At 55.4% G+C, this 42279-nt stretch carries 43 protein-coding genes, 1 tRNA gene and 1 pseudogene; 21 read left to right on the top strand and 24 right to left on the bottom strand.

Going from position 1 to position 42279, the window contains the following annotated elements:
* Nucleotides 1-659: 659 nt before the first annotated feature.
* The 3 genes from HF984_RS09655 to HF984_RS09665 form a co-directional block, all read right to left on the bottom strand.
* Complete coding sequence (locus tag HF984_RS09655; RefSeq protein ID WP_168615469.1) at nucleotides 660-1214, bottom strand: DsbA family protein; 555 nt, start codon at nucleotides 1212-1214, stop codon at nucleotides 660-662.
* 206 nt (nucleotides 1215-1420) lie between these two features.
* On the bottom strand, nucleotides 1421-1864 hold the full coding sequence (locus HF984_RS09660; RefSeq protein ID WP_168615470.1) for a universal stress protein: 444 nt from the start codon (nucleotides 1862-1864) through the stop codon (nucleotides 1421-1423).
* Nucleotides 1865-1944: 80 nt separating this feature from the next.
* Nucleotides 1945-2979: a YeiH family protein gene (locus HF984_RS09665; protein ID WP_168615471.1), complete on the bottom strand. Its 1035-nt coding sequence runs from the start codon at nucleotides 2977-2979 to the stop codon at nucleotides 1945-1947.
* Between the two features lie 70 nt (nucleotides 2980-3049).
* Between HF984_RS09665 and HF984_RS09670 the strand changes: the two genes are divergently transcribed.
* Entirely contained in the window at nucleotides 3050-3946 is an 897-nt protein-coding gene (locus HF984_RS09670) for a LysR family transcriptional regulator (RefSeq protein WP_168615472.1), read from the top strand.
* Nucleotides 3947-4201: 255 nt separating this feature from the next.
* Here HF984_RS09670 and HF984_RS11375 read toward each other — a convergent pair whose 3' ends face one another.
* Both HF984_RS11375 and HF984_RS09680 read right to left on the bottom strand, forming a co-directional pair.
* On the bottom strand, nucleotides 4202-5035 hold the full coding sequence (locus HF984_RS11375; RefSeq protein WP_375546082.1) for an NADP-dependent oxidoreductase: 834 nt from the start codon (nucleotides 5033-5035) through the stop codon (nucleotides 4202-4204).
* A gap of 134 nt (nucleotides 5036-5169) precedes the next feature.
* Entirely contained in the window at nucleotides 5170-5631 is a 462-nt protein-coding gene (locus HF984_RS09680; RefSeq protein ID WP_168615473.1) for a MarR family winged helix-turn-helix transcriptional regulator, read from the bottom strand.
* 840 nt (nucleotides 5632-6471) lie between these two features.
* On the opposite strand from HF984_RS09680, the gene HF984_RS09685 reads away from it, so the two are divergent.
* The 4 genes from HF984_RS09685 to HF984_RS09700 all read left to right on the top strand — a co-directional run bounded on the left by HF984_RS09685 (nucleotide 6472) and on the right by HF984_RS09700 (nucleotide 12320).
* Nucleotides 6472-6723, top strand: coding sequence for a hypothetical protein (locus tag HF984_RS09685; protein ID WP_168615474.1), 252 nt, complete (start codon nucleotides 6472-6474; stop codon nucleotides 6721-6723).
* The gene (locus HF984_RS09690) at nucleotides 6677-7849 is read left to right on the top strand and encodes an LGFP repeat-containing protein (protein ID WP_168615475.1); all 1173 of its coding nucleotides are present in this window, start codon (nucleotides 6677-6679) and stop codon (nucleotides 7847-7849) included. Before HF984_RS09685 ends, HF984_RS09690 begins: the two co-directional genes overlap by 47 nt.
* 283 nt (nucleotides 7850-8132) lie before the next feature.
* Nucleotides 8133-10640, top strand: a complete 2508-nt coding sequence (locus tag HF984_RS09695; RefSeq protein ID WP_168615476.1) for an S-layer homology domain-containing protein — start codon at nucleotides 8133-8135, stop codon at nucleotides 10638-10640.
* A gap of 234 nt (nucleotides 10641-10874) precedes the next feature.
* Nucleotides 10875-12320 (top strand): TIGR01777 family oxidoreductase, encoded by a 1446-nt coding sequence (locus tag HF984_RS09700; RefSeq protein WP_168615477.1) that lies wholly within the window; start codon nucleotides 10875-10877, stop codon nucleotides 12318-12320.
* 112 nt (nucleotides 12321-12432) lie between these two features.
* Here HF984_RS09700 and HF984_RS09705 read toward each other — a convergent pair whose 3' ends face one another.
* The gene (locus tag HF984_RS09705; RefSeq protein WP_168615478.1) at nucleotides 12433-13362 is read right to left on the bottom strand and encodes a PDDEXK family nuclease; all 930 of its coding nucleotides are present in this window, start codon (nucleotides 13360-13362) and stop codon (nucleotides 12433-12435) included.
* Between the two features lie 277 nt (nucleotides 13363-13639).
* Here HF984_RS09705 and HF984_RS09710 point away from each other — a divergent pair, with 277 nt between their 5' ends.
* Nucleotides 13640-13894 (top strand): PLDc N-terminal domain-containing protein, encoded by a 255-nt coding sequence (locus tag HF984_RS09710; RefSeq protein WP_168615479.1) that lies wholly within the window; start codon nucleotides 13640-13642, stop codon nucleotides 13892-13894.
* A gap of 195 nt (nucleotides 13895-14089) precedes the next feature.
* Entirely contained in the window at nucleotides 14090-14689 is a 600-nt protein-coding gene (locus tag HF984_RS09715; protein ID WP_168615480.1) for a hypothetical protein, read from the top strand.
* A gap of 232 nt (nucleotides 14690-14921) precedes the next feature.
* Here HF984_RS09715 and HF984_RS09720 read toward each other — a convergent pair.
* Nucleotides 14922-15005 (bottom strand) — tRNA-Leu (locus HF984_RS09720).
* 170 nt (nucleotides 15006-15175) lie between these two features.
* On the opposite strand from HF984_RS09720, the gene HF984_RS09725 reads away from it, so the two are divergent.
* The 8 genes from HF984_RS09725 (at nucleotide 15176) to pknB (ending at nucleotide 25591) form a co-directional block, all read left to right on the top strand.
* Nucleotides 15176-15475, top strand: coding sequence for a YrhK family protein (locus HF984_RS09725; protein ID WP_168615481.1), 300 nt, complete (start codon nucleotides 15176-15178; stop codon nucleotides 15473-15475).
* Nucleotides 15476-15750: 275 nt separating this feature from the next.
* Nucleotides 15751-16668, top strand: coding sequence for an FHA domain-containing protein (locus HF984_RS09730; RefSeq protein WP_168615482.1), 918 nt, complete (start codon nucleotides 15751-15753; stop codon nucleotides 16666-16668).
* A gap of 3 nt (nucleotides 16669-16671) precedes the next feature.
* Nucleotides 16672-17172: an FHA domain-containing protein FhaB/FipA gene (locus tag HF984_RS09735; protein ID WP_168615483.1), complete on the top strand. Its 501-nt coding sequence runs from the start codon at nucleotides 16672-16674 to the stop codon at nucleotides 17170-17172.
* Nucleotides 17173-17175: 3 nt separating this feature from the next.
* Nucleotides 17176-18867 carry a PP2C family protein-serine/threonine phosphatase gene (locus HF984_RS09740; protein WP_168615484.1) on the top strand — a complete coding sequence of 564 codons (1692 nt, stop codon included), beginning with the start codon at nucleotides 17176-17178 and terminating at the stop codon, nucleotides 18865-18867.
* Entirely contained in the window at nucleotides 18867-20336 is a 1470-nt protein-coding gene (locus tag HF984_RS09745) for an FtsW/RodA/SpoVE family cell cycle protein (protein WP_168615485.1), read from the top strand. Before HF984_RS09740 ends, HF984_RS09745 begins: the two co-directional genes overlap by 1 nt.
* Entirely contained in the window at nucleotides 20329-21771 is a 1443-nt protein-coding gene (locus HF984_RS09750; RefSeq protein WP_168615486.1) for a penicillin-binding transpeptidase domain-containing protein, read from the top strand. Before HF984_RS09745 ends, HF984_RS09750 begins: the two co-directional genes overlap by 8 nt.
* A complete protein-coding gene (locus HF984_RS09755; RefSeq protein ID WP_168615487.1) occupies nucleotides 21768-23528 on the top strand; it encodes a protein kinase domain-containing protein in 1761 nt (586 codons plus the stop codon). The genes HF984_RS09750 and HF984_RS09755 overlap by 4 nt, the downstream gene beginning before the upstream one ends.
* Nucleotides 23529-23536: 8 nt before the next feature.
* Nucleotides 23537-25591, top strand: a complete 2055-nt coding sequence (gene pknB, locus HF984_RS09760) for a Stk1 family PASTA domain-containing Ser/Thr kinase (protein ID WP_168615488.1) — start codon at nucleotides 23537-23539, stop codon at nucleotides 25589-25591.
* Nucleotides 25592-25712: 121 nt separating this feature from the next.
* Here pknB and HF984_RS09765 read toward each other — a convergent pair whose 3' ends face one another.
* From HF984_RS09765 to HF984_RS09775, 3 genes are read right to left on the bottom strand one after another with little or no spacing between them, the layout of a single operon-like run.
* Nucleotides 25713-26348 carry an aminodeoxychorismate/anthranilate synthase component II gene (locus HF984_RS09765; protein ID WP_168615489.1) on the bottom strand — a complete coding sequence of 212 codons (636 nt, stop codon included), beginning with the start codon at nucleotides 26346-26348 and terminating at the stop codon, nucleotides 25713-25715.
* Between the two features lie 25 nt (nucleotides 26349-26373).
* Entirely contained in the window at nucleotides 26374-26532 is a 159-nt protein-coding gene (locus HF984_RS09770; RefSeq protein ID WP_168615490.1) for a hypothetical protein, read from the bottom strand.
* A gap of 12 nt (nucleotides 26533-26544) precedes the next feature.
* Nucleotides 26545-27387 (bottom strand): class E sortase, encoded by an 843-nt coding sequence (locus HF984_RS09775; protein ID WP_168615491.1) that lies wholly within the window; start codon nucleotides 27385-27387, stop codon nucleotides 26545-26547.
* Between the two features lie 121 nt (nucleotides 27388-27508).
* Here HF984_RS09775 and HF984_RS09780 point away from each other — a divergent pair, with 121 nt between their 5' ends.
* Together HF984_RS09780 and HF984_RS09785 are read left to right on the top strand one after the other, a co-directional pair.
* Nucleotides 27509-27787, top strand: a complete 279-nt coding sequence (locus tag HF984_RS09780) for a cell division protein CrgA (RefSeq protein WP_228008103.1) — start codon at nucleotides 27509-27511, stop codon at nucleotides 27785-27787.
* Between the two features lie 2 nt (nucleotides 27788-27789).
* On the top strand, nucleotides 27790-28032 hold the full coding sequence (locus HF984_RS09785) for a long-chain fatty acid--CoA ligase (RefSeq protein WP_168615468.1): 243 nt from the start codon (nucleotides 27790-27792) through the stop codon (nucleotides 28030-28032).
* Nucleotides 28033-28227: 195 nt separating this feature from the next.
* On the opposite strand, the gene HF984_RS09790 is transcribed toward HF984_RS09785, so the two are convergent.
* The 4 genes from HF984_RS09790 to HF984_RS09805 all read right to left on the bottom strand — a co-directional run bounded on the left by HF984_RS09790 (nucleotide 28228) and on the right by HF984_RS09805 (nucleotide 31880).
* Nucleotides 28228-28722 carry a hypothetical protein gene (locus HF984_RS09790; protein WP_168615492.1) on the bottom strand — a complete coding sequence of 165 codons (495 nt, stop codon included), beginning with the start codon at nucleotides 28720-28722 and terminating at the stop codon, nucleotides 28228-28230.
* Between the two features lie 247 nt (nucleotides 28723-28969).
* Entirely contained in the window at nucleotides 28970-29989 is a 1020-nt protein-coding gene (locus HF984_RS09795) for an arsenic resistance protein (protein ID WP_168615493.1), read from the bottom strand.
* A 227-nt stretch (nucleotides 29990-30216) separates the two neighbouring features.
* Entirely contained in the window at nucleotides 30217-30756 is a 540-nt protein-coding gene (locus HF984_RS09800) for a YceI family protein (protein ID WP_168615494.1), read from the bottom strand.
* 212 nt (nucleotides 30757-30968) lie between these two features.
* Nucleotides 30969-31880, bottom strand: a complete 912-nt coding sequence (locus HF984_RS09805) for an ArgP/LysG family DNA-binding transcriptional regulator (protein WP_168615495.1) — start codon at nucleotides 31878-31880, stop codon at nucleotides 30969-30971.
* 70 nt (nucleotides 31881-31950) lie between these two features.
* Here HF984_RS09805 and HF984_RS09810 point away from each other — a divergent pair, with 70 nt between their 5' ends.
* On the top strand, nucleotides 31951-32577 hold the full coding sequence (locus tag HF984_RS09810; protein WP_343947467.1) for a LysE/ArgO family amino acid transporter: 627 nt from the start codon (nucleotides 31951-31953) through the stop codon (nucleotides 32575-32577).
* A gap of 80 nt (nucleotides 32578-32657) precedes the next feature.
* Here HF984_RS09810 and HF984_RS11620 read toward each other — a convergent pair.
* The 6 genes and pseudogenes from HF984_RS11620 to HF984_RS09830 form a co-directional block, all read right to left on the bottom strand.
* Nucleotides 32658-33395: pseudogene (locus HF984_RS11620) on the bottom strand (beta-galactosidase small subunit).
* Nucleotides 33362-33742 (bottom strand): sugar-binding domain-containing protein, encoded by a 381-nt coding sequence (locus tag HF984_RS11625; protein ID WP_343947468.1) that lies wholly within the window; start codon nucleotides 33740-33742, stop codon nucleotides 33362-33364. The pseudogene HF984_RS11620 and the gene HF984_RS11625 overlap by 34 nt, the downstream one beginning before the upstream one ends.
* A gap of 6 nt (nucleotides 33743-33748) precedes the next feature.
* Nucleotides 33749-34033 carry a hypothetical protein gene (locus HF984_RS11630; RefSeq protein WP_247596590.1) on the bottom strand — a complete coding sequence of 95 codons (285 nt, stop codon included), beginning with the start codon at nucleotides 34031-34033 and terminating at the stop codon, nucleotides 33749-33751.
* A 39-nt stretch (nucleotides 34034-34072) separates the two neighbouring features.
* Complete coding sequence (locus tag HF984_RS09820; protein WP_168615496.1) at nucleotides 34073-35005, bottom strand: aldose epimerase family protein; 933 nt, start codon at nucleotides 35003-35005, stop codon at nucleotides 34073-34075.
* Between the two features lie 125 nt (nucleotides 35006-35130).
* Entirely contained in the window at nucleotides 35131-35472 is a 342-nt protein-coding gene (locus HF984_RS09825) for a hypothetical protein (protein ID WP_168615497.1), read from the bottom strand.
* Nucleotides 35473-35494: 22 nt separating this feature from the next.
* On the bottom strand, nucleotides 35495-37216 hold the full coding sequence (locus HF984_RS09830; RefSeq protein ID WP_247596592.1) for a sodium:solute symporter family protein: 1722 nt from the start codon (nucleotides 37214-37216) through the stop codon (nucleotides 35495-35497).
* 325 nt (nucleotides 37217-37541) lie between these two features.
* On the opposite strand from HF984_RS09830, the gene HF984_RS09835 reads away from it, so the two are divergent.
* Entirely contained in the window at nucleotides 37542-38060 is a 519-nt protein-coding gene (locus HF984_RS09835) for an inorganic diphosphatase (protein WP_168615498.1), read from the top strand.
* 65 nt (nucleotides 38061-38125) lie between these two features.
* Here the strand turns inward: HF984_RS09835 and HF984_RS09840 are convergent, their stop codons facing one another.
* Complete coding sequence (locus HF984_RS09840; protein ID WP_168615499.1) at nucleotides 38126-38320, bottom strand: hypothetical protein; 195 nt, start codon at nucleotides 38318-38320, stop codon at nucleotides 38126-38128.
* A 157-nt stretch (nucleotides 38321-38477) separates the two neighbouring features.
* Between HF984_RS09840 and HF984_RS09845 the strand changes: the two genes are divergently transcribed.
* Together HF984_RS09845 and HF984_RS09850 are read left to right on the top strand one after the other, a co-directional pair.
* Nucleotides 38478-39245 (top strand): DeoR/GlpR family DNA-binding transcription regulator, encoded by a 768-nt coding sequence (locus HF984_RS09845; protein ID WP_168615500.1) that lies wholly within the window; start codon nucleotides 38478-38480, stop codon nucleotides 39243-39245.
* Nucleotides 39242-40054: an HIT family protein gene (locus HF984_RS09850; protein WP_168615501.1), complete on the top strand. Its 813-nt coding sequence runs from the start codon at nucleotides 39242-39244 to the stop codon at nucleotides 40052-40054. The genes HF984_RS09845 and HF984_RS09850 overlap by 4 nt, the downstream gene beginning before the upstream one ends.
* A 64-nt stretch (nucleotides 40055-40118) precedes the next feature.
* Here the strand turns inward: HF984_RS09850 and HF984_RS09855 are convergent, their stop codons facing one another.
* The 3 genes from HF984_RS09855 to HF984_RS09865 are packed head-to-tail and all read right to left on the bottom strand — an operon-like array spanning nucleotide 40119 to nucleotide 41888.
* Entirely contained in the window at nucleotides 40119-40880 is a 762-nt protein-coding gene (locus HF984_RS09855; protein WP_168615502.1) for an SDR family oxidoreductase, read from the bottom strand.
* Nucleotides 40881-40882: 2 nt separating this feature from the next.
* Nucleotides 40883-41392 carry a hypothetical protein gene (locus HF984_RS09860; RefSeq protein ID WP_168615503.1) on the bottom strand — a complete coding sequence of 170 codons (510 nt, stop codon included), beginning with the start codon at nucleotides 41390-41392 and terminating at the stop codon, nucleotides 40883-40885.
* A 37-nt stretch (nucleotides 41393-41429) separates the two neighbouring features.
* A complete protein-coding gene (locus HF984_RS09865) occupies nucleotides 41430-41888 on the bottom strand; it encodes a DUF3817 domain-containing protein (RefSeq protein WP_168615504.1) in 459 nt (152 codons plus the stop codon).
* Nucleotides 41889-42279 lie beyond the last annotated feature (391 nt).

Genomic DNA, 42279 nt, shown 5'->3' on the forward strand with positions numbered 1-42279 from the left:
GTAAGCCTGGTGTGAAAGTGCCTCAGGGTGTCAAGGATAATAATCGCATTATCAATAGATGACGGGCTGTGGTGGAGCGGGTTATCGCTCAAGTGAAGACCTGGCGGGTTCTTTATTCGGGGTTTAGACGGCCGTTGAGTTTGTATCGGCGGGTGTTTTCTTCTGGTACGGGGTTTGGTGTTTTATGCGGCTGGGAGGACTTTTGAATAAGCCTCACTGCACCCAGGGCTTTAAGGAAGGCTATAGGCGCATGAAAAGCCATCAATATGAAAATATGAAAAGTCATATTTACATACACCTAACAAAACTTTCATTGTCATAAGAGGTCTTCTTTCAAAAACGGGTGCATTGGTGGTTTTGACGGTCTACAGTTTTGACTAAGACTTTTGACAGAGGAAAACAGGTGTTTTCGACCGTTTTCGAGGTCCTCCTTTAGCCCTTGTCAAAAACGTTCCTTTTACGACCACGCGAAGCCGTATCCTCGCGAATCTTCTATATGCGGCGTCTCCTGAATCGAAGCCACCAACTTGTGCGAGCAACGCCAATTCACCGAGGCAGCAGTCTGCCGATCGGGGAGCGAACGTGTCATTAGGAGGCCCGCGGACACGCCGCATATACGCGGCTGCAGTGCTAGATAACCCCTTGGAGAGATTGAATGCTCAATCGGCCAGGGACTGGTCCAGTGGTTTTTGAAGCGTGAGGTAATTTGTGGGGTCTACAGCCAGGATTCTGCCATCGAGTACCAGTGTGGGGGTACCTTCGAGTCCAAGTTCAAGGGCATCTTGCAGGTCGTTTTCGACTCGCTCTTTGATCTTTTGTGAGGCGAAGTCGGCGCGAAACTTCGTTGGATCAAGATGGAGTTTCTGAGCGTAATTGATGAAGACTTCCGCTATTCCTGCGCGGCGGCCATTCCAGTCGTCCTGGTTGTCGAAGATGTATGCCGATATTTCTTCCAGTGCATCCTGTTCTGCGGCTGCTTCCACTGCTTGGGCGGCGACTTTGGAGTTCTCATGCATTGACAGAGGGAAGTTCCTCACTACGATGCGTAACTGGTCGTGGTAGTCGTTTTTGGCCTGCTGGATCACTGCGTCCATGTGGGCGCAGTAGGGGCATTGGTAATCAGTGAATAGGACCAGGGTCGCTTCGGGTACGGCGGGATCATTGATCACCCTGGCGTTGTTGGGGACCAGTTTGGCTGCTAATTCGGCTGACATTTTCGAAGGTTCGGCTTCTGTCGAAGGCGTGGCAGGTGTTTCTGCGGATAGTGTGCTTCCTGGATGTTTCGCAGTTTCTGAAGGTGCTGCTACAGGAAACCAATGTGCTGGCGGCCAGCAGGGCGGCCACAACTAGGGCAAGGGTGGGCTTGCGCATTGCTTCTTTCGGATGATGTGTGCGGAAGGCAGATTTTCCGGTGTCGAGCTCACGGCCGTGGCCCTTGGGTTACGGTTAGGACGGGGCAGTGGGCGTGCCCGAGGCATTCGAGACTGACCGAGCCCAGCATCATATGGATAAATTCGTGTCTGCCCCTTGTGCCTAGCACCAGCATTTGGGCCTGTGCTGAGGCCTTGATGAGCTCGGCTGCCGGGCGCCCGTGGGTTATGCGTTTTTGTGCTGGCACGGGGCAGCCGTTTTCGAAGGCCTTCGAGATGGCTGCGGTTTGTCGTTCTTTGGCGTCACGCTCAAATGCTGTTTCATCGAATTCAATGGTGCCGTTGTAGAAGTTCGGTACGGTCCAGCAAGTGATCACGAGGAGCCGAGTTTGCAGTGATGCTGCAAGCTCGGCTGCCTTCCGCAGTGCCGCAATTGAAGAATCGGAGCTGTCGACGCCGACGATAATCGGAGCTGGACCGGTGAGAAATGTCAAGTCAGGTTCCTTCCTAAAAGGTCATGTGGTGGGCGGACGAGGTATCAGCTTGGGCGGGGACTGCAGGATGTGGTTCCCTATCAGAGGTGGACGAGTTCGATGCCTGCAAGTGCGATGCCTGTGACGAGAATGGTTGAGGCTGCAGCCAGGATGAAGGGGCGGGCTCCGACCCGGATGAGGTTGCGGATCTTCACCCCACATCCCAGTCCAAACATTGCGGCGGACAACAAAGCCGTTTGCGCGAGGCTTCCTGCGTGGATGAGGCCCTCGGGCAGGTCCAGTGTGGAACGGAGCACGATCATGACCAGGAAGCCAATGATGAACAGTGGGACGATCGCAGGACGCTTTTCATCGGGTTTGACGTTTCCTGACCGGCGTTGGCGAATGCTCAAAATCGCGACGATCGGGGCGAGCAGCAGGATGCGGGCGAGTTTGACGATGACGGCGACAGCCAGCGCCCCGCCGCCGATTATTCCTCCGGCGGCGACAACCTGAGCGATCTCGTGGATGGAGCCACCGGCCCACATGCCGTTGAGTTCAGGCTCCATGCCCAGCAGCTGGCCGAGCAAGGGAATCGCCGGAATCATGAGTGTGCCGAAGATGACCACCATGGTCACGGCGGTGACCACGTCCTCTTCGTCTGAGTCGGTGACCCCTTCGACTCCGGCCACAGCGGCGGCGCCGCAAATGGAGAAACCACATGCTATGAGCAGGACCTGGGCGGGACGCATCTTCATCAGCCGCCCGATCAGGATGGTTCCGAAAATGCCTCCGGCCACGATGCACACGATGACCACGAGCATGGGCGCACCGAGGGAGACAATGTCTGAGAGCACCAGTTGCAGGCCCAGGAAGACGATTCCCAATCGGAGCAGCTTCTTGGAAGCCAGCGTCAGTCCCGGTGCCGTGGACTCGGGTAGGCGAACCACGTTGGTCAGGGCGATGCCGAGCACGATCGCGACGATCAGTGGGCTGACACCGGGAAGGAAGACGTTAACGGTCATCGCGATTGCCACAGCGACCGCACACAAAAGCAACCCGGGGGAATATTTTTTCAGTGCGTAGGAGCCGCGGCGGGTTGTTATGGGATCTATCTGTTGTATTTGCGTTAACATACTTCCATACTTCACTGATCCCCGTCAGCCCGATAGACGGCAATTTCGCATCAAGGTATATGCTTTTGATATGAGCGAAGCTTGGCCGAACCTTCAAGTACTAGAACTCTTCGTTGCCGTGGTGGACGAAGGCAGCGTGGGGGCTGGCGCACGGAAAGTGGGGATGGCGCAGCCCAACGCAAGCCGAGCCATCGCGGAGCTGGAGACGGGGATGAAAACGGCTTTGCTTGAGCGCAGCCCCCGCGGTTCGGAACCGACGGCACTGGGGTTGTTGCTGGCTGTTCAAGCCCGTGAACTACTTGATGCCGGGCAACGCTTCAACGATTGGTCACGGTCCAGCCGCAGCAACGAAACGTTGGAACTTCGTGTGGGGGCCAGCATGACCATCGCAGAAACCCTGCTGCCGGTCTGGCTGACAGAGTTGAAACGTCGATTGCCGCCGGTCCGCATCGAGGTGCAGGTGCTGAATTCGGCGCAGGTTCTCCAAGAAGTGCAAAGGGGCATTCTTCAACTGGGTTTCGTTGAGACCCCGAACGTTCCCGTGCGGTTGAATGCCCTGGTCGTCCAAGAGGATGAGTTGCTGGTAGTTGTCGCTCCCAACCATGAATGGGCGAACCGTACGAGCAGGATCGGTTTGCAAGAGCTGGCGGAAACCCCCTTGGTTGTCAGGGAGCCTGGCTCAGGTACCCGCGAGGCGCTGCAAGAGGTGTTGGCTGGGTTCGTCACTGTCGAGCCGGTGCAGGTGCTTGCCAGCAACGCCGCGGTGCGCGTTGCTGTTGCTTCCGGGGCGGGTCCTGCTGCCCTGAGCGAACTCGCCCTTCGTAGCCAGCTCGAGAGCGGGGACCTGTTGCGCGTTCCCTTTGAGGGTCAAGGGATCAGCCGCCCCCTGACGGCCGTCTGGTCAGGACCTCGACGATTGACAGGAGTCGCGGCCGAACTGGTCGCTGTGGCCGCTGCCAAACCGTAGCCGGTGGCAGCAAGTCCCGTCTTCGAAGAAGTCATCAGCATCCGTACAAGATGCTCCTCCTGTAGTCCCGAGCCCCAAGCAGTGCCCGTGCCTTGGGCGGTCTGACATGCCAACCCTTCCGGCTCAACATCGTCCGCCTCTTACCCGCAAGCCATGAATTAAATACGGGGTAGAGAGTTGTAAATAACCCGGACCGGCTGAGAATTCGGCAAGGCAGCACCTTCTTGAATCCGCATGGTTCCTCGGCCATGTGCTTTACTCTCGTCTGAGCACGAGTTTGCCTCGAGCCCTCCGGGTCTGTACTTTCGCCAGGGCAGCCAGGGCATCTGCAAACGGATAAACCTGCTCAAGCTCCAAATGAATCTCCCCTGCGGCGATCTGCTCCATGAGTTGCACCAAATCATCGAGAACGTCCATTTGGTAGGGGACCCCCGTCATGTGTATGCCACATTCGGAGATGTGTGCATCTCCGGAGATCGACACCAATGTTCCACCGTCCTTCACGACGGGCAAACTTTCCGCCGAGGTGCCCGGTTGCACCGCCAAGACAGCGTCGACGCCATTGGGCATCCACTCCAGGATCTGCTCGCGCCAATGGGGGTTGCCGTAGTCAACTACCTTGTGCGCGCCGAGCGAAAGCATGTAGTCGTGATTGGGTTTCGACGCGGATGCGGCAACGTGCCATCCGCGTTGGCGTGCAAGTTGGATGGCGACCGTGCCGATCGCCCCCGAGCCACCAGCAATGAAGAGCGACCCGTCAACGGGCGCCGTAGCCAGTGTCCCCAATGCCTTCAGTGCGGTGTTCCCGGCTACGGGTATCGCGGCAGCCTCAACGAAACCCAATCCGGTGGGAATGGGCATTATGAGCGACGTCGCCTTGACGGCAACGTATTCTGCCCAGGTTCCGCCTTTGGGCTGCATGGAGCTGACAAACGCAATGCGCTCCTCCGGCCGATGGCCACGGACTTCGCTGCCGATCTCTTCGATCACCCCAGCAGCTTCAATCCCGATCGGAAAGGGATATTTCGCGTCGTTGGGCAAGAAGTAGGAATCATGGATCCCGACGCCCACTGCTCGGACCCGTACCACCGAAAAACCACTGCCGGGCCCGTCTAACCCATTTTATGGTACATAACGTACATTATGTCCTATAAATGAAAGCAATAAATTCACTTCGTCTGATAAGAATGAAGTAGCAATCGCCAAAGCTGAAAAGGTACTCGTTATTTAACGAGAAATGGAATCCGGTGGTGGACTCGTTCGAGCACCCCTTCAAGCAAAAAGAGATCCAGTTCAGTCATGCACTCGAAAAGTTGCTGGTCAATAGCAAGAATCTCCTTTTGTAGCTCCTCGTATAGTTTGACCCCATCAGGAGTCAACGCGTATGTCTTGCTCCGCACCACAGTGACAGGTGAAGCCACGATAACAAGTTCATTTTCCATGAGGCTTTTTATCAGTACCCCAATATGACTGAGATATACCCCAAGTTCATCGGCCAGTTCCTTCTGAGTTCGATCCTTCTCTGATAAAGCAACCAGCACGGAGTATTCGGCGTTTTTGATATTCCGCGCGATCAGGATAGTTCTTCGTTGGTTCTCTAGTTTTCGTCCGACCATACAGATAAAGCTGGTGGTGTGGCGATGGCGTTCTTTGATGTTCAACCGGTGACGTTCTTCGGCTTTCATGGGCGGAGTCCTCAGTGTGTATAAATCAGCTGGAGAGCTTGGTTGGTTGTCATATTACCGCTGATGAAATATTTGGACTTGTGCTGTTTCAAAAAAGTTATCTGGGTTACTTTTTAAGACAATCTGTTTTGGCGCAGGGTTTTGATACAAGTTCAGAGCCAAAAACCGGGTGTTCAACCACCTTGGGGCAAGATGCGTCAAAAACGATCGATTTGTAACCCGTGAGCTCTAAAAGCATAGGCGTCGTGCCTGACTCCAGGTAACGAGGCTTATTCATAGGGACTAGGCCTCCGGCGCAAGCGCAGCGCCCCGCTTCTCTTGTACGAGAGGCGGGGCGCTTTTGCGTGCAGAGGCGGTCATACCACCTGCTCTCCGTAAATTTACGCTGAACAAAAGTCAAAACTACAGCGCAAATCCATAAAAGTTGTTTTTAAAATAATAAATAATGCGAAATATAAGCATTTCTGCACATTAAGCAAATATATTTAATGCGTACATTCATGAGGATTCACTACCCTCCTCTTATCCCCCTCATATTCACAGAAAAATCAATATCCCCCATGAAAAACCTCTCCTGGAAGAAATTCCTGACTGGCTCACTCGCGTCCGCAAACCATCGCAGCATCCTTATTTTCAGCAGCTCCCGCAGCTAATGCCTCTACCTCTAACGGAAGTTTCCGTGGCTATACCTCTTCTGCAGGTGTTTCTTCTCAGTACCATGTTTATGCAAATAACATCGATTGGAGCCTACCTGTAGGCATTATCTTCTACTTGGATGGCGATTACTTTTACAACTACCAGTCAAAGGTTCACAATCCTGCGAATAGCGATCTCACCCGCATGGCAAATGTGGCCAATTCTCGCAATATGGTTTTTGTTCCCGTTATTTCACCGGATAAAAATGCTGGTGGCGACGGTATTACTTGGTGGGAGGAGCAGGATCGCAACGGTGATTGGTTCCGCGAGTACGCAAACTGGTTTATTAATGCTACGGGCACGGATCGCAATAATATCTGGACCATCGGTTACTCCGGTGGTGCAGAATTTGAAACCTTTCGAACTCGGTGCAGACCGCCAAACATCATGGCGTAACGCTGGTGGTTCTATCATGGTGGGTGGTGGTAATACCAACGTCATGCAGACGGCACCTAATGACACCGCGAAGCGTATGAGCTATCAATGGTATCTAGGTCAATACGATGTCGTCGGAAATACGAATCCTCCCGACTGGAGCACTCTTAGAGAAGGCACCCGCGGATACAACATGTATCTCGAGGCAGGGTACTGGAACTCTCATAGAGAAACCCCACCTGTAAACCACTACCAGTACGACTTCCCCTCCATCCTTACTCAGTCCCTCGACCGTGCTGGCGTCAAGCGTCCCGGTTTCGCGCTGAAGGGCGCAATCCGCGAGAAGTATTTCGCATCTGGCGCTGAAGGTAAGTACGGTAATCCGACCACTAACGAGTTCCCGCTGGTAGATAACGGCGCAGGCCAAGCTTTCGCGAATAACTACACCATTTACTGGCGCGAGGGCACCGGCGCTCACCCCGTATGGTTCTCGGGAGCCATTGGCAACCTGTACAAGGTCAACGGTTACGAGAATAAGTTCGGCTACCCCACCACCGATGAAACATCGGCGGCAAACGGTGGTGCTTACCAGAGCTTCAAGCGTGCCGATGGACGCGCATACACCCTCGGCTGGCATCAGTCGACCGGCGCTAACCCCATTTTTGAGAACGGTGCAATTGGCGTTAAGTTCAACGCACAGGGGCGCTTCAACGGACCGGGTTACCCGGCTAGCGGTGAGGGTTCCTTCCGCGGTGGAGCTCGCCAGTTCTTCTACCAGCCCGCGAAGGATCTGCGCACCGCTGTGTACTGGTCTGAAGGCACAGGCGCGCATTCTCTCAATGATCGCGGTGCGATTTCTGCCCTGTGGGTAGCTAACGGTTACAAGCACGGCTTTCCCATTGCCGACGAGACCGCGACTACTCGCGGCGGCGCATCCGCGTTCTTCCGTGATACCAACGGTGCTGAGACCGGTTATTTCTGGTCTGAGGGCACCGGCACGCACGCGGTTAATTCCAAGGGTGCGCTGTACTGGTACTGGAAGCAGCACGGTTTCATTGACGGTATGGGCTTCCCGACTCACGACGAGCGCGTTGAGAGCGATGGAAAGGTTCACTTGCGCTTTAGCGACGGTACTCACCTCACCTAGAGTGAGTCTGAAGGCGTAAAGGTCGCCAAGTAAGGACGCGAGCAAGCTGAGGGCGGACGCGGGGCGGAGGAACCCGCGTCCGACCCACCCTTTGGGACTACCGGGCACCCTCGCTGTCTATGGATGGGCGCTGTAAAAGCACGAAAATTACAGCGTCAATTCATAGAAAGTGAGTGAGCACTATTTTGTGGCTACGCGTTGGCAACCTTTTCGTTACCTGCAGGGGTTACAGTATGAAGTGGAATCACTCACATACTCATATTCTTGAACGATAGGAGCACTCGTGGCCTCACGTTTCTCAAAGACAGCGGCGGCATCGGCAACCGCTTTGGCGCTGTTGGTTGTGCCTCTGACCGCTCCGGCTCATGCAGCTGACGAGAACCGCACCTTGCAGATTCTGAACATCAACGACTTTCACGGTCGCATCAGCAACGACATTGGCATGGGTCTTGCGGCGACTATTCAGGATCAGCGCGCAGCAAACCCCAATTCCCTTCTGCTTTCAGCGGGCGACAATGTGGGTGCATCCCTCTTTGTCTCTAGCGTGCAGGCGGACGAGCCCACCCTGCAGTACCTGAACGCCTTGGGTTTGCAGGCGTCAGCTGCCGGTAACCACGAGTTTGACCGCGGCTTCTCAGACCTGATCAACCGCATCGAACCGCACGCTGATTTCCCGTACCTCGGCGCGAACGTCATTGACACCGTCACCGGCCAGCCTGCGCTTGACCCCTACGTTATTTTGGACGCGCCCGATGGCACCAAGGTAGCTGTCATCGGCGCTGTCACGCAGGAAACCCCGCAGCTGACCGACCCGTCAGCGCTGAGCTCCTTGGATTTTCAGAACCCCGTGGACGCGGTCAACAAGTACGCGGATCAGCTTTCTGACGGCAACCCCGATAACGGTGAAGCCGATGTTGTGCTCGCGGAATACCACGAGGGTGTACGCGCATCCGACGCGATGATGGACGGCATGGTCACCAAGACCAACGCGAATGTGGATGCTATTCTCACCGGTCACACGCACCAGCAGTACCTGTTGGACGGTAAGATTCCGGGCACTAATAAGACTCGTCCCGTGATTCAGACCGGTAACTACGGCGATAATCTGGGCAAAATCGTGTTGACCTTGGATGCCGATAACAACGTGGTTTCATACACTAATGAGCTGGTTAAGCGTGAGGCTGTTCCCGCGCCCGAGAAGGTAGCGGCTGACCCTGTTTTGGCGAAGGCTCAGAAGATTCTTGACGACGCGAATGCGCACGCAACCGAGGTTGGTCAGCAGAAACTGGCTGGTCTGACCGCGCCGATTACTACGGGCTGGGATTCTGCGCAGGCGGCTAACCGCGGTGGTTTTGATCAGCGGGACCGCGAGTCAACGATGGGTCACCTGGTAGCTGATATGTACTTGTCAGCGGCTAATTCAACCGGTCGCACCCCGGCTGATATTGGCATTGTGAACCCCGGTGGTTTGCGCGATGAGTTCCCGGGCGGCTTGCGCACTTCGCTGGATACCGCTGTTAGCGATGTGACCGTGGCTCAGGCGCTGAATGTCACCCCGTTTGCAAACAACCTGTGGACTACCACGTTGACCGGCGCGCAGCTTAAGCAGGTTCTTGAGGAGCAGTGGCAGACCACCGCGGACGGCGCGCAGACCTCACGCGCATACCTGCAGCTGGGCCTTTCGTCCAACGTCAGCTACACCTTTACCGGTGCCCGCGATGCGAGCGGCCACGCAACGCTGAACAACAACATCGATGAAATCTTCATTGACGGTAAGAAGGTCACCGATGATCAGCAGATTACCGTCGCCATTCCGTCATTCTTGCTCGGCGGCGGAGATAACTTCCGCACGCTGTCACAGGGTATGGATGCAAAAGACACCGCACTCGTTGATTCAGACGCTTTCCAGTCCTACCTGAAGGGCGAGGGCACCATTTCACCGCGCTTTAACAAGCAGGCAGTGAAGATTTCTGACGTGGCTGATTCGTACGATGCGAACGGCAACCTGACTTTCACCGCGTCCGAACTGAACGTTGATTCTTTCAAGGCACCTGCCGTTGAGAAGCTGAGCGTTTCGGTGGACGGCGTTGAGCTGGGTACCGCGTCCGTTGAGGGCGGCACCGCTAAGGTTGATGTTCCGCTGGCGGGTAAGGTTTCTGCAGGTCAGCACGTTGTTACCCTCAAGGACGCGGCAACCGGCACCGAGACGCACGTAACGGTGGCGGTGGGCGGCAAGAAGGGTGTTGCGTTCCCCGATGTTCCAGCAGGCTCACTGTTCTACAACGAAATCACCTGGATGCAGCAACGCGGCATCACCGCCGGCTGGGAAGATGGCACATTCCGTCCATGGGTTTCTACCAGTCGTGAGGTCATGGCAGCGTTCTTCTACCGCGCAGCAGGCTCACCGGAGTTCCAGGCACCAGCTGTTTCGCCCTTCAAGGACGTCGCTACCACCGACCCCTTCTACAAGGAGATTGCGTGGATGCACCACGAAGGAATCGCTAACGGATGGAGTGATGGTACTTTCCGCCCCGCAGAACCTGTTAGCCGCGAAGTTGCTGCAGCGTTCTTCTACCGCGCAGCCGGCTCACCTGAATTCCAGGCACCGGCGAACTCTCCCTTTAAGGACGTCTCAACTTCCGACGTCTTTTACAAGGAAATCGCGTGGATGTCATCCAGCAAGCTCTCCACAGGCTGGGCTGATGGTACTTTCCGCCCCGGTGCGGACGTAACACGTGAAGTATCCGCAGCGTTCTTCTACCGTGCTGACCAGAACGGCGTGAAGTTCTAGGAGGCTCTCAAGTAGAAGCCCACAATAAAAGGCTCTGACAAGCACCGAAGGGTGCGGGTCAGGGCCTTTTTGCGCATTGTTTTTGCACCGACGAACGTGATGTTATACCTGCCCCAACCGTCATATAGTATGTAAAACTAACTTTTTGCGGTGTGGTGAGCCACGTTTCACACTAGCCCTGCTAGGTTGAGAGAAACGCTGAAACCAGCACCGCTGTTTTGACAAGGAGCTCTCATGGGCACGTTCTCACATACCTCCACCTATAAGCACCCGGTAGAAACCGTCGCTGCGTGGCACATGCGCAAAGGCGCGCTCACCCGCGCCACTCCCCCGTGGTCAGGCTCCGTCGAATCAGACAAAGGCGTTGAAGAGGGAGTCCAAGCTAAGCTCAAAATGGCGATTCCCGGCTCAAAAGGCCTAGCCAATCGCTCATGGACGGCACTCATCACGGACGTCCACGACTCCGGTTTTTCCGACATCATGCTGGAAGGCCCACTCAGCACTTGGAAGCACACCCACAAATTCTTGGGCACCGCCAACCAGACCGTTATTCGCGATGACATCGAATTCACCGTTGCAGGCGGCGAAGACCTAAAATCACGCGCCATCGAGAAGAACTCAGGCGCCCTCGAATTCGCCGGCAACGTGCGCGGCGGCACCGAAATCGTCGCATCCAAGGTGGCAGCACGCCACCTCGAAAAAGTCTTCGCCGACCGCGCCCGACGCATCGAAGCCGACCTTGACTTCCAAGCACGCTACGCGGACATCGCGCCGAAAACCATCGTCATCGCAGGCGCATCAGGCATGGTGGGCCAGCAGGTTTCAGCCTTACTCACCACCGGCGGCCACACCGTGCGCACCCTAGTGCGCCGCAACCCCGAAGACGACAACGAGTACGCGTGGGACCCCGATAAGGGCGAGATCGACGAAACCGCGCTCATTGGTGCGGACGCCGTCATCCACCTGGGCGGCGCGTCCATCAACACGCGATTCAACGAGAAAAACAAGAAGAAAATTCTCGAATCACGCACTACATCCACCGGGCTGCTGGCGCGCACTATCCAGCGTTTGCAGGGCGCCGGGAAAGGCCCGAAAACTTTCGTGGTGGCATCAGCCATCGGTTACTACGGCGCCGACCGCACCGGCGAAACCCTACGCGAAGACTCAGTAGCGGGTAACGACTTCCTCGCTGAGGTCTGCCAGAAATGGGAGGCAGCCGCCGACCCCGCACGCGAGGCGGGTGTTCGCGTCGTTCATGTGCGCACCGGTATTGTGCTCACCCCGCTGGGCGGTTTCTTGAAACTGCAGATGCCGCTGTTTTTGAGTGGAACCGGCGGAACCATCGGCAAGGGCGACAACATCCAGTCGTGGATTTCGCTGGATGACATCGCCGGTATCTACGTGCATGCCGTACTGCGCGACTCGGTGGAGGGACCGGTCAACGCTGTCGCCTCATCACCGGCGAGCGCAAAGAAAGTTGCGCGCCTGGTAGGTCAGACGCTCAAGCGCCCGGCGCTGATGCGCGCGCCGAGGGTCGCGTCCGATGCGTTGCTGGGCAAAGAGGGCACCGACCAGCTGGCACTGGCAGACCAATTTGTGTCTAACGAAAAACTAGTGAAGAGCGGGTACGTCTTCTTTGACGACCAGCTCAGCGGCGCCCTGAAGCACGCGCTGGGATAGTTTCTGTATTCTATTTCCGTCGAGATCCTGATTAATCGACGAAATCCTGTTTTAAATCAGGATTTCGTCGATTAATCAGGATCTTGACGGATGTCTAGGTAAGCAGTGCGCGTTAAGCAACTCTCGGTGCGCGACTGCGCCTCTCTACCGCATCGCGCACCATCGCGAGCAGGCGGTGAGGACGCGGGTACACGTCACCCCAGCCCACGCGAATCACGTACCATCCCGCGTTTTGCAGGTCTTTTTCGCGCTGACGCTCACGCAGAATCACCTGGTCAGCCGGCCCGTAGTCGGTGTATTTCAGCGCGCCGTCGAACTCGATGATGATTCCCAGCTCAGGAAGAGCAAAGTCCACGCGATATATGCGCCCGGCAACGCTAATTTCGTACTGTTGCACCAGCTCGGGCAACGCCTCATCTAGGAGGGCAAAGCGTACGAGCGTTTCCCCCGCCGACTCCGAAAGCGGGCTCATTAACTGGCCTACCCGGCGGGCGGTTCTGCATCCGCGTCCTTTAGATTCAAGGAGCACAGTGCGCAGATCGTCATAAGGCACCCCGGCACTGTAAACAGCTGATTCTGCCGTGACCAGCGCAGACTGCACGCTTTGCGAGGTCGCGCACGAAAGCACCGTCAGCTCTGGTGGCAGAGCCAGCATCGGCGTGCCCGCAACAGGGGTGCTCTTACCCTGAAACGCGTCGTGGTAGTGGCGCCGCAGCCCCTGCTTTTCTCCATGGATGCGACGCCCAACAATGTGCGTCTCGCGCGGAACATCAAGCGTGGCAAGCCCTTGTACTACCGCCGCTGTCTCGTGGGAAAAGACAACTTTCTCCGACAATGTTTTGTGGGTAGCCACGGCATTCAGAATGGCTTTCTCTTTAGGATTGGCACCCTCCCACAGGTGCCGCTCACAGTAGCCGCCGCGGCACAGGGTAACGAGCTCACCCGCATCCGCACGATTTTTGATGCTCCGCGTTGAGTGGCCGCGCTCCAGCAGTTCTTGGGTGGAGTGCGCATAGTCGTAAAGTTCTTTGGTGGTTCTCATGCGCCCTATAGTCGCAGAAAATGCGGATATTTGCGGGAGACGAGGTTAAATGTGGACATCCGTGTCATCCACAGGGGCGTGTGTCCACAATTGACGGCAGGTTTGCCCTGTAAAACTGTTGCTCTGCTTTCTCCTTCCGCCGCCGCTTCCGCCGCCGAGATCCTGATTAATCAGGATCTCGGCGCATATTAGGACGCGCATGAGGCAGGCAGCGCGGACGCAAGCAACTCCTGGCTCATGCAGGTAACCACGGACGCATCCCCGTACACTGGTAGGCATGGATCTTTCGCTGGTTTTTCAGGTGCTATTTACGGTTGTGTTTGTGCTGGGTGTGGTGCTGGCGCTGTACTGCGTGTTCACAATTCACAAGAACCCGCACATCAATCAGACCGAGAAGCTCGTGTGGCTTCTGCTCGCCTTAGCGCTGCCTATTTTCGGCCCTATCGCCTGGATTTCTAAGATGCGCATGGAAAAGAAATACGCGCAACAGGACGCTACCCAACCGGCCGAGCACGCGCATCCGGCAAATTAAGGAAGCAGAACTAACACTTCTAGTCAGCAAAAACTTCCTAAAAGACGCAGCGTGGTCATACCTTGTAAAGAACCGCCATCCAAACCACTATGCGGATGAGAATCTTGCACAGGAGTCACACAGGTTGATGAAAGTTGTCGCATACATCTCTTAGCTAATTTTGTAATACATACAGCGCAAGAGAGGATGCCTGACATGACCACTGCTAATAGCAACAATGCATTAGACCGATACCAGTACCTTCTTTCAACTGCCAGCCCGCAGAATATCGAAAAAGCTCATGAGGAAGCTTTTGCGTCGATGAGCGCTGAGGAACGACAGCAAGTTCTAGCTGCGCTTGCCCGTGGTGGTGAAACCCCTCAAGACAGTTCGTCTTCTTCATTGGCGAAGGCAGCTACTCGGCTCGAGATGAAGTCGCCGGGGGCGTTGAGTGGCGTTTTCAGCAATGGGCTGGGTAGCGGCGGGACGGTGTTGGCTTCTCTTGCAGCAGGCTTTGTTGGTTCTGCGGTGTGGAGCACTCTCACCGGCGGTGATGGCGTGGGTGGACGCGCGGGGCTTCTGAGTCGCATCTTTAGCGGCGGACGCCGTGGCTTGTTCAGCGGCGGAGGGCTTGTGGGTAACACTATGCCAGGTAATTTTGGTGGTACCTTCGGTGGTCAGTTAGGCAACTTTGGGGGAGGTCGTCCTCGCGATGATATTCCCGGCGGTGGTTTTGGAGAGGGACGCGGTCGCGGAGGTTTCGGCGGTCCCGGCAGTGGTGGCTTCGGAGGTCCTGGTGGCCCTGGTGGCTTCTAAGACTTCCCTCTTTTGGTGGTTGACACTTCGAGCGGCTAGAAAGCAAGGACCGTCCCTCTGCACCACCCCATCAAGATCCTGATTTATCGACGAAATCCTGATTTAAAACAGGATTTCGTCGATAAATCAGGATCTCGGCGGCAGTAGTCGCAGCAGCCCCCCCCCGTAACCCGCAGATGGTTAAACAAAAAGAACCCCCGGTTACCTGAAGTAACCGGGGGTTCTTATCTTGTGCGCAAGGGGGGACTTGAACCCCCACGATCTTGCGATCACTGGCACCTGAAGCCAGCGCGTCTGCCAATTCCGCCACTTGCGCAAGCGGCGCTTTCGAGCGTGAGCTCGTTGAGCAACGAAGACTACTATACACAAAGCATGCGCAAAAAGTCCATTTAGGATGCGCGTGCACTAGCTCACAAGCCGCCGCCCCACGCGCCCGCGTCCCACCTTTTATCAGTCTGTTTACTATCGTATGGAACTATAGAGGTCATGACTGAAAAATCTCACGACCTCACGCTCACCATCGGCCACGATGAGCTGACAATTCGCGACCGCTACGAAACCCTGTCGATTCTGAATGACATTCTGATTGGCGTCATCTTTTTGGTGGGTTCTATCCTGTTCTTCTCTGAGAGTACCACCTACGAGGGCACCTGGCTTTTTGTTATTGGTTCTGTGCTGATGCTTATTCGCCCGTGCATTCGTATCACCCGCCGTTTTCACCTGCAGAAGGTGCGCGCGCAGCATCCTTCAGTGCGCGCCCCGCATGAAAGCTCCTTTGATTACTAGCCCGTCAACAACCCGCCGCGCTGAGCCAAAAACCGCCGTATCTGCCCCCTCACCTCAGGGTTTTTACAGGTTTTCTACTAAACTAGAGAAGTAGTATGCATATGTTTCTGCCTTGATGCGCGCGTTTTATTCATAAAGCAAGCACTCAGGTTTTGCTCATGAAAGCCTCATGAGTTGCCCGTAAGGTAGATTTTTCGCCCGTTACCGCGAACAAAGAATGAGCGGTTGCGGCGAGGGTATGCAAGCGAGCGATAGGTCAACTGTAAGGAGGTGTCATGGGTTTCATCACCAAAATCGAACAGGGTTTAGAGAAAGCCGTACGCTCCACTTTTAATAAGGGTGGGCAGTTTGAGCCTGTCGATATTGCTAATCGTATGCGCACTGAAATGGATGATCGTGCTTACGCTATTCCTTCTGGACGCACGATTGCCCCTAATGTTTTTACTATTGAGTTCACGGCGCAGGATTTTCCGCGTGTTCAGGGGTGGGGTGCTCCGCTGGCTGAAGAGCTGTGCGATGTTGCTATCCGCCATGCCCGCGCGCAGGCGTATTCTCTGCGCGGCTCAGTTCGCGTGACGTTTATGGTGGGCGATGATCTTGAACCCGGTGAGTTCATTGTCAATTCTTCACAAGAGAAGATTGCTGCACCTTCGCAGGACGCCACTCAGTCTGCTACTCAGCCGCCGGCACCTCACAATGTAGAACCCGCACCGGCTTACCGCGCTGAGCCTGCCCACGAGCAGTTGCCCACGCGCATCACCAAACCCACGGTAGCGAGCCCGCCGCGACGCCACGGCGCAGGAGCTTCTGCAGGCGCATCTTCTGCCGCGCATCAGCAAACGCGCATGCCCTACCCGGAGCCGGGTTATTCTGCCCCAGCATTCGAGGCACCCAAGCCGAAGGCTCAGCCTGTTCTCGATATCAACGGGCAAAAGTACTCCATTAATTCTTTCCCCGTTGTTCTTGGTCGCGGACGCGGCGCCGATATCACCGTTGAAGACACCGGTGTTTCGCGTCGTCACCTTGAAATTGTTGAGCAGGACGGCGTGTACCTCGCCGTTGATCTTGGCTCAACGAACGGTAGCTACGTTGATGGTCAGCGCCTGCAGGGGCGTCGTGAGATTACCAGTGGCACCGTTATTACGATGGGTCGCGCCCGTATTGTTTTTCGTTTGATGGTTCCAAGGAGCTAAGTCATGGCATCTGAAATTACCGTAACGCTGCTGCGTTTTGCGTTTTTAGCGCTGCTGTGGCTGTTTGTTTTTATGGTTATGGCGGCGTCTCGTCGTGATCTGGGTATTGGTCGTAACCTTCGTGCTGCTCGCAGTGCGGATGCTGGTGCTCAGCCCGGTGCGCAGGCTGGGGCTCCGACGTCCTCACCGACTCCGGTGGCACCGCCGCCGGCGCGTGCATCACAGTTGGTAATTACCGATGGTGCGCAGGCAGGTGCTGTGATGCGTTTGGGCGATGAGCCGATCACCATGGGACGCGCTAACGATATTGAAGTGTCCCTTGAAGACGATTACGCCTCCGGCCATCACGCGCGCTTGTTCCCGCAGGGTTCACGCTGGTTCTTAGAGGACCTCGGTTCAACCAACGGCACCTTTGTGAATGGCAACCGCCTAACCCGCGCCACCGTGCTTGAGGTGGGCACGGACTTCCGCGTGGGCCGAACCACCATGCAGCTAAGAGCCTAGCCTATGAGTCTCGCTTTTCGTTTTGCCGCGCGCTCCGAGGTGGGTAAAGTGCGCGCTAAAAATGATGACTCCGCCTATGCGGGCCACTATCTAGCCGTTGTTGCCGACGGCATGGGTGGTCACGTGGGTGGCGACGTCGCATCCGCTACCACCGTTCTCGACCTCACTCCCCTGGATCACGCGGGATACGAGGGGTCTGCGGGAGTTTATCTCGCTGACGAGATTCAGACCGCGAACATTATTATGAACGAGTTGGTTTCGCTCAATCCCCTGCTAAGCGGCATGGGAACCACCTGCACTGCCCTGTTGATTGACGGTGACACCATTGAACTCGCGCACATCGGCGACTCCCGCGCTTACCGCCTGCGCGACGGTGTTTTTGAGCAGATTACGACCGACCACACCTTTGTGCAGCGCCTGCTGCAAGAGGGGCGCATTACCGCCGAAGAGGCAGCCAACCACCCGCACAAAAACGTCATTATGCGTGTGCTCGGCGACGTCGACGCGTCCCCCGAACTCGAACTTCAAACCCTCGATGCGCGCATCGGCGAAAAATGGATTTTGAGCTCCGACGGCCTGGATAACCGCGTCGAAGTCGATGAAATCGAAGCCGTGATGCGTTCTACCGCCGACCTCAAACAGATGGTCGATGTTCTCACCAACATGACGCTGGAACGCGGCGCACCCGATAACGTCACCCTCGTTGCCCTACAGGTGATTGATGAAGATTCGCTGTCAGAAACCGTCACCGCTCCTCAGACAATTATTCCGGTGCGCAAGTACGACGAATCCGGCGAGCAGGTAGGTTTGCACCCCGTTCCGGACGCGCAAGCTGAGACTTCTGCCGAAGTTGATTGCGAAGCCGTGGACGCCGCACCCGAAGGCCATCACCGCATCCCGTGGCGTCGCCGCCTGCCGCAAGAAACAAAACTGCGCAACGCACTGCGTCACGGTAAATGGCGCGGTGAGTCGTTCTCTGACGGCGTGCTCAACGTGATGACCCAGACCGCAGGTGTGGACGAGCGTCCCACCGACGCCGACGAGTCATCGGCATCAGTTCTGCGCACAGAATTGCAACAGCGTCCGCATATTCTGGTGGGCTCAGCTGCCAACGCCACTGAGACCGGGCAGTTTCCCACCGTCACCGAGCACACCATGCAACGACGCGCCACACTGGCAGAAACCGGTGGTCTGCACTCCCAAGAAAAGACGGCGGAACTTCCCGAAGAATTCCGCGCACTTTTGGACGATGAATCCTACGAAGATCCGCGTCCGCGCTGGGCAGTACGCATCTTTGCTACTTTGCTGACTCTCGCAGTGCTGGGAGCTTCTATCTGGAGCGCCCTGAACTGGGTTTCACACCAGTACTACGTGGGTGTGCAGAACAATAAAGTGGCGGTTTACAACGGCGTCCCACAGTCCGTTGGCCCCATCCACCTCTACGAGCTCGTTGAAGAAACCGACGTTGAGGTCAACAACCTGCCCTCCTACTCGCAAACGCTTTTGCGCGACACCATTACCGCTAAAGACCGCGATGATGCCCAGCGCATTGTGGACGACCTCAGGAAAGAAGCCGCGCCCGAGCCGGGTAGGGTAACCACCGTTCCCGCTACCCCGCCGGCAAGTAGCTCAGCAAGTGCCTCAGCACCCGCATCCGAAACCCCGTCAGACCGTGCCAGCGAAGGAGGTCAGTAATGGCTCTATCACTGCGTCAAAAAAATGATGCGCCGCGTTCACGCTACATCGTAGGCTTTATTCTCTCTGCCGTAGCTGTCGCCCTGTGCCCGATTTCGATGTGGCTCATTGACAGCGAAGTGATTGCGGGTGGCGATACCCGCTGGCTTACCGCAACACTCACTCTGGGCATTGGTGCGCTGGTGCTGTACCTAGTGATCCAGTTCAAGGCGCGTTTTGCTGACCCCTTGATTTTGCCGCTGGTACTGGCGCTCAACAGCATCGGTTTGGCAATGATTTACCGCATTGACCTCACCACTAGCGCTCAAGCTGGCGCGTCACAGGTGATGTGGACGGGTGTGGCTATGGCTGCCGCCGCGATCGTGCTGTTGTTCCTCAAAGATCACCGAGCACTACGACGCGTCACCTATATTTCGCTGGCGGTATCACTTTTCTTGCTGCTTCTTCCCCTGATTCCCGGCCTCGGCTTGGAAATTAACGGCGCGCGCATCTGGATTAGTATTGCCGGACGCACTTTCCAGCCCGGCGAAATCGCCAAGATTACCCTGGCTATATTCTTCGCTGGCTATCTTTCAACGCACCGCGATTTAATTCTGCTGGCCGGTAAACGCGTCGGGCCTTTCCGTCTGCCGCGTTTCAAAGACCTCGCGCCCATGTTCATCGCCTGGCTACTTAGCATCGGTGTGCTGGTATTCCAGCGTGATCTCGGTTCGGCTATTCTCTTCTTCGGCCTATTCATGGCAATGATCTTCCTTGCCACCGGTCAGGTCACCTGGCTAGTTCTCGGCTTCCTCTTTGTGGCAGCCGGCGGCTTTCTCGCCTACAACTTCATCTCGCACGTCTACTACCGCATCTCGTCCTGGGTTCACGCATTTGATCCCGACGTCTACAACCAGGTTGTTGGCGGATCCGGTCAGATTGTGCAGGGTGTTTTCGGTCTTGCCTCCGGCGGTCTTTTTGGGCGCGGCTGGGGCAATGGACGCCCGGATCTCGTCTCGTATTCCAATTCGGACATGATTATCGCGTCCCTCGGCGAAGAGCTCGGCCTGATCGGTCTCGGCGCTCTGCTCATGATGTATATGCTCCTGGTATCACGCGGTTTCCGCGCATCATTGGGCGTCCGCGATGCTTTTGGCAAGTTGTTGGCAGCCGGCCTTTCAGCCGTGATGGTAGTGCAACTGTTCGTGGTCATCGGCGGCGTAACCCGTCTGATCCCACTGACAGGTCTCACCACTCCGTTTATGTCTGCCGGTGGCTCATCACTCCTTGCCAACTGGGTCATTGTTGCCCTGCTGATCGCGATTTCGCACAGCGCCCGAGCCCCGCAACTGGTCGATACCTTCGAGCCCGAAGAAAGCTCAGACACCATCGACCTCGACAGCTACGAGAATGATGGAGCAACCTCCGTCATCTCACGGATTACTGACCACAATAACGCTGACCATCAAGGAGGTGCGGTTCGTGAATAAAGCAATTCGACGCCTGTGGATTGCCTCAGCATGCGTTTTTGTTCTGCTACTGGGCGCACTCACCTACATCCAGTTCTTTGAATCAAAAACCTTGATGGCTAACCAGTGGAACAGTCGCACACTCTACGACTCCTACGGTTCACAGCGCGGCTCTATTGTCGTAGGCGGCACAGAAATCGCGTCCTCAGTACCTTCAAATGACGGTTACGATTATCAGCGCGTATATTCACAGCCCGAACTCTACGCTGGTCTGACGGGTTACTTCTCGTCAATCTACGGCTCTAGCGGCCTTGAATCAGCCATGAACGATGAGCTCTCCGGCAACGGGGATGAGCAGTTCTACGACCGCATCGCCCAAATGTTCTCCGGCGGCAAGACCACCGGCGCAACCGTTGAGCTCACCATCGACCCCGCAATTCAGCAGACCGCGGCCGAACTCCTCGACGGTCACAAGGGCTCAATCGTGGCGATGAACCCCAAGACCGGCGAAATTCTGGCGATGGCGTCCAGCCCCTCCTACGATCCTAACGAGCTGTCATCACACGATAACGGCGCGGTCATCGACGCGTACTCACGCCTCAACAGCGACCCCGATAACCCGCTCTACAACCGAGCAATCGCAGGTAACACCTACTCACCCGGTTCTACCTTCAAAATTATCGACGCTGTTGCCGCCCTAGAATCTGGAAAATACAACGCTGATTCGGTCATTGATAACCCGCAAGAGTTACAGCTACCGAACACCACCACCAAGCTCCCCAACTACGTCAACGGGCAGTGCTCAACACGCACGCAAGCAACCATTGAATGGGCGCTTGCACAATCGTGCAACACTCCCTTTGCGCAGATCGCAATGGACCTTGGTCAAGATAAGATAGCTCAGACGGCAAAGAATTTTGGGTACGGAGAAGACCTCTCTATTCCGCTGAGCGTCTCTCCATCAGTTTTCCCTGCTGATATGTCACAGGACCAGTTAGCACTTGCATCCATCGGCCAGTACGACGTCAAAACAACCCCGCTACAGGTTGCGATGATGTCATCGGCTATTGCGAACGATGGAAAGCAAATGAAACCGAACCTCGTGAAATCCGTAAAATCTCGCAGCCTGAGTTCCCTGTACGAGTTCTCCCCATCTGAACTTCGTACATCAACAAGTGCAGACATTGCCTCTCAGGTAAAAGATTGGATGGTGAACGACGTGGATAACGGTATCGCGTCGGGCGCAGCTGTGAACGGTGTGAAAGTCGCAGGTAAAACCGGCACTGCCGAGATTGGTAGTACCGGCTCTAATAACGCATGGTTTACGGGGTTTGCTCCTGCAGATGACCCCCAGGTTGCTGTTGCGGTAGTTTATGAAGATGTAGATGCAGTTACAGGTGCCTCGCTTACCTCTCCGGCGGGCAAGGCTCTTTTTGAGGCGGTGTTGAACAAGTGAGGCCTTCAGCTGAGACCACACTAGGCGGTCGTTACGACCTGACGGAGCGCATTGCCATTGGCGGCATGGGCGAGGTCTGGAAAGCACGCGATAAGGTGCTAGGACGCATCGTCGCGGTTAAAATTCTGAAAGAGGAATATACCGGTGATCCCGGCTTCCTTGAGCGTTTCCGTGCCGAGGCTCGTCACACCGCGCTCCTCAACCATCCCGGTGTCGCTAACGTTTTTGACTACGGCGAAGAAGAGGGCTCTGCCTACCTGGTGATGGAGCTTGTGCCTGGCGATCCGCTGTCGAGCATCATCGAAAAAGAAAAGCGCCTGGATTCAGACCGCATTCTGAACGTGATTGCTCAGACTGCTCGCGCGCTGGCTGCTGCCCACGCGCAGGGTCTGGTACACCGCGATGTTAAGCCGGGTAACCTCATCATTACCCCGGACGAGCGTGTGAAGGTCACCGACTTCGGCATCGCGCGTTTGACCGACCAGGTTCCGCTGACCGCTACCGGTCAGGTCATGGGTACCGCGCAGTACTTGGCGCCTGAGCAGGCGACCGGTCAGCCCGCGACCCCCTCTTCTGACATGTACTCGCTGGGCATCATCGGCTACGAGTGCCTTGCCGGTAAGCGTCCTTTCACCGGTGAATCACAGATTGCTATTGCGCTGGCGCAGGTTAATGATCCGCCGCCACCGCTACCCAAGGACGTCCCCGCGCCCGCAGCTGCACTGATTATGTGCTTGCTGTCGAAGGATCCCAAGCAGCGTCCTGAATCTGCAACCGCGTTGGCTTCAGCGGTGGATGCGATTCGCCGCCGCGATATTCCGGCAGCGATTAAGGCCGTGCCTTCTTTGTCGACCTTCCTTCCGCAGGGTGCAGACACCGAAGCCACAGAGGTCATGACAGCTGCAACCTCAACCGTTAAGGCACCTCGCTACGGTTCTGGCGCAGTGGCGTACACTCCCGAGCCCACTACCGCCAAGCAACCGGCAGTGCCCACCAAGGACGCTCAGGCTGCTGGGGCGCGCACCCCCGAGAAGAAGAAGTCAGGCCCGTGGGGCTGGGTTTCACTCTTCTTGGCCCTTCTTCTGCTGGGTCTCGTTGTTGGTTTCTTCTTGCTGGGCGGCTTGGGCAATAACTCGTCTTCCAACCAGCCAGCGAATACTCCCGCGCCTTCAGGCACTGTCTCGACCATTAGCGTCGCCCCTTCAGAGGAGTCCGCTGAACCCACTGCGACCGCCGAAGAAGAACGCATCTCTTTGCGTAACGCCGACTATGTAGGACGTCCGCTGGATGAAGTCATCAACGACCTCACCTCGAAGGGGCTGTCTACCAAGACCGAGGGCGTGACCTCCGATGAGAAGAGCGACACCGTTCTTTCCATCTCACCCACCGGCTCCGTTGTCGCGGGTTCAACCGTCACTGTCTCGTACTCCACCGGCCCTGCAAGCGTCACCCTGCCCAACAACCTAGAAGGCCGCAACGCCGACGAGGTCATCAAGCAGATCACCGATTTAGGCGTTAACGTGCAGGTTCACATGGAGACCACCGACAGTGCAGATCCTAACACCGTGTTACGAACCAGCCCGTCTTCAGGCTCTCACGTAGAAGTTGGTAGTAATGTTGATGTTTATGTAGCTCAGGCGTCCTCATCTTCGGGGACAGATTCTGAGTCTGTAGCAGCTGCAACGCCCACCACTGAAGCATCCCCCTCCGCTTCTGCATCGGCGTCCACGTCCCCTGCCGCCCAAGATAATGGATAGATAAGAGTATGGAACTGAACCTCCCCGGTACGATTGACCAGCGTTACACCGTTGAAGAGGTTATCGGTAGCGGTGCCATGGCAACCGTGTATTCAGCTACCGATAATCGTTTGGGACGCCAGGTAGCACTCAAAGTATTGCGCCCTGATATTGCCCGCGATGAGGCATCCTTCTCTCGTTTTGCGCGCGAAGGTGAATCCGTTGCTTCACTGAACCACCCCGGCATTGTGGCTGTTTACGATACCGGCAAGGTGAATGTGCCTGATGAGAAGGGAAGCATTGACGTTCCCTACCTCGTGATGGAGCTTGTTCGCGGTAAGTCTTTGCGCGAGATGATGCGCAGCGGCGGCATTTCAACTAAGGATGCGTCTATCTTCGGTGTGCAGTTGCTTGAGGCTTTGGCGTACAGCCACAGCAAGGGCATTATTCACCGCGATATTAAGCCCGCTAACCTGATGGTGTTGGATCCTACCGATGATGATCGTCAGCGCGGCATTCCCGGTCAGCTTAAGGTCATGGATTTCGGCATCGCTCGTGTGGCTGAGGGCGAGCCTTTGACCCAGGTGAACACCGTTATTGGCACGCCGCGTTATATTTCGCCGGAGCACGCTCGCGGTGCTCAGGTTGATGAGCGTAGCGACGTATATTCCGCTGCGGTTGTTCTTTATGAAATGTTGGCAGGACGCGCGCCGTTTGCTGGCGATGTTGTCAACGAGATTATTTCGCAGCATCTTTCTGAAGAGCCTAAGGCACCGAGCTTTTACGCTAAGCAGCAGATCCCTGCAGAGCTTGACCGCGTAGTTTTGAAGGCTCTGAGCAAGGATCCCGCTCAGCGTTACCAAGATGCTGAGCATTTCCGCAACGCACTGGCACATGCCACCCGCGGCATACTTCCGCAATCTGTCTTGGACGATATCGACAACGCACCTGCTACTTCAGCTATGTCAACTGCTACCGCAGTTGGCGCGGGGGCCGTAGCCGCGTCCAACGACAAGTACAGCGTGCTTGATACCCAGTCTACCCCGCAGGCTCCCGTGGAAGACGCGGGTTTGGGCGGTTTCTTTGCCGGTGCTCAGAGCGAGTACTCCGATGAAGAAGTCATGGAATACGGTCGCGATTCTGAGGTTCTTCTCAAGAACCGTCGCAAGCGCGCGTGGGGCAGGTTCCTTTCCGGCCTTGTGATTTTCTTGCTGGCAGCGTCCTGCATTGGCCTGATTCTGTACTACCAGAACAAGCTGAATGAGGTTCCCACCGTGGCGGTGCCTTCTGTTACCGGTATGTCTCGTGAAGAAGCAGAAAACTCCTTACGCAACGCAGGATTGCAGCTTGAGTTTGAAGAGACATTCTCTGACAAGGTTGAGAAGGGTCAGGCTATCGGTACCGATCCCATTGCGGGAACAGCCATTGACGAAGGCAGCGTTGTAAAACTCAACATGTCTAAGGGCAATGAGATGGTGAAGGTTCCCACCGGCCTGAACGGTCAGTCCGAGGCGTATGTACGTGAGGCTCTCACCAACGCTGATTTCAAGCCGGGACGCACGTCCATGGTGAATAACCCCACCGTACCGGCTGGCATGGTGGTGGGCGTAAAGCCCGGTGAAGGTGAATCCGTTAAGGCTGAGTCAACCATCGACATCATTCTTTCAACCGGCAAGGTTGAGGTGCCCTCGCTCGTAGGTTTAACCCGCGACGAGGCGATTGCTGCACTGACCGGCCCTGATGCACTGCTGAGCACCAACATTGAAAATGTTCAGACCGATGACGCTCCTGCAGGCACCGTAATGTCGCAGAGCGCAGCGGCTGGAACCTCCATTGAGCAGGGTTCTACAGTGACTATCCGTATTGCTAATGCACCCGCTCCTCAAGCGAGCGCATCGGCAGCACCTGCTCCTAGTGCGGCTGCGACTCAGCAAGCTAACAACAACCAGGCTAATCAGAACGCCGCCCAGGCTCAGCCCTCTGCTAGTGCTGCTCCGTCGGCTGCGACGTCCGCTCAGCCTTCTGCGCAGACGTCCGCGACGGCACGTCCGTCAGCGCGTCCGAGCGCATCGGCTAGCCGCTAAGTTCTGGTAACAGCGAGCAAAGGGCGCGTGGGCAATTTTCAAGAAATTGTCCACGCGCCCTTTTTGTTATCTGCTCATCATGCGTGCTAGCCCTTATTAGCCTGCTAGCGAATTTTCGGTCTCAACTGGCAATCAGCGGAGAAAGTTCCTTAGCGCGTGCGGCCACACCGTGCATGCCGAGGTCTTTGAGCCAGTTGCCGAGCATGAGGTAGCCCGCTTCGGTGAGCACTGATTCGGGGTGAAACTGTACTCCGTGCATGGGCGCGTTTTTGTGTGCCAGGCCCATGATGATTCCGTTGTCGGTGGTGGAGGTTACCGCTAGCTCATCGGGCAGAGTCTCGGGCTCCACTGCGAGTGAATGGTAGCGCGTTGCGGTAAAGGGCGAGGGCACGTCTTTGAACACTGACTCGTTTTCGTGCACCAGGCGCGAGGTTTTACCGTGCATCAGTTCCGGGGCGTGCGAGACAGTTGCGCCAAACGCCTCAGCGATTGCCTGGTGTCCTAGGCAGACGCCCAGAAGCGGCTTACGCGCGTCCTTTGCCCATCGAATGAGGTCAATAATGACGCCCGCGTCTGCAGGTGCGCCGGGGCCGGGAGAAATCAGGACGCCGTCGTGCTGCTCAGCGAGCGCGATGGCCGCATCCAGGCTTATTTCGTCGTTGCGCACCACGGTGGTTTGTGCGCCCAGTTGTTGAATGTAGCCCACCAGGGTGAACACAAAACTGTCATAGTTATCAATAACCAGAACTTTTGTCATGGTCTGCACCTTTCTGACGGTGAGGCTATTCGATGGTTGAGGTTTCGGTGAAGGGGCTGTATTCCACGAATGCGGGGAATACGTACTGCATGAGCAGTAGAACTACCGCTACGATGAGCACGATAGCGATGAGAATACGCGCCCACAGTGGGCCGGGCAGATGTCTAAAGATCCATCCGTACATATCAAATTCTCCTTAGTTCACTGCGCCGGCAATTTCGGCGGGCGCGCCTGCTGATTGTGGCTGGAATGATTCCATTTTTGCGTGCACGATGTATCGTTCGGTGTCGCCGTAGCGCGGGTGGCAGGAGGTGAGTGTCATGATGCGCTCGGTGGGTGCAGCGCCCGGGTTATCGGGGTTGGGGGCGATGACTTCTACCTGGGTGGGCAGAACAATTTCGTGCTTGTACACGCTGTAGGTGTAGTACCCTTCGCGGGTTCGCACGTAGATTTTGTCGCCTTCTTGAAGCTGGTCGATGTTATCGAGCACTGCGCCGTTGGTTTGGCGGTGGCCTGCGAGCGAGAAGTTGCCGATTTCGCCGGGTTCGGCGGTGTCTTCGTAGTGTCCCAGTCCGAGGGTGTCGAGCACTTCGGTGCTGGTGCCTTCGGCGATAGGACGCTGGTAGTTTTCGCCCAGACGCGGAATGTAGACGATGCCGTACGCTTCTCCTTCGCCCGGCGCGCCTGCGGCTACGGGCGGGTTACTCGCATCCGTGTTCTGCGCCGATGAGTCAGCGTTCTCACCGCTAGTGCCGTCGCTACTTTCAGCACCATTACCGACGCCGTCAGTAGCCGCGTCCGCAGAAGAGCCTGCCGCGTCCTTGAACTCTTGGCTCAGCGACTGCACAGTATCATCCTGCGCACTGTTAGCCGCAATGTTCGTCCACCACAGCTGCCACGCAACAAAGAGCAAAAGAATAAGGCCAACCGTAATGAGCAGCTCACCAAAAATTTGAATGATCCACTGCAGAGGGCTCCTGCGGGACGCCGAACGCGCCCCCTTAGTAGCGACGCTACCGTGCTGTGCGGTGTTGCTCATCGTCTACCTTTCGCCGCCGCTCTGCACTTTTCTTAAAAGGTGAGGGCGATATAATCATGCATTGAAGTACGTTTTATAACTATTTAACCGTACACGAGTTGTGCACGGTGCTGGAGGTATTGTGGCTGAGTCAGGTAGCAAACGAGCGCAGTCAGATCTTGATGAAGAAGCGCAGTTTCGCAAGGTAGCGCGCGAGATGACCACCGACGAGTTCGCCAGCCCCACCCCGCTGTGGTACCGCGTCATCATGTTCGGTCTGATGATTGCCGGCGTTGTGTGGATTATGGTCTACTACATCACGCAAAGCGCCTACCCTATCGCCGCCCTCGGCGCGTGGAACCTCGTAGTTGGTGTTGGCCTGATGATGCTCGGTCTGATTATGACCACTAGGTGGCGTTAATCGTGGCTCACCAGGGTTTTGCCGGTTCGGATATTCACCCCGAGCTGCCGAACACACCGAGTGACGCGTCTAAGCCTGACGTCACCAACCCCTCAAACCTTGCCCCCGTTGATCCGTCGCAAAAACGTGAGGATCGCGAGGACATCAAGGCAGCAATTGTTGAAACCAAACTACGACGCTGGGCTTTAATTGGCTTCATCGCGGCACCAGCGGCGTATTTTGCCTGGCAGGCTCTGGGCGGTTAGCCCTCTAAAAAATTTCATCAAGGACGCGCGTCCTACTTTTAAAAACGGCAGGTGCTCGGGGTTTTCTTCCGGGAACCTGCCGTTTTACGTCTTTTATTCTTTAGCGATAGCTGGCGGCTGATATGACTTTACGGTGGATTGGCTGGTGTACTGCTTGCTGTTCGCCGTGGCGTAGGTGGCAACAAACCCCTCATATCAGGGGCGAATGTTGCCGTACTGGCTGTCAAAGCGCAGGTTCACCGCACTGTTCGTCACGATGGGCGAGTTGCCGCCCTTAGGAATGGTGATGGTGGTTGCGCCGGGAGTTTTCATGGTCACCTTGTAATCCACGTATCCGGTAGGAATCACCATAGTAGTACCGTCAGCCATCGGTATAGCGGTAGTAACTTTTACCGGAGCGTTCCAGTAAGTGCCGGTAGCGCCGAGGAAAGTCGGTGCAGCCGCAGCAAGCACGCTACTGATTACAATGTAGTATTCCAAGCTGGTAAGTTTCGCCGTTGTTGCGGCGCTACCGTTAATCGCCTGAATCTGGTAACCCGCCGAATGAACGTCGGTGTGATAGCGAGTGTGATTAGTAGCGTCGGTATAAGACTTGACCGTACCCGTTTGCCCCGCGCTGACACCGGCGTACTCAGGGTTGCTTGACCTTGCATAGGCAGGAACAACCGAAGTAGCAATAACCACCGGCACAGACCAGCTAGCACCTTTAATAAGCTGGCGTCGCGAAGCTGCAGTAGGCGTTGGGGGACGTCCTCTTTCTGTTCTACCGCAACGATTTTGTCGAAAACAATCTAGCTGGTGCGGTGGGGGGGGATGCGCAATGAGCTTTCTTGCAGCGGTTATTTCTACTTTCAAAAACTTGTCTTAAATCCTACCTTTTTTACTGTGAAAGCCACCGGATTTTCTTTACCTCACGGTTAGTGTTTTATAACAAGTTTTAAGAAAAATATTGTTTCTTGAGAAAGCCAGTAAAGAAGCGGACCATGAGCACCATAACGCACAATTCCACCAAGGTTTGAGTGACAACGACGAGCGGAATCCGCGCCGCCACACCAGCATCCGGCAGGGTGGATGCGAGCGCCAACGCAACCGGCATCATCACCAGCGCATTGCGCGTGACACCGGAGAAAACTACCGCCCGGCAAGCATCCGGATGCTGTGAATGCCCTAGCCAGCGCACATATAAGCTGCCTGCCACCCACATGGTAAGCGCAAACACAACATAGACTAATGCGGGAGTTACCAGCGACCACTGCCCCGCCACCTCATAAAAATGAGCGGCAACCGAGGTAAAGAGCACCAGCATCATCAACGGCATCATAAAGAGTTCTGAAAGTTTGCGCGAGGCCGCTTCTATGCGGGCAAGATTGCCCCCGCAAACGGCAAGTTTTTGAGCACCCCAGGCACACATCAGCGGCACAATCACCGCGCTCAACGTCACCACAACGTCGGGCGCGCTATCCACAACAGTGGCGAGATTCCACGGCACACGAGACCACAGACCCACCGCCCCAAAGACCCAAAGCCATACCGGAATCATCACCACCTGCCCCAGCAAAAGCGCAGGCGTGGCACTGAGCAGCTTTCGCGCATCCGCCCCGGCAAGACCAGCAAAAACCACCACGTAGTCAATACACGGTGCGAGCAAAACCAGAGCCACCGTAAAAGTCGTGATGTCATCCAGTGAGTCAAAAATGCTCAGAAGCCCCAGCACCACCAAAGGCGCCAGCAGAGCGTTAACACCAAACAGCAGAGCTAAAAACCCGCGAAATGCAGGTACCGCCTTCACCTTTTGAAGCGGCATCATCATGAAGGTGGCGGCAAGGAGCAAAGCGAGCGCGGGAAGAATCAGCGGTTCTAAAGATGCGGTCGCCCCGCCCGTGGCCAACGCAACGAGAGCGCCCATGGCAAGCGCCAGAAGATAGAGAGCTACCTGGTGTTTTTGGATCCATTGCACTGGCGTAGCTCTCCCCTGCGACGTTATTTTACACTTTCCGTGGATTCGCGCTGTAATTTCCGGGTTTTTACAGCGCAAATCCACGGAAAGTTGGATGCCGACCCCTACTACCACGTCCAGCACAAAAAACTGCCCGCCACCAGAAGGTGACGGGCAGTTTTACTCACACACATCCACTCACAGAAGTTTCCTTCTGCTCGGGAATTTTTACCCTTTACGGGAAGTCTTTATGCCTCGGGTGCAGTGAATTCGAGGTCGAGCTCGATGAGAACCTTGTCTGAAACCATGACACCGCCGGTCTCAACTGCTGCGTTCCAGGTGATGCCGAATTCTTTGCGTGAAATGGTGGTTGATACGGATGCGCCGGTACGGGTAGCACCGAATGCGTCAACAGCTACGCCACCGAATTCACCGGTGAGGGTAACAGGGCGGGTCTCACCGTGAATAGTGAGGTCACCTGCAACGGTGATGTCTTCGCCATCGATCTCGAATGAGGTTGACTTGAAGGTCATGGTGGGGTGGTTTTCAGCGTCGAAGAAGTCTGCTGACTTGAGGTGACCGTCACGTGCTTCGTTCTCAGTATTGATAGATGCGATCTGCACGGTTGCATCAACGGTTGAGTCTGAGATGTTCTCGGCTACGTTGAGCTGTGCGTCGAACTGCTCGAAAATGCCGCGCACCTTTGAGATGCCTGCGTGTCGTACTACGAAGCCTACGCGTGAGTGTGCTGCGTCGATTCTCCAGTTGCCTGCGAAGAGATTTGCCATTGTTCTTTTCCTTTCGGGAGGTGTTGTTTCCTTGTGGCAATTACTTTACGCGTAAAGTTTATAGATTGCAAACTTTCTCCGTAAAGTTTTTTGGAAATTTTAGAAAAGAAAACGCTGACTAGGTGTTTTACCCAACTGAAAATTTAACTTTCCGCGGATTTGCGCTAAAATTTTCGCGTTTTTACAGCGCAAATCCACGGAAAGTTCAGAAATTAGTACACGTACCCCTCCCCCAACGCGTCGTAAATCCGCTGGGTAACGCGCTCCATCACTGATGAGGTAATTTTCCAGTGCTGCCAAAACAGCGGAATCTCTACCGGCTCATCGGCGAGCTTAACCCAGCGTCCTTCGGCGAGCGCGTCTGCGCTTTGAGTTTCGGGCACAATCCCCCACCCGATACCCATATCAACAGCCCGCACATAGTCCGGTGAGGACGGCACATAGACGCTCGGCGCATCCTGCAGGTTTTTACCCAAACGATACTTGGACGCGATAAGCTGGCGGCCACGTTGCTGCCCGAAGTCTTTGTGGTCGTACTCAATGACGGGCGCTTGGGCCAGCTGGGTAGCGGTGAGCGATGCGGGCAGGTCAGGAAAGAAGTCGCGCGCAAATTCGGTGGATGCGACGGGCCAGTAACTGCCGATACCGAGTTTGTCGACGGCGCATCCAGCGATGGGGTCGGGTTCTGAGGTGACTGCCGCCATGACTTCGCCGGAGCGCAACAGTGCTGATGAGTGGTATTCGCCTTCGCGTCTTAGGTCGCAGTAGATGTGGTCTTCGCGGGCGAGCACGCGCACCGCATCCAAAAGCCAGGTGGAAAGCGAGTCGCTGTTGACGGCGATTGATACCGTTTGCGCGGATTCGTCGCCGTCCAATTCGCGAGACAGCTCGGTGTGCAAATACTCACTTTGGCGGGCGACGCGCAACACGACTTCACCGGAGTCTGTTGGCGCAACGGGGTTGGTGCGTTTGATGAGTACGCGTCCCGCAGATTGCTCCATTGCCTTGATTCGCTGGGAAACAGCGGATGCGCTGATCATGAGAACGTCGGCTGCGGCGTCGAAGGTGCCGTACTCGACAACGGTGGCGAAGGTCTTGAGCTGGTCTGCGGTAAAACGAGTCATAAGAGTATCTTACGCAACCAAAGAATCATTAGATTGTCTTAGTGCTTAAAAACTCCTAGTCTCGAATACCGTGACTACCGCAGATTTCTTTTCGCATTACCTGGTTGGACTAACCACACTACTCTCGCTGATCGTGGCGATTGGCGCGCAGAACGCCTATATTCTCAAGCAGGGCATTTTGGGCAAGTTCATTGTGCCCATCATTATTTTTTGCACCCTGTCAGACATGCTTCTCATCAGCTTGGGTATTTTCGGCTTTGGTTTTATTTTGCAAAGTGCGCCTTGGTTGCTTGAGGTGTTGCGCTGGGGTGGCGGGTTGTTCTTGCTCTGGTACGGCTTCTCGGCGGCGCGTCGCAGCTTGCACCCCGATTCTTTGAAGGTGGATGCGTCCACCGAAGGACCGCAGACCCTCGGTAAGGCGATCGCTATTGCGGCGGCGATGACCTACCTGAACCCACACACTTATATCGACACCGTGGTTCTACTGGGGTCACTGGCTAACCAGCACGGCGAAGAAGGACGCTGGGCATACTACGCGGGTGCTATCACCGGTAGCTTCCTCTGGTTTACCGGGTTGGGCTTGGGTGCGCGCTTCTTGCGTCCGTTGTTTGCGTCCGAAAAGTCCTGGCGAATTCTGGACGGCGTCATTGCGCTCATCATGTTCTACCTGGCGTTCAAGATTATGTTCGGAATGTAAAGCGCATAAACCGCATGTGCCCGCCTTCTTACTTGAGAAGGCGGGCACCTTTTTACCTGTTGCAACGGGGAGCACAGCCCCTACCCCGGCGTGAACTCGTGCGTGAAGCTAGTTGCGTTAAAGCGGTATTTTTCGAGCACTTCGGGGCCGCAGCTGTTGGAGCCAATACCGTTGTGCGCGTAGTCAATCACGAGCACGGTGGAACCGGATTCTTCGAGCTCGTAGTTATGCGCGGCGCGGGTCAGCTCTTCGGTGGTGTAGCGCGAGGCATTGAACGAGAAGGCGCGGCCTACGGCATATACGTTCAGTCCCGCATCGGCACCGGAGGCCTGCACCATCTCACAGTCACCGCGAGCGCCGTTTTCCTGCGGAGTCACGTAGTCCTCGTGCAACTCCTCAACGGACGCACTGAAGGTTCCATGGAAGCTTGCGCGCTTTTTGTCGGCGTAGTTCTCCTACGGCCCTAAGCCGCGATAGGTCACATGACCCAGCGCCGCATCCACGAAGACCCGCACACCAAAGCGCGGAAGGTCAGGGAACTCGGGCGCTTTCTGCGCCTCTAAACGGCAGGAAATCGCGCCGGACGCGTCCACCCGCCAGGTCGCATCAATCAGCAGGATGCGCTGAACAGTGGGTGCCACCATGCCGATACGCCCTGAAATCTCCACCCCGGCATCCGTCTGGTCAACCTCGCCACGTGCGGCCACTTCGCCGTGATGCGTCAGCTCGTAGCGGGCGCGCACCAACTCGCCGGCGTCCAAAAAATCTAGGTAGTTGCGCAGGGTTACCTGGCCGGAGTCGGCATCGAAGTTCTCCACTCGCAAGGGACGGTGTACGTTCTGATACGGAAGATACCGCTGGTGCGGAACTTATCTTGATCCTCAAGGTAGGTACCGTCGCACCATTTGAGTACCAGCACCGCCAGCTTATTCGTACCCGGCACTAGTTGATCGGTTACATCAAACTCAGCAGTGGCATGTGAAACCTGGCTGTAGCCCACGTACTCGCCGTTGACCCACACGTAGAAACAGGATTTCACGCCCTCAAAGTTCAGGTGTGCTCGCGGCGCAGCGTCCTCAGGTGAATATTCAAACTCGGTAATATAAGCACCTGCCGGGTTTTCATGCGGGACAAAAGGCGGATCCAGCGGAATCGGGTACCGAATATTGGTCTACTGATGCCCGTCAAAGCCGTGGTTCTGACAGACGCCGGGCACGGGAATCTCACCAAAAGCATCCGCAACAAAATCGCGCGCAAAGAACTCGTCCTGCACGTCGTAGATGCTGTCAAAGTATTTGAACTTCCACGTGCCACTCAGCAACTGAAAGCGGGCCGAGACTTCCCTGTCATGCACCAGCGCCCCCTGCGGGGAGGACGCGGGCACATAGTAAGAGCGCGCGGGCAGAGTGTTTTCGTGCAGGACATCGAGGTTCTGGTAGTGCTGAGGAATAATCACGGACGTTCTCTTTTCTACAACGTTGTCGGGGGCGAGATATTAGCGTGATTCGATGCTGTAAATACGCCAGCTGACGGTTTTAGTGTCTCCCGGTGCGAGCACGGTGAGGTTGGTACCGCTGATGAAAGCATTCGCCGGGGCCGTCATGGGTTCCACCGCGAGTGCCCGGCGCGAGGCTCCATCGGAGTACATCTGCACCCATCTAATATCGCGGTCAAAGGAGATGCCTGCACCCTTACCGCTGTCGGAAAGCACGCGCACGCAGGCGCTACCGGTTTCATCAAATTCAATGCCGCCAAAGGCGTGGTCGAGTTCTAAATCTTTGAGCGGGATTTCCTCGCGAACATCCAGCCGCAACTCTTCCACTGGTTTTTCAGCAATCGGCAGCATACGGTCGTTGACTTCGAGGAAAGTGCGCACGGGGGCGCACAGCGTCCATTCATCCACTGAACCTTCAGCGGTATTTCCGTCAGCCACTAGATACGGATGCGACCCCAGCGCATAGGGCGCGTTTTCCGCACCGCGGTTGGTGGCGCTCACGCTCACACTCAGACCGTTTTTATCGACGCTGTAGATTGCCTCAAAGCTCAGTCGGAAAGGGTAGCCCGGCGTCGGTAGAAGATCTAAGGACGCGCGCACACTAGAGGGCTGGTCCCCCTCAGCATTCAGCGCCCACCGTTGCCAATCAACCAGGCCGTGGTTAGCGTTGTTGCGGTCAATTTCGTTGACCGGTACCTGATAAGTCTCGCCCTCAAAGGTGTAGGAGCCATCTTCAAGGCGGTTGGGCCACGGCGCGAGTAGGGCACCGCGTGATCCCTCACGAATCTGAGACTCGGATACCGAGAGAATAAGGTCGCGTCCGTCAGGTGCAGTGAGCGATGAAAGGTTGGCGCCCACCTCATAGATAGTGGCGGTATATCCACCTCCGGTAATACGAACGCTACGCCCTTGCGGACTCAACCCATCTACCACGACTAAACCTTTCATTGACTAGTACATATGCGCACTGCGTTCTGCATCGAACGTAGAGAATATAGGATGCGACGACACTCACGAGGACGCCAGCAACGGCGCGCTGCCCCCGGCGTCCTCATGTTTTAGAGAGCACCTTCGCCTTCTGCTCGTTTTTCGTCGATGTTCTCGACGCTCGTCAAGATATCTTCAGCAGGAACAGGAGCAAATTTCGCCCAGACGAAGAAGAGAGCAGATGCAATCAGCATAGAGATGCCGGTCCACAGGTTGATGGCGATTCCGCCGGTTAGTGCGCGGTCAGCGGCGGGATCCAGCAAGCCGGTGGCTGTCACCAGAATGCCGTAGACCAGAAAGAGCGCGCCGATGATATTGCGAATATCAGTGCGGCGGGTGGAGCGCACCAGGCGGGCTTTTTCCTGCTCCGTCAATGGCGCGTACGATGTGTGAACAGCGTTGTCATTTTTCATGATATTTTCCTTGTTCTTGCGCTTAGACGATGGGCAGGTAGAAGCCGACGCACAGAGCCAGGGCTACGGTGCCCAGTAGTGCAGGTGAACGGTACCAAGCGGTATCACCGGCTACATGGTCTGACTTCACATCAATGGTTCCGACGCCGTAGACCAGACCCTGTAACTCCTCATCGCTCTTGGGCTTTGTAAACAGCGAAACAGCTACCGAAACCACCATGACAGTTACAAACGAGATGATCGCACCGTAGAGGGTTTCAGCGGTACCCGTTGCGAACAGTGATGGATTCTTGAGGTAGGCGATCCACACGATAGTCGGAGCGATAATGCCGGCAATATAGCCCCAGAGACCCGCAGCGGGCGTCATGCGCTTCCACAGCAGACCCAGAATAAATACACCAAATAGCGGTGCGTTAAAGAATGAGAAGAGCGTCTGAATGTAGGTCATGATATTGCCGAATTGCGACGCCAGGTAGGCGGTAAAAATACCGATAACAACGCCGGTAATTGAGACGACGCGTCCTGCCTTCAGGTAGTAGTCATCGGGCATGTTGGGCTTGATGTATTCCTGCCAGATGTCGTAGGTGAAGACGGTGTTGAACGATGACACGTTCGCCGCCATACCCGCCATGAAGGACGCCATCAGACCGGTCACGGCAACACCGAGGACGCCCGAGGGCAGGTACATCTGAATGAGCTTAGGAATCGCATCGTTGTAGGTCAGGGTGCCGTCTGCAAACTGGTTGCCGATGGTTGCTGCAGCAATCATGCCGGGAATAACGATGACGAAGGGAATGAGAAGCTTGGGGAATGCGCCGATGAGCGGGGTGCGGCGGGCAGCTGACATGTTCTTTGCCGAGAATGCGCGCTGCACTTCGGTGAAGTTGGTGGTCCAGTAACCGAAGGAAAGCACAAAGCCCAGTCCGAGGACGATGGCTAGCCAGTTAGCACCGATGGGGTTGGTGACGTCGCCGATGCTGGTGCCCTGCCATGCTGAGAGGTGCAGACGTGAAACGCCGTCGGTTTCCATGAGTGCCGTCTTGAGACCGTTCCAGCCGCCAACGCGGTGCAAACCAACGACAGTGAGCGGCACCAGACCAGCAACGATGACGAAGAACTGCATGACTTCGTTATAGATTGCTGAGGAAAGACCGCCCAGGGTGATGTAAACAAGAACGAACACTGCCGAGACAATGATTGCTGTCCACTGGCTCCAGCCGAGCATTGCTTCAACAACGATTGCCATGGCGTAGAGGTTAATGCCCGCAATCAAAACATTAGACACCGAGAACGCAATGGAGTTCACCAGGTGCGCTGCCTTGCCTAAGCGACGCAGCATAAATTCGGGGACGCTGCGCACTTTTGAGCCGTAGTAGAAAGGCATCATGACGAGGCCGAGGAAGACCATCGCGGGCACAGCACCGATAAAGTAGTAGTGCATGGTGGCCATACCAATTTCTGCACCGTTCGCTGCCATACCAAGGATTTCAATAGCGCCCAGGTTTGCAGACACAAACGCTAGACCGGTAATCCACGCCGGCATTGAGCGGCCAGAGAGAAAGAAGTCCATGGAGGTTCTAATGCTGCGGCGCGCAATAACGCCGATGGCTAGAACGGTTACAAAATAGATGATCAGCATCAGGTAGTCGACGAACTTTAGGTCGAGCCGAACGCCTTCTGAAGCGGCTTCAAGCACCATCGCTTGCTCCTCTAGTGCGGATGCGCGCAGGCAACCCGCGCGCATGTTTATTTGAGTTTATTTGAGTTTGTTTAAGTTTATTTAAGTTTCACTTATTGAGGGTTGAAAAACAAGCTTAAGCACTACCCCACCTACATCAGCTTCCGAAAAAATTTATTGTCCCACTCATCGACGCGCGTCCTCACCCCAAGAACACCACCGAATATATGCCGTCCCAGAAATGTGGTGCTAGTTTCGCGCGGTTTTGCCCTATTTTTGGTGTACTTACCCCCTATAACCGATACCATTAAGACAAAGCCCGCCTTTTGGCGGTTTTGTTCTGTAAGGGCTGTTGAAATATGACAGCTTGGCACTACGAAGGAGAGTACACATGGAACTCGACGTCACTATTGAAATTAACCGCGGCTCACGCGTTAAGTACGAAATCGACCACGAAACCGGTCGCCTGCGCCTGGATCGCGTACTGTTCACCTCCATGCAGTACCCCACCGCTTACGGTTACTTTGAAAACACCTTGGGCGAAGACGGCGATCCCTTGGACGCTATGGTTCTGATTAACGATGAGCTGGTTCCCGGCGTTCTGGTTGAATCACGCCCCATCGCTGTTTTCAACATGACTGACGAGGCTGGCGGCGACGCTAAGGTTCTGTGCGTTCCTTCCGATAAGCGCTACGACGACGTCAAGGAGCTTGAGGACGTTCAGGAGCACGTGAAGGCTGAGATTGCTCACTTCTTCGAGCGCTACAAGGATCTTGAGCCCGGCAAGTGGGTTAAGGCTGAAGGCTGGGAAGGTCGTGAGACCGCTGAGCGCCTGGTTCGCGAAGCTCAGGAACGCTTCGCCAACTCGCACTACGAGTCAGCTGCTGAGGCTGAGGCAGACGAGAACTAATTCTTCTCTGCTCTTTTCTTAAATAAGGATCGCGTCCGCTGTGTGCGGGCGCGATTTTTTGTGCCTTATTGTTGTCGTTTATTGGTGGGACGCGGCGGTTTCAGGCAAGCAACGAGTATGCAGATGAGCGATATACCGATTGAGGGGATCCAGTTAATGAACATGTCGAGCGGATCGCGGCCAGCGATTGCAGACCATGTCCAGATAAGAAGCGTGGCAAACAGTGCGAATAGCATGAGCGTTAGAGCTGTTACGGCCATTCTTTCCGAAGGTTTTTGGGGCATTGCCTGTTCCTTACATCCTCATTCCGGTGGTCAGCTGCGATTTTCTTAAAGTTCATCATAAATAGTGCTTGCCTCTCCACCCTTAAATGATTATATTTAAATCACTAATAATCATAAGTAATCATTTTTGAGCATGGAGAGTCTTTTGCTGGCAGACGAACGTCAAACACTCATCGTTGCAGAAGTAGACCGGCTGGGTACGGTCTCAACTGCAGCTCTTATTGAACGCTTTGGCGTCTCACCCATCACTATCCGCCGCGACCTCGCGGAGCTGGCAGCAGAGGCGCGCATCATTAAAATTCACGGCGGTGCAAGATCCATTCACACATCCGCCAACCCTAGCTACGCTGAAAAGTTCAAGCATCAGCAGGAACAAAAACAGGCAATTGCTCAAGCCGCAGCTGCATTCATCACCGACGGCACTTCTGTTGGCATCTCAGCGGGTTCTACAAGCGCGGCTTTCGCATCCCATATTCAAGGCCTCAACGAGCTGACGGTTGTCACGAACTCCATGCGCGTTGCTGACGAGTTCAAAAATCCCTCCATCAACCTTCTGATGACCGGTGGACGCCGCAGCCCAGCAGATGCGCTCGTCGGCCCCCTGGCTATCAAGTCGTTAGAAGACATCCATGTGCAGACTCTTTTTACGAGTACTCACGCTGTTGATTTGGCGTCGGCTTTTTCAACGCCGGATGCTGAAGAAGCGGCACTTCTCAAGCACTTTATATCCTCCGCAGAGCGCGTCGTGATGGGGTTTGACCACAGTAAATGGGGGGTCACCAGTTTTATGACGTTCGCGCAGTGGAGCGATATTGATGTCGTTATTACTGACGAAAAAACTCCCGAAACAGCTATCTACCAGATGAAAGATCTCGTAGAAGAAGTGGTGATTGCACAATGACTGTAGATCAGCAAACCCAGGTTCCTACAACAACTCAGCTGTCGGTGCGACGCAATGCATTGACGGGGCGTTACCGTTACTACCGTGTGCCGGATGCGCCGCTCAACTCTAAGCTCGCACACCTGCAGCAGAATTTTTCGATTGTTGAACCATCTCAGGTGCCCCCCGATGAGGCTGAAGTCTTCTGGAGCACCACCGTCGATGATCCGAAGCTTACGCCTTTCACGTCCGACGCGGCCGCGCATCGACTGGATTTTTATATCGATACGTTAGAACGTGTTGCTCTTTCTAACCTGCATTACTCACATGCGCTGGTGGTTGAGAAGGCACGCCGTTCAAGCGTTAGTGCGGAGTTTACGGCCTTTAATTCTCCTGCACCTGAGGTTCAGCTGGCACATGTTCAGGGCAAGCGCTGGGAAGAGAGCCATGCCAGCGACTACCTTTCTGACATTCTCGTGGCTGAACTTGTCGATGGACGCCGCATCCTGCTCAATAATGATCATTGGGTGGCTTTTGTGCCGTACGCGCCTTCAGCGGCTTTCGAGGTTATGGTGTTGCCTAAGCGTCCTGCGCACAACATTGTTGCGCTCACTGACTCGATGCGTGCGTCGTTGGAACACACTTATCGGCAGATTACTGAGCTAGTACTGAACGTTTTGGGCGCGCAGACCCAGGTGGATTTCCGATGGGTGATGACGCCTGTCGCTCACCAGACGAGCCTGTCACGCATGTGGCTTCAGTGCACTGCTAATCAGCAGCTCGGTAATTCTCCGGAGGAGTTGGCGCAGATTCTCAAGGCATACCTGTAGAACTGCCGATAGGGCGCTGCGTAGACCAGCGGGATAAGACAAGGGCGTCTTGCCCCGCTTTTTGTTAGCTCACGCCAAAGCCACCGTTGCTGTGCAGAATCTGTCCGTTGATCCAGTGCCCCGCATCAGACAGTAGAAATTCGATGAGGTGAGCGGTGTCTTCAGGGGTGCCTAAACGTCCTGCCGGGGTGCTTTGTGTAAGAACCTGTTCTAGCTCTTCGTTCATCCATCCGGTGTTGATCGGTCCGGGGTTAATGCCATTGACGCGAAACCCTTGCCCTCCAAGTTCTACCGCCCCAGCGGCAATGAGACGATCTAGAGCGCCTTTGCTCATGCCGTATGGCAGGTTATACGCCACGTGATCACTGGTAAGAGCCACAAAACTCTTAGTAGTTTCTTCAAACAAAGATGCATGTGCATACTCTGCATAGGCTTTAAGCAAAAGCCAGTTAGCTCGGGTATTTACCGCAAAGTGCCTGTCAAAGCTTTCAATCGAAGTGGTAAGGATATCGCTATCAATGCTTTCAGCGTGCGAGGTGATAACTGCCCTCACTTCGCCTAGCTGAGCTGCGTGCTCTATCAAGGACGCTGGCGCCTCCGCCTCTTGAAGGTCCAGTTCAACGGGCTGTATGGTTCCCCCACGTTGCTGGCCAAAATGCACAAGCTCATCAAGATCGTTCTCGTCGCGCGTCAGCTCTGCCCTATCGTCATAGGAGTGTAGGTAATTGACGCACACGTTCCAGCCGTTTTCAACGAGTTTCTTCGCCGCAACGTAACCGATACTGTTCGCACGTCCCACCCCGGTAATGAGAGCTGTTTTATTCACCGCTAGCCTTCTTTCACTTCAGTGCCGATAAAGCGAGCAAAGCTTCCCAGCAACTGCTGCGCCGCGTCCTTATCGTGCTCAAAGACGCCCAGCTCAGCATCAGGGTCAATATCCTGGGGTTTGATAACACCTGAAGATATTTCTACGATGCTTCTTTCGTCCTCTTCATCGAAGGTAAAGCTTAGCCCGCCATCAAATGCGCCGTTGAGTACGCCTTCTAAAGGTTGTACAGCTACCACGTCGAGTGGAACCAGGTGAACTACCTGAGCCAGTGGTTGCAGCTCCCCCTCGGCTGTTTCTTCAATAAGTAGCTCGTCACCGATTTCTACGTGTGCTTCGTGGGAGCTACGTAAGTCTACCGGCCACCACAGGTGGGTGTATTCCGTGAATGCTTGCCAGAGTTCTGCCGGTGACAGTTCTGATTCGATCCACAGCCCAGTTCTACTCTCGGGTGGGGCAACTGTCTCAGGTGCCGGTGTTTCATCAATCTGGTGTGAGAACAAGGAGCTCATGTAACTAGCTTACTCAGTAGATACTTGTGACAGTGTTTTAGTTCTTGGGTACTGGAGGTCCCATCATCAGGAGCGCTACGAAGACGATAACGATAACACCCAGGATGGTGAGTGTTGAGATGAGAGGCTTGCGTAGGACGACAGTTTGGAGATGCTCTAATGCGTTATGGGGAGTGTCTCCCCCAGGAGCTAGTCGCCAGCCTCCTCGGAGTAATCCTCGCTTGTTGAGGTACATTTCGTAGGGCACGGTAGCGAAGGGGATAACGGAAAGCAGAATACCGGTGATCCCTACCGGTGCTTTCCATTTCTGGTTAACCCACACGAACACGGTTACTGCTACGTAGCTGAGGAATACGAAGCCGTGCACGCCACCTGCTGCTGAGACGAAGTCAGCGATGCCTGTTACTCTGCAGATGAGTGCGCTGATGAGGCCTGCCCAGGTGATCATCTCAGCGGTTGCGAAGATATTGAAGAGTTTGCGTGGGGTAAAGGTCATGAAGCTATGTCTTCTATCTATGAGTTATAAGTACGAGTTTCTACTCTAGTACCTGCTGGTGAACTGTTCCGTTAGGCTCTTGGTGTGTATGTGGACGCTGACGCTTGTGTGGAGTTCGCTCTGGGGACGCCGGTGTTGTCTTGTGGGTGGATACAAAAAATCCGGGCACCAGTCAGGCTGGTACCCGGATAAAATAGGATGTTAAATAAAAAAGAGGTCCGTGAGAACCTCTTTTTTGTTTTAAACCTGGTGGTTTATTATTTCAAAACCGCATAGTGGACGCAACAACAACCAAACAACTATTCACACCAACCACCAAAAAATGATTGAAAAGTAAGCCTTCGACCTATTAGTACCAGTCAACTCCACACCTCTTCAGTCGGCGCTTCCA

Source organism: Rothia terrae (assembly GCF_012396615.1).
In the GTDB taxonomy this organism is placed as follows: domain Bacteria; phylum Actinomycetota; class Actinomycetes; order Actinomycetales; family Micrococcaceae; genus Rothia; species Rothia terrae.

What these genes read in the sequence shown, in the direction of transcription:
- HF984_RS09845 (WP_168615500.1), top strand. Translation starts at nt 38,478, where the DNA reads ATGGAGAGTCTTTTGCTGGCAGACGAACGTCAAACACTCATCGTTGCA.
- HF984_RS09700 (WP_168615477.1), top strand. Translation starts at nt 10,875, where the DNA reads ATGGGCACGTTCTCACATACCTCCACCTATAAGCACCCGGTAGAAACC.
- pknB (WP_168615488.1), top strand. Translation starts at nt 23,537, where the DNA reads ATGGAACTGAACCTCCCCGGTACGATTGACCAGCGTTACACCGTTGAA.
- HF984_RS09725 (WP_168615481.1), top strand. Translation starts at nt 15,176, where the DNA reads ATGACTGAAAAATCTCACGACCTCACGCTCACCATCGGCCACGATGAG.
- HF984_RS09835 (WP_168615498.1), top strand. Translation starts at nt 37,542, where the DNA reads ATGGAACTCGACGTCACTATTGAAATTAACCGCGGCTCACGCGTTAAG.
- HF984_RS09805 (WP_168615495.1), bottom strand. Translation starts at nt 31,880, where the DNA reads ATGACTCGTTTTACCGCAGACCAGCTCAAGACCTTCGCCACCGTTGTC.
- HF984_RS09840 (WP_168615499.1), bottom strand. Translation starts at nt 38,320, where the DNA reads ATGGCCGTAACAGCTCTAACGCTCATGCTATTCGCACTGTTTGCCACG.
- HF984_RS09775 (WP_168615491.1), bottom strand. Translation starts at nt 27,387, where the DNA reads ATGAGCAACACCGCACAGCACGGTAGCGTCGCTACTAAGGGGGCGCGT.
- HF984_RS09740 (WP_168615484.1), top strand. Translation starts at nt 17,176, where the DNA reads ATGAGTCTCGCTTTTCGTTTTGCCGCGCGCTCCGAGGTGGGTAAAGTG.
- HF984_RS09770 (WP_168615490.1), bottom strand. Translation starts at nt 26,532, where the DNA reads ATGTACGGATGGATCTTTAGACATCTGCCCGGCCCACTGTGGGCGCGT.
- HF984_RS09765 (WP_168615489.1), bottom strand. Translation starts at nt 26,348, where the DNA reads ATGACAAAAGTTCTGGTTATTGATAACTATGACAGTTTTGTGTTCACC.
- HF984_RS09850 (WP_168615501.1), top strand. Translation starts at nt 39,242, where the DNA reads ATGACTGTAGATCAGCAAACCCAGGTTCCTACAACAACTCAGCTGTCG.
- HF984_RS09685 (WP_168615474.1), top strand. Translation starts at nt 6,472, where the DNA reads ATGGCAAATGTGGCCAATTCTCGCAATATGGTTTTTGTTCCCGTTATT.
- HF984_RS09715 (WP_168615480.1), top strand. Translation starts at nt 14,090, where the DNA reads ATGACCACTGCTAATAGCAACAATGCATTAGACCGATACCAGTACCTT.
- HF984_RS09655 (WP_168615469.1), bottom strand. Translation starts at nt 1,214, where the DNA reads ATGTCAGCCGAATTAGCAGCCAAACTGGTCCCCAACAACGCCAGGGTG.
- HF984_RS09680 (WP_168615473.1), bottom strand. Translation starts at nt 5,631, where the DNA reads ATGAAAGCCGAAGAACGTCACCGGTTGAACATCAAAGAACGCCATCGC.
- HF984_RS09830 (WP_247596592.1), bottom strand. Translation starts at nt 37,216, where the DNA reads ATGCGCGCGGGTTGCCTGCGCGCATCCGCACTAGAGGAGCAAGCGATG.
- HF984_RS09670 (WP_168615472.1), top strand. Translation starts at nt 3,050, where the DNA reads ATGAGCGAAGCTTGGCCGAACCTTCAAGTACTAGAACTCTTCGTTGCC.
- HF984_RS09825 (WP_168615497.1), bottom strand. Translation starts at nt 35,472, where the DNA reads ATGAAAAATGACAACGCTGTTCACACATCGTACGCGCCATTGACGGAG.
- HF984_RS09665 (WP_168615471.1), bottom strand. Translation starts at nt 2,979, where the DNA reads ATGTTAACGCAAATACAACAGATAGATCCCATAACAACCCGCCGCGGC.
- HF984_RS09710 (WP_168615479.1), top strand. Translation starts at nt 13,640, where the DNA reads ATGGATCTTTCGCTGGTTTTTCAGGTGCTATTTACGGTTGTGTTTGTG.
- HF984_RS09800 (WP_168615494.1), bottom strand. Translation starts at nt 30,756, where the DNA reads ATGGCAAATCTCTTCGCAGGCAACTGGAGAATCGACGCAGCACACTCA.
- HF984_RS09735 (WP_168615483.1), top strand. Translation starts at nt 16,672, where the DNA reads ATGGCATCTGAAATTACCGTAACGCTGCTGCGTTTTGCGTTTTTAGCG.
- HF984_RS09705 (WP_168615478.1), bottom strand. Translation starts at nt 13,362, where the DNA reads ATGAGAACCACCAAAGAACTTTACGACTATGCGCACTCCACCCAAGAA.
- HF984_RS09860 (WP_168615503.1), bottom strand. Translation starts at nt 41,392, where the DNA reads ATGAGCTCCTTGTTCTCACACCAGATTGATGAAACACCGGCACCTGAG.
- HF984_RS09745 (WP_168615485.1), top strand. Translation starts at nt 18,867, where the DNA reads ATGGCTCTATCACTGCGTCAAAAAAATGATGCGCCGCGTTCACGCTAC.
- HF984_RS09865 (WP_168615504.1), bottom strand. Translation starts at nt 41,888, where the DNA reads ATGACCTTTACCCCACGCAAACTCTTCAATATCTTCGCAACCGCTGAG.
- HF984_RS09730 (WP_168615482.1), top strand. Translation starts at nt 15,751, where the DNA reads ATGGGTTTCATCACCAAAATCGAACAGGGTTTAGAGAAAGCCGTACGC.